This is a genomic window from Candidatus Limimorpha sp. (genome assembly GCF_056203535.1).
On the sequence record NZ_JBADWU010000089.1, the window covers coordinates 1 to 41594 of the forward strand.

Annotated in this window: 33 protein-coding genes, 1 tRNA gene and 1 rRNA gene; 8 read left to right on the forward strand and 27 right to left on the reverse strand. The window is 44.7% G+C overall.

What is annotated here, in order from left to right; translation table 11 throughout:
- Nucleotides 1–79: 79 nt before the first annotated feature.
- Nucleotides 80–853, reverse strand: coding sequence for a transposase (locus tag AC06MN_RS10325; protein ID WP_475672296.1), 774 nt, complete (start codon nucleotides 851–853; stop codon nucleotides 80–82).
- A 121-nt stretch (nucleotides 854–974) separates the two neighbouring features.
- Here AC06MN_RS10325 and AC06MN_RS10330 point away from each other — a divergent pair, with 121 nt between their 5' ends.
- Nucleotides 975–1379 carry a hypothetical protein gene (locus AC06MN_RS10330; protein WP_475672297.1) on the forward strand — a complete coding sequence of 135 codons (405 nt, stop codon included), beginning with the start codon at nucleotides 975–977 and terminating at the stop codon, nucleotides 1377–1379.
- Here the strand turns inward: AC06MN_RS10330 and AC06MN_RS10335 are convergent.
- The 5 genes from AC06MN_RS10335 to AC06MN_RS10355 form a co-directional block, all read right to left on the reverse strand.
- A complete protein-coding gene (locus AC06MN_RS10335) occupies nucleotides 1345–2385 on the reverse strand; it encodes a Fic family protein (RefSeq protein WP_475672298.1) in 1041 nt (346 codons plus the stop codon). The genes AC06MN_RS10330 and AC06MN_RS10335 overlap by 35 nt on opposite strands.
- A 752-nt stretch (nucleotides 2386–3137) precedes the next feature.
- On the reverse strand, nucleotides 3138–3404 hold the full coding sequence (locus AC06MN_RS10340) for a hypothetical protein (protein WP_475672299.1): 267 nt from the start codon (nucleotides 3402–3404) through the stop codon (nucleotides 3138–3140).
- Between the two features lie 81 nt (nucleotides 3405–3485).
- Nucleotides 3486–3758 carry a hypothetical protein gene (locus AC06MN_RS10345; protein WP_475672300.1) on the reverse strand — a complete coding sequence of 91 codons (273 nt, stop codon included), beginning with the start codon at nucleotides 3756–3758 and terminating at the stop codon, nucleotides 3486–3488.
- A gap of 193 nt (nucleotides 3759–3951) precedes the next feature.
- Complete coding sequence (locus tag AC06MN_RS10350) at nucleotides 3952–4974, reverse strand: 2-oxoacid:ferredoxin oxidoreductase subunit beta (RefSeq protein ID WP_475672301.1); 1023 nt, start codon at nucleotides 4972–4974, stop codon at nucleotides 3952–3954.
- Nucleotides 4975–4981: 7 nt separating this feature from the next.
- Nucleotides 4982–6823, reverse strand: coding sequence for a 2-oxoacid:acceptor oxidoreductase subunit alpha (locus tag AC06MN_RS10355; RefSeq protein ID WP_475672302.1), 1842 nt, complete (start codon nucleotides 6821–6823; stop codon nucleotides 4982–4984).
- A gap of 333 nt (nucleotides 6824–7156) precedes the next feature.
- On the opposite strand from AC06MN_RS10355, the gene AC06MN_RS10360 reads away from it, so the two are divergent.
- Nucleotides 7157–7324, forward strand: a complete 168-nt coding sequence (locus AC06MN_RS10360; protein ID WP_475672303.1) for a DUF362 domain-containing protein — start codon at nucleotides 7157–7159, stop codon at nucleotides 7322–7324.
- A 202-nt stretch (nucleotides 7325–7526) separates the two neighbouring features.
- Nucleotides 7527–8345 carry a hypothetical protein gene (locus AC06MN_RS10365; protein WP_475672304.1) on the forward strand — a complete coding sequence of 273 codons (819 nt, stop codon included), beginning with the start codon at nucleotides 7527–7529 and terminating at the stop codon, nucleotides 8343–8345.
- A gap of 125 nt (nucleotides 8346–8470) precedes the next feature.
- On the opposite strand, the gene AC06MN_RS10370 is transcribed toward AC06MN_RS10365, so the two are convergent.
- Genes AC06MN_RS10370 through hutI form a run of 4 tightly spaced genes read right to left on the reverse strand, consistent with a single transcriptional unit; the run spans nucleotide 8471 to nucleotide 13007 of the window.
- A complete protein-coding gene (locus AC06MN_RS10370; RefSeq protein ID WP_475672305.1) occupies nucleotides 8471–8803 on the reverse strand; it encodes a hypothetical protein in 333 nt (110 codons plus the stop codon).
- A gap of 36 nt (nucleotides 8804–8839) precedes the next feature.
- A complete protein-coding gene (locus AC06MN_RS10375) occupies nucleotides 8840–10228 on the reverse strand; it encodes a DUF5723 family protein (protein ID WP_475672306.1) in 1389 nt (462 codons plus the stop codon).
- Nucleotides 10225–11754, reverse strand: a complete 1530-nt coding sequence (locus tag AC06MN_RS10380; RefSeq protein ID WP_475672307.1) for a hypothetical protein — start codon at nucleotides 11752–11754, stop codon at nucleotides 10225–10227. Before AC06MN_RS10380 ends, AC06MN_RS10375 begins: the two co-directional genes overlap by 4 nt.
- A gap of 11 nt (nucleotides 11755–11765) precedes the next feature.
- Nucleotides 11766–13007, reverse strand: coding sequence for an imidazolonepropionase (gene hutI / locus AC06MN_RS10385; RefSeq protein WP_475672308.1), 1242 nt, complete (start codon nucleotides 13005–13007; stop codon nucleotides 11766–11768).
- A gap of 276 nt (nucleotides 13008–13283) precedes the next feature.
- Here hutI and trxA point away from each other — a divergent pair, with 276 nt between their 5' ends.
- Together trxA and AC06MN_RS10395 are read left to right on the forward strand one after the other, a co-directional pair.
- Nucleotides 13284–13718: a thioredoxin gene (gene trxA, locus AC06MN_RS10390; RefSeq protein ID WP_475672309.1), complete on the forward strand. Its 435-nt coding sequence runs from the start codon at nucleotides 13284–13286 to the stop codon at nucleotides 13716–13718.
- Between the two features lie 85 nt (nucleotides 13719–13803).
- Nucleotides 13804–14412, forward strand: coding sequence for a WbqC family protein (locus tag AC06MN_RS10395; protein WP_475672310.1), 609 nt, complete (start codon nucleotides 13804–13806; stop codon nucleotides 14410–14412).
- A gap of 592 nt (nucleotides 14413–15004) precedes the next feature.
- Here AC06MN_RS10395 and secDF read toward each other — a convergent pair.
- The 8 genes from secDF to AC06MN_RS10435 all read right to left on the reverse strand — a co-directional run bounded on the left by secDF (nucleotide 15005) and on the right by AC06MN_RS10435 (nucleotide 27733).
- Nucleotides 15005–18217: a protein translocase subunit SecDF gene (gene secDF / locus AC06MN_RS10400; protein WP_475672311.1), complete on the reverse strand. Its 3213-nt coding sequence runs from the start codon at nucleotides 18215–18217 to the stop codon at nucleotides 15005–15007.
- 180 nt (nucleotides 18218–18397) lie between these two features.
- Nucleotides 18398–19711 carry an ABC transporter permease gene (locus AC06MN_RS10405; protein ID WP_475672312.1) on the reverse strand — a complete coding sequence of 438 codons (1314 nt, stop codon included), beginning with the start codon at nucleotides 19709–19711 and terminating at the stop codon, nucleotides 18398–18400.
- Entirely contained in the window at nucleotides 19708–20619 is a 912-nt protein-coding gene (locus tag AC06MN_RS10410; protein WP_475672313.1) for an ABC transporter ATP-binding protein, read from the reverse strand. The genes AC06MN_RS10405 and AC06MN_RS10410 overlap by 4 nt, the downstream gene beginning before the upstream one ends.
- 173 nt (nucleotides 20620–20792) lie before the next feature.
- Nucleotides 20793–21962, reverse strand: a complete 1170-nt coding sequence (dnaJ, locus tag AC06MN_RS10415) for a molecular chaperone DnaJ (protein WP_475672314.1) — start codon at nucleotides 21960–21962, stop codon at nucleotides 20793–20795.
- Between the two features lie 110 nt (nucleotides 21963–22072).
- On the reverse strand, nucleotides 22073–22696 hold the full coding sequence (locus AC06MN_RS10420; RefSeq protein WP_475672315.1) for a nucleotide exchange factor GrpE: 624 nt from the start codon (nucleotides 22694–22696) through the stop codon (nucleotides 22073–22075).
- A 268-nt stretch (nucleotides 22697–22964) separates the two neighbouring features.
- Nucleotides 22965–24269 carry a UDP-N-acetylglucosamine 1-carboxyvinyltransferase gene (gene murA, locus AC06MN_RS10425; protein WP_475672316.1) on the reverse strand — a complete coding sequence of 435 codons (1305 nt, stop codon included), beginning with the start codon at nucleotides 24267–24269 and terminating at the stop codon, nucleotides 22965–22967.
- A gap of 169 nt (nucleotides 24270–24438) precedes the next feature.
- Entirely contained in the window at nucleotides 24439–25146 is a 708-nt protein-coding gene (locus AC06MN_RS10430) for a DUF4290 domain-containing protein (protein ID WP_475672317.1), read from the reverse strand.
- Between the two features lie 262 nt (nucleotides 25147–25408).
- On the reverse strand, nucleotides 25409–27733 hold the full coding sequence (locus AC06MN_RS10435) for an ATP-dependent helicase (protein ID WP_475672318.1): 2325 nt from the start codon (nucleotides 27731–27733) through the stop codon (nucleotides 25409–25411).
- A gap of 151 nt (nucleotides 27734–27884) precedes the next feature.
- Between AC06MN_RS10435 and AC06MN_RS10440 the strand changes: the two genes are divergently transcribed.
- Nucleotides 27885–28559 carry a hypothetical protein gene (locus tag AC06MN_RS10440; RefSeq protein ID WP_475672319.1) on the forward strand — a complete coding sequence of 225 codons (675 nt, stop codon included), beginning with the start codon at nucleotides 27885–27887 and terminating at the stop codon, nucleotides 28557–28559.
- A 75-nt stretch (nucleotides 28560–28634) separates the two neighbouring features.
- A complete protein-coding gene (locus tag AC06MN_RS10445; RefSeq protein ID WP_475672320.1) occupies nucleotides 28635–29882 on the forward strand; it encodes a CobW family GTP-binding protein in 1248 nt (415 codons plus the stop codon).
- 237 nt (nucleotides 29883–30119) lie between these two features.
- Here AC06MN_RS10445 and AC06MN_RS10450 read toward each other — a convergent pair whose 3' ends face one another.
- The 4 genes from AC06MN_RS10450 to AC06MN_RS10465 form a co-directional block, all read right to left on the reverse strand.
- On the reverse strand, nucleotides 30120–34022 hold the full coding sequence (locus tag AC06MN_RS10450) for a glycoside hydrolase family 2 TIM barrel-domain containing protein (protein ID WP_475672321.1): 3903 nt from the start codon (nucleotides 34020–34022) through the stop codon (nucleotides 30120–30122).
- Between the two features lie 471 nt (nucleotides 34023–34493).
- A complete protein-coding gene (locus AC06MN_RS10455; protein WP_475672322.1) occupies nucleotides 34494–35678 on the reverse strand; it encodes a dicarboxylate/amino acid:cation symporter in 1185 nt (394 codons plus the stop codon).
- Nucleotides 35679–35746: 68 nt separating this feature from the next.
- On the reverse strand, nucleotides 35747–36946 hold the full coding sequence (locus AC06MN_RS10460; protein WP_475672323.1) for a pyridoxal phosphate-dependent aminotransferase: 1200 nt from the start codon (nucleotides 36944–36946) through the stop codon (nucleotides 35747–35749).
- Between the two features lie 201 nt (nucleotides 36947–37147).
- Nucleotides 37148–37594 (reverse strand): DUF1573 domain-containing protein, encoded by a 447-nt coding sequence (locus tag AC06MN_RS10465; protein ID WP_475672324.1) that lies wholly within the window; start codon nucleotides 37592–37594, stop codon nucleotides 37148–37150.
- 179 nt (nucleotides 37595–37773) lie between these two features.
- Between AC06MN_RS10465 and AC06MN_RS10470 the strand changes: the two genes are divergently transcribed.
- Nucleotides 37774–37847, forward strand: a tRNA-Met gene (locus AC06MN_RS10470).
- Nucleotides 37848–37919: 72 nt separating this feature from the next.
- Here AC06MN_RS10470 and AC06MN_RS10475 read toward each other — a convergent pair.
- The 5 genes from AC06MN_RS10475 to rrf all read right to left on the reverse strand — a co-directional run bounded on the left by AC06MN_RS10475 (nucleotide 37920) and on the right by rrf (nucleotide 41566).
- Entirely contained in the window at nucleotides 37920–38804 is an 885-nt protein-coding gene (locus tag AC06MN_RS10475) for a DMT family transporter (protein ID WP_475672325.1), read from the reverse strand.
- Nucleotides 38805–39035: 231 nt separating this feature from the next.
- Nucleotides 39036–39824 (reverse strand): tRNA pseudouridine(38-40) synthase TruA, encoded by a 789-nt coding sequence (gene truA, locus AC06MN_RS10480; RefSeq protein ID WP_475672326.1) that lies wholly within the window; start codon nucleotides 39822–39824, stop codon nucleotides 39036–39038.
- Between the two features lie 334 nt (nucleotides 39825–40158).
- Complete coding sequence (locus AC06MN_RS10485) at nucleotides 40159–40365, reverse strand: PqqD family protein (protein ID WP_475672327.1); 207 nt, start codon at nucleotides 40363–40365, stop codon at nucleotides 40159–40161.
- Nucleotides 40366–40505: 140 nt separating this feature from the next.
- A complete protein-coding gene (locus AC06MN_RS10490; RefSeq protein WP_475672328.1) occupies nucleotides 40506–41144 on the reverse strand; it encodes a nucleotidyltransferase family protein in 639 nt (212 codons plus the stop codon).
- 311 nt (nucleotides 41145–41455) lie between these two features.
- Nucleotides 41456–41566, reverse strand: a 5S ribosomal RNA gene (rrf, locus tag AC06MN_RS10495).
- Nucleotides 41567–41594 lie beyond the last annotated feature (28 nt).

Sequence of the window (41594 nt, forward strand, 5' to 3'; positions counted from 1 at the left end):
CAATCTCTAACCTTTCATTATTATTTTATATTTTATATAAAATGTTGCTAATTTACTATTTATCAATGTGATAAAAACATCAATTCATTCCTAACCGTACTATTTGTTCATATCGGCACACGTTGTAAACCAGATTGGTCAAGGTGTTCCTCGCGGCATTCCGCGCGAAGTCGATCAAGCGGGTGAACATCCCGTGCAGGTTCAGCTCGCAGTAGCCGAACACATGCTCCACTCGCACCCTCGTCCTGGAATTCTTCTTGTTGGCCTTTCTCTTCTTATCCTCCTCAGCATCGTCATCTTCCGCGTTCCAAAGTTCGCCGCCGCGACCATCCTTTATGGCCATGTTCTCTTCGCGCGTGTTGCGCTGGCGGGGGACTTCCACGAAACTGCCGTCTATTATCACGCCCTGGCTCATTATCAGGTTCTTCTCCCGCAGGAATCTGTCGAAGTCGGCAAAGAGTCTGTCATGGAGCGCTTTCCTTGTCAGCTGCTCCCTGAACGCCCAGATGGTCCTGGCATCGGGCACCTTGTCTCCGCTTGCCAGGCCTAGGAAGCCCCTGAAACTTGTGCGGTTAACTATCTGGTATTCGGCCTGCTCGTCGCTCAGGTTATACATGCGTTGCAGCACAAGGATCTTGAACATCAGCACATAGTCGTACGGTTTTGCACCAGCTTTCGTCAGACGCTCACGGTACAAGCCTGTCTCCAATGTCTCACGGAACATCTCGAAATCAACCGTTTCCGAAAGCCTCTCAAGTGGATTCCCTAATGCGGACAACATGGATGTCCTCTCTTCCGAATCAAATAATCCTTGGTTGCCAAGCTTTCTGTATGCCCTTTTGCATGTGTCCATTTTCTCTTCAAATTTTCGGCAAATATACAAATATTTATCTGAATATCAAAGAGTTTTATTTAGAAATGCCCAAGAATTTAAGAAAATATAATGCTTTTGATAAAAACAACAAATTGATAACATGAACAACATTGAAGAAGGTCTAAAACGACGCATTGGTTCTAACTATTTGATTGGCTGCTTTACTATCAAAAAAGATGGGAGAACCTGTTTCACTGATATTCGTGGTGGAGAGGGGGATTTGGTCAACATACCTTCTTTGGGAGATGACCTAGAAATCGGATACACAGGAAAACCTCTTGAGGTTGGTGTGTTTTATTCTTTCAACTGGCATCTCTCTGATGGACTGTATTATTTTCTTCTCTTCTATTTCATTTATGAAGTATTTTGCCTGAAATCCTATGACTTCATCATCTATTCTGATAGTGTCGGTCTCATTGCCTGCATGGTAACTTACTATATTGTAATTTCCTATAACGATGACAAACGTATCAATTCCTATTTATCACCCACAAACCATTCTTAGCACTGCCTTGTCGTGTGAGCACATTGAGCTCACGCAGTTTTTTTATCTGTTTCTCAACGGCTCGCTTCGTGATGCCTAGGTTATCTGCTAAATCTTGGGCGGTCATTGCTGGGTTGGAGTTGAGGGAAAGGAGAAGTTGCTTCTCGTTATCACCGAACTTTACACCGAACTTTACACCGAACTCCTTGCCGAATGTTATACCGAACTGCTTATCAAGTGGTGACTCATTAGGATTATAGTCCGGCTGCTCCGTGCCCTGGTGCGACTTGAGTGTTTTAAGTATCTCTTCGAGCATGAAATCAATAAAAGGACCTGAATCAGCCTTCGCTGTGCTTTGGGCTATGGCAGCGTAGTAAGCCTCTTGATTAGAATATACCATATTTTCGACAGGAAGATGCGCAAACAACGGATTCAATCTGCCCAATATAAGCGATTGCCACAAACGGCCAGTACGACCGTTTCCATCCGAGAATGGATGAATGAATTCAAACTCGTAGTGGAACACACATGAACGAATGAGCAGATGGTCGTCAGCCTTGGCGAGCCATTCGAACAAATCATCAATCAGCTGCGGTACACGTTCTGCTGGCGGAGCCATGTGAACAAGCCCCGTATCAGAGAACACGCCAACACCACCCCTGCGGAACTTGCCGGCATCGTCGACGAGAGCCATCATCATTGTGCCATGCGCACGCAACAAATACTTCACACTGAAAGGATTCAGCGAATTGTACATGTCGTATGTGGCAATGGCGTTCTTCACTTCCTGTATCTGGCGCAGTGGCGCCACAACTGTCTTGCCTTCTATGATGTCGGCCACCTGACCTTCGCTCAGTTTGTTGCCTTCAATGGCAAGTGAAGAGTGGATGGTTTTGATACGGTTCGCCTTACGCAGACGCAATCCGTCGCTTTGCTCCAACCGAATGGCAAAGCGTTCCATCTGCGCAGAAATCTCTGCTATCAGATTGATGGCTGTCGATGATATGGTGAATGGAGGTGTATACATAGCTCTGTCTAGTTTTTACGTTTTGCCATGAAAGCGAATTATTCATCGCCGTATTTAAGTATCAAAAGTATGAACGATATGGACGCAATGTACCTTTCTTATAATGTAATCAATAAATAAATTGCAAATATAACAAAAAACATTGCTATCTGGTTAAGTAATGATTAAAAAATAAGTTGTAATGATGCAATTGCTTAAATGACATAATATGTGTGATTTATACTTTAATATCGTCTCACGTTATTTTTTAAGCGTTAATTAGTTAAGATTTTCAGGGAGATTTTCAGTTAGGATTTTGAGGGCTTAGCCCGACCCAAAGAAGAATCGTAGAAACATTTTCAGCAAGATTCTCAGTTGGGATTTTTGTTGGAGATTTTTTCAAAAATCCTTCTGAAAATCCATACTTAAAATCCTGCTAAAAATAATCGAAGGCTTTCGCTATTTTGGGGTCGCTTCGCTCAAAATCCCTACTGAAAATCCTGCAAAAAATCCTTACTGACGTTTCCGGATTGCTAAACTGTGAAAAAGAAGAACGACCATCCATTATGTGTGATTTATACTTTAATATCGTCTCATGTTATTTTTTAAGCGTTACTAAATATGTACTTTTGCCAATGCTATTTTTATTTTGATGCATTGCTAACTGACAAAACCGCTTCCATCAAAAATCCATCTATGAAAATCACTTTTTCGACATTGGTTACAGTGAAATGCCTTTCAGATGCTATTTCAGTTACACCTTCTTTGTCAGATCAATACTGTCCATATTCTTTTTGTTTCCTTAATGATTTCGGAACGCAAATCTTCCATTCGTTATCGAAGGCATCACAATCTTCATCAGCCGACAGGTAACACACATTACAGCCAATCCTTTCCTTGCAATGCTTGAAAAAGTTGTCTGACAATCCAAGTCCATCGTTGAATTGTGAAAGAAGAAAACCTGCCCGTTGATAGGTGCTCAGCCGCGATTTCCGGGTGTTGTAGCAAACGTTTTCTGTCGATTCAATATCCTGATACACGACTACTTAAAATTTGACGCAAAAATATCAAATATTGATATAGTTGCGTGTGTTTTTAAGTTTTATTTCCTACAAGATTCATCATTTCTGTGAATTGAGCAGTTCCAGCACCTTCTTCAGCGTTTCTTCATCAACGCTGGCAAGTTTCTTTGCGACATCGCCCTTGAGGGTTGATTTTTCATTCGCCTTTTGATCCCACTTTGCCAACTCCGTACGCTGGGTTTCGTCACTAACCTCAATATAAGGACGCATTGATTGGTAAGTGCTATGGCCAGTACAACTCATCACGACGGTCGGGGGAATGCCAAAGGCCAATGAGCTATGTTTTCCTGATTCAGGTAGACTCGGTTTCACTGATTATTACTGATATGAATTGACTTATTGCTGTTAATCTTGGAATGAGTTTACCATCCGAGCCTTATCCCTGTCAGTGTGCGTAACTGATACACTGTTGACTCTTCTTTATGAGTCAACCTTATTCAGGGGAATACAAAAAAATCCCGCTCAAAGGAACGGGATTCTTCATTTATGAAATAGTTGAATATTCTTATTCGATAGTCCATGTTGAACCGCTGTTCAGCAGGTCGTCCATGTTCTTCACCTTCGAGTTGGCCTTTTCGTTGACGATAATTTTATCGAGGCTGTCGTTGAAGGTTGGAGCAACCACATCGCGGATGACGCCAATGGCAACTGGATACTCAGGCGGCATCATGTGAGCCAGCATCATGTGAATACCAGTGTTTTGTGTGGTCTTGTCGTGAACGAGAATATCCTTTTCGGTAATGCCGTTTTCGCCAATGGTAACGACTTCGAGACGGTTGTTTCTCAAAACGATACCCTTGTTGCGGTCTTTACCGAAAATCAGCGGCTGGCCGTGAACGCACTTCACCTGCATATCGTCGCGGACATCCTTACCAGTGATGTTTTCGTGAACACCGTTCGAGAAAATCATGCAGTTCTGGAGGATTTCGGTCACTGACATGCCTTTGTGCTTATAGGCTTCCATGAAGATTTCGCTCATTTCCTTTGGATTCACATCGACGGCGCGGGCGAAGAAAGTAGCCTTTGCACCGATGGCGAGTTCGCCAGGATTGAATGGATCTTCGTAAGTGCCTTGCGGGCTAGTCTTGGTCTTCGTGCCACGGAATGTGCAAGGTGAGAATTGGCCCTTGGTCATGCCATAGATACGGTTGTTGAAGAGCAGCAGGTTGATGTCGATGTTACGACGGCAAGCGTGAATGAAGTGGTTGCCACCGATTGCGGTGCAGTCACCATCGCCGGTAATCATCCAAACGGAGAGGTTCGGATTGGCCAACTTGACGCCTGTTGCAGCGGCAGCAGCACGGCCGTGAATACTATGGAAACCGTATGTGTTCATGTAGTATGGGAAACGTGAAGAGCAGCCGATACCTGAAACGACTACGATGTCTTCCTTCTTAACGCCCAATTGTGGGAAAATGTCCTGAACGGCTTTCAAGATAGCATGGTCGCCGCAGCCTGGGCACCATTTAACGACTTGGTCGCTGGCAAAATCTGCCTTGGTAAGAACTTGATTATCTAAATTTTCCATAGTCGTATTATTTTAAAAGGTCGTTAAACTTGTCTTCCAGTTCGCCAAGGGTGAATGGCAAACCTTGAACCTTATTATATTGTTCAGTCTTGTATTCTGGGAAGTTCATTCTCAGATACTTGGCAAACTGACCACGGTTGATTTCGCACACCACGATTTTCTTGTGACCAGCGAGCACTTCAGCAGTGTTCTTTGGTAGAGGCATGATGTAATCGAAATGAGCGTGAGCCACCGACTTGCCTTCTTCCATCATCTTTTCGACAGCGGTACGGACAACACCGAAAGTGCCGCCCCAGCTGACGACGAGGAGGTCAGCGTTCTTGTCGCCATAGACTTCCTGCAACGGAATGTCATCGGCAACGCGGTTGATCTTTTCTTCACGCAATTCAGTCATAATCTGGTGGTTTTCAGGATTTGTGGAGAGGTTACCAACCACATTTTCCTTTTCCAGACCACCGACGCGGTGACGGAGGCCTTCGGTTCCCGGGATAGCCCATTCGCGAGCCAAAGTCTTTTCGTCGCGGCGATATGGACGATAGTCAGGGTCGTTAGCCTTGGCGAGGCGTGGAGTGATTGTAGGCATATCTGCCATGCGAGGGATGCGGAACACTTCAGAGCCATTGCCGAGAGCGCCATCGCTCAGCAGAATGACTGGGGTCATGTGTTCGAGAGCGATTCTCGAAGCCTCGAATGCTGAATAGAAGCAACCAGCGGAGCTTCTTGCAGCCAACACTACCAGCGGAGCATCACCGTTACGGCCGTAGAGTGCCTGCAAAAGGTCGCTCTGTTCGGTCTTGGTTGGCAGGCCTGTTGAAGGACCGCCACGCTGAACGTCGATGATGACCAATGGCAATTCGGTCATAACGGCCAGACCCATAGCTTCGCTCTTCAGCGAGAGACCAGGGCCTGAAGTCGTTGTAACTGCCAGGCAACCAGTGTATGAAGCACCGATTGACGACATGATGCCAGCAATTTCATCTTCAGCCTGATAAGCCTTCACGCCGAGTTCCTTATGTTTGGTAAGTTCCACCAGAATATCGGTAGCAGGCGTGATAGGATATGAACCCAAGAACAGCGGGCGACCAGAACGTTCGCTTGCTGCCATGAGGCCCCATGCCATAGCCGTGTTACCTGTGATGTTGCGATATTTGCCCTTTTCAAGTTCGGCAGCTTCCACCTTATAAGTATTGGTGAAAAGTTCCCAAGTGTCGGCATAATGATAACCGGCATCCAGAACGGTGCGGTTAGCCTTGATGACTTGATCCTTGCCCTTGAATTTGGTCTCGAAGTATGCGTAAACGGTATCCAGACTGCGGTTGAACAGATACATCACTATACCGAGAGCGAACATGTTCTTCGACTTCAGCATCGATTTCTGATCCATGCCGAAATCCTTCAGGGCTTCTTTGGTCAGTTCCGAGATAGGAGCCTTGACGACTTGATAGTCGGCGAGTGTACCATCAACGGTTGGGTCGGCGGCATAGCCAGCTTTTTCAAGAGCCTTGTCGGTAATGGAGTCGGTGTCGACGATGATGATGGTTCCAGGTCTCAGCCAACGCATGTTAGCCTTGATGGAAGCTGGGTTCATGGCCACCAATACATCGCAAAGGTCGCCTGTGGTATGGACCGGTTTGTGTCCGAAGTGTACTTGGAAACCAGAAACGCCTGCAACCGTGCCTTGTGGAGGACGGATTTCTGCCGGGTAGTCCGGGAAGGTGGCGAAGTCGTTTCCTGCAAATGCCGTAGAATCTGAAAACAGATTTCCGGTAAGTTGCATGCCGTCTCCTGAGTCGCCCGCAAAGCGGATAACGACGTGGTCAAGAGCTACAACTTTACTTTTTCCTGTCATATTATACTAATTTTAAATGATTTAACCAGTTATTTACATTGCCTTTTCGGCAAAACTTTTCTGAGGGTGCAAAGTTACATATTTATATGGTGCAAATGAAATGTTTTATGGAATTTATTTTGGCAGCGAGGCGACGGGGCTGTGAGACAACGAGATTTCGAGATTATGGATTTCCAAATCAGGTAGGCTCGCGACCCCGCAGCCTCGTATTCCCACTACCCTCAAGTTATTTAGATTTGTTATAAATTAGCGGAGAGGGAAACAATTATGGAACAATAGTACTATTTTTGCGGCACAAAATTTAAAATTAACTAATTTCAAAACATTAAAACTATGGCTTATAAAATCACAGACAGTTGTGTCGCTTGCGGCACTTGCATCGACGAATGCCCAGTTGGCGCTATTTCAGAAGGCAACATTTATGTAATTGACGCTGATTCATGCGTTGGTTGCGGTACTTGCGCTGGCGTTTGCCCTAACGAAGCAATCGTAGAAGACTAATTAATTGTATTTAGTTGCATTAAAAGTGAAAGAGCCTGCCAAAAGCAGGCTTTTTTCATTTTTTATCACTTTTTTCAAATTTTTTGAAAGTTTGGCAAATTATTTGCTACTTTTGCAGCGATTCTAAAAGGAGAAACACCGAAGAAGGATATCAAACGAACACATTAAACAACACAATTATTAACTTAAAATTTTCAAAAAAATGAAAAAATTTGCATTAGCACTTTTGTGCATTGTCAGCGTTGCTTTCTTTGCAAGCTGCAGCAAGGATGAAGACAAAGCAGGAAATCCAACCATTAACTTTGTCCAAGATGAAGGTTACATTTCATCAGATGACACGATCGAAGCTTTTACACCCTACATGTTTGGCATTCAAGCCAAATCAAATGAAACCACAAAGGAACTCTTAACCAAATGCTTCATCCAAGTCCTTATGGGTGAAGAAAGAGTGTATGACACACTGGTTGACAACATCAACCAAAACCAGTACAATTTTGATGGCCAAATCGCTTTGCCAGAAGGCGTTTACACAATCATCGCAACAGTCCACAACGACAAAGACATGACTGCCGAATGCAGAATGACCATCACAAGCGTGGTTACCGACACCCCATTGGAAGTCAAAGACATCACATGGGTTCGCAAAGGCGGTAACTGCCAAAGCACAGAAGAAATGGCTCAATATGGCTTGATATGGGAAGGAAGAGACGCTTTTCACGCAAACATTCGCCCTCTGAATGACAATTGCAAGCTCTATGTTATCAATAACAGTGCTGAAGCATTCAATGAAATCTCAACTGAATTTCAAAAGGCCGCTTTCTTCGGCAGCTTGATTGAAATTGGAACTCCTGTTCCTGAATACCGTAATATCAGTGTTGCCACTCCTGGCGACACGACCTACAACGATGTTTTGGCCGTCATCGATGCAGAAGGCAACCAACACATTATCATCTTCGTCAATGCCAATGTCCAAACTGGAGGTTTCGGCGTTCAGACCACTATCACCGGCCAAGCCAAATAATCAAATCAATTATCAACAACGAAAAAAGGCATCCGAAACGGATGCCTTTTTTCGTTTGAAGGATGCTTTTTTAAGAACCGCGTAAAGAAAAAAGAAGCTAAAGGTTTTTATCAGTTTTTTCCCATTTATCGCGAAACAAACGGAATGTTGCACATGTCAAGGATTTCTGTCACGAACTTCCGTTCCAAGATGCCAAACTCGCCATCGGAACGCGAAATTTTGGTCATCATCAATGAAAAATCGTGCTTCTTCTCTTTCGGCAAATGTCTTAAAATCTCAAAAGTGCGTGATTGCAGTTCGTCTTTAGGGATTGGCACAAAACCATTGTCCGGCAAATCCAACTCCTTTAAACACGATTTATATACCGCATTTTCCATCTCATGTTCCCGGAAATCGGCATGAGCCAAATTATAAAGCACACTGGCTATGGCTTCCTTCTCTATCTTATTGTATTCCATTTTCTTAAAACTGAATTCCGTTTATTTCAATCCTTTTTAATGCAAACGTTTATCCACTATAGTGAAGACGATTCCGAGTTGGAAATTCATACCGCTGGTATTCAATGGCTTAAAGCAACCAATAATATTGTTTGTGGCAGCATAAATATGGAAAAACTTCAAGTTGCAGGTAAAGCCAAGGCCAAGATTATCGAAGCTGCGCTTCATCATGGAATAAGAGGCGCACAAATCAAAAGTTTTGTTCAAAGTAGCATTGTAAGCCAAAGTCATCGCGGGGCGGACACCCAATCCGCTGCAATAGCCATGAAATTGCGCAATGAACCTGTGTTTATCATTCAAAGCGTAGGTGCCGCGCAGCAAAATATTGGTATGCAACATAGTAGTGTAATCCCCTGAGTTTTCCGTTTCAAAATCGAAGTAATCCTTCATGTCATTGAAATACTTATTGCGGTATTCATTATCCGACAAAATTTTCTGCAATTCGCTGACATTGATGCCTTGAAAGAGGAAAGTCCCATTGTCATAAAACTGGCCGTTATCGACAATCTGGCCGTTCAACATCACACCGGTTTTTTTCCAATGGATGAAACCCAAATCGTTCACAGCAGCCATCAAACCGAAGTGGTCGTCAAAACGATATTCGGCAGCCAAGTCAATGCCAACCCCAGGACTATGGAACAAATCCGCCACATTGAAGCGGCTGTTTTCAAATTCAATCTTATTATCCTTGATTTGGAAAGGCATAGGCGATGTCAATCGCAATGCTAAATCCTCTTCGATGCACAAGGAATAATCTTCATCAGTGATTATCTTTACGTTGCAAGCCTCCGTCTTGGCTTCGCCCACACCAAGGAGCAGCTTCACCCTACCGCCAACAGAAAGCTGCGAAGTCGCTTTTATCTGATAACCAAGCGCAAACTCCTGAAAGCACAAGGCATTCAAACCAACCTTCACATCAACGGGGTTGTCATATCCGACAAAAGCCGTATTTCCAGAAGCCGCAAACTGGAACAAATCATCACTGATATTGTTTGCCCATTGGAAACGGACACGATGGCTATACGTCATATAACCATGCCGTAATCTCTTTCCAAAGCTCAAAACCTCCAAATCGAGAGTGGAATTCAGGCCGTTTTCCGGCTGCAAACTATTGGCAAAGTTCTTCAAATCGATGACAGAAGGCCTGCCCGAAGCATCGTAACGGAACATGTTATCCATGCGGAAATCCAAGTTCCTGAAATCGCCGCAAATGTTACCAATGCCAACGGAAAAATGGCTGTCGTATGGCAAATCAGCCGACGGATTGTTTTTCAGCTGATACGGATTTGTCTTCATAAAGTCGACTGGCGAGACATCCTGAGCCTTGAGTTGCACGACAACTATGGTAGACAGCAAAAAGCACAAGGTTTTAACCAATTTATTCATTCTCCGGAAGATTTTGAAAATTCAACATTACCTTTGTATTTTACAATTGCCTTCATGTTGAAAAACAAATTCTGATCCTTGTACAACATCACATCATGGGAATCGGTGTCAACGGCAAAACTCAAAATAATGTGATTCGATTTCAGGATTTTATCGACACGCTCATCAGCAGCTTGGACTTTGATTTCCGATTCCACTTGGGATGCATCAAAAGAGCAAAGTAGTATTTCATCGACAGCCAGAGTATCCATTAACACATCATGCACAGAATCATACATATATGCGCTAACGTTCATGTTAAAAGGCATGTCAGTCAAAAAATCGAAATCGAGGCAAATCTCATCAATTATTTCCGGCAAAGACGCATTGGCAAGATCAAACTCCAAAGTGTCTGAATAGACAAGACTTTCAACATTGAAAGAACACGGAATGTCCACATCGACCTTCAAGTCAATCGTTGATGTGTCGCTGACAGAAACGATGTCTGCCATTCCATAAGGATTCAGGATCATAATCCCCGTAGCGTAAGCATCGTTGGAAGTCATATTAAGCTTTCCCCGCAACGTCTCGTTCAACACCTCAATGTAATCATGCGATGGCGGAGCTATGACAACCTTAGGCATCTCACCGAAAATATGGTAAGGAACGACACCTTCACCCCAAACCAAAGCTGTATCAATCTCAAGCAGAGCATCAAGTTGAAATCCATTTCTTTCCCTCAATTTAATATTTGAAGCACACACGTTAGCCGTGCCTAAAATCTTATCAGAAAACATCTTGAAAGTCGTATCAAGCGAGAAGGATGACTTATAATCCGATATACGGCCAATCATTTCACGCACGCGCAAATCCGACACGTGCAAATTGGTTTGGAAAGACAATTCGGGTTGAGTGAAATCATGCAAGGTCAGATTCACCTCGTAGATGAGATTCAGCACATTCTCCACTTCCGTTTGATAGCGGAGACCTGTCAAATCCAAGCTTTCATGACCTAAAACAGGATTGTAAACCAGACACATATCGTTTCCTTCAGCATCCTTGATTTCGGAGGAACGGATGATGATTTGGTTGAGATTCGTGATGTTCGATGAAATACCAAAATCAAATCGACCAGATCGGATTTCAGCCATCAGCACACTGATATTGTTCGATTCCAGTGTCACCGTTTGCGAAAAGAAAATCGTCGTATCAATCGGCTCTGGCAGCACAAACGGGAAAGGATTCGGAATGGAGAAAGTTTCCTCGACATCTATATCGTTAAAATACAGGAGGTCATATCCTTTGACCACATCCATCAAATCGTAATTGAACATGAAATGCATCCCGCCATCCTCATCAAAATTCATCAACGAATCAATTTTGAATCGTTCCAGCAAATCGACAAAAGTGTAGGATGCAGAAGCAAGCGACAACGCAATTTCGCCATCCATTTCAACACCATCCAAATCACTGAAATCGTAGCTTTTGCTGCATGATGTCAGCAAAAGCAGGAAACAGACAAGGACCAATAATAGTTTTTTCTTCATAATCAGTTTTTTCACATCATTTTTCCATTCAAAATCACCTTGGCGACTTTGTTTGCGCCGTAATAATACGGCATATATTCCAACTGCGTCATTGGCTGGGTGATGATGAGGTTGGCAATCTTGCCGCGCGTAATGCTTCCCAGTTCGTCGCTCACGCCCATAGCGTAGGCGGTGTTCAAAGTGGTGGCATTCAGGCCTTCTTCCGGCGTCAGGCGATAGCGGATGCTGGCCATGGAAAGCACAAGCTGCATGTTGCCCGATGGCGAAGTGCCCGGATTGAAATCGGAAGCCATGGCAACCGGCAGACCGTTCTTAATCATCTCGCGTGCTGGCGACAAAGGCAAATTCAGGAAGAAAGCGCAGCCCGGCAAAATGGTCGGCATGGTTTCGGAATCCTTGAGAGCCTCGATTTCAGCCAGCCCCATCTGCTCCAGATGGTCGACGCTGATGGCACCATATTTCACGCCCACCTGCACGCCGCCCGAAACGGCCATCTCGTTGGCATGGATTTTCGGACGCATACCATATTTAATACCCGCCATCAAAATGCGCTCGGTGTCTTCGCAAGTAAAGAAGCCCTGGTCGCAGAACACATCGATGAAATCGGCCAAATCCTCAGCAGCTACCAACGGAATCATCTCGTTGATAACCAAATCGACATAATCTTCCTGATGACCGCGATATTCCATCGGGATGCCGTGTGCGCCCAAGAAATTCGACTTGATGGTCAAAGGCGAGTTTTCCTTCAGACGGCGGATGACGCGCAGCAGTTTCAGTTCGCTTTCGGTGGTCAAGCCGTAGCCGCTCTTGATTTCGACGGCACCCGTTCCATAATGCATAATTTCGTTCAGGCGTTCCATGGCGGTTTCGTACAATTCATCTTCCGATGCCGCCGCTGTTGCCTTGGCCGAATTGAGGATGCCACCGCCGCGTTTGGCGATTTCCTCATAACTCAAACCACGGATTTTGTCGACAAACTCCAGTTCGCGCGAGTTGGCATAAACCAGATGCGTGTGCGAGTCGCAGAAGCAAGGCATGACCAGACTGCCGCTTACATCAATGATGCGGCGGTTTTCTGACAGATAGCGTTTACATTCAGGCGAATCCATCGGACCATAATCGACGATTTTCTTTCCTTTTGTCAACAGGAAAGCATTCTTTATTCTTCCGATTTCCGACATCTCGGAGCCACGTTTCATCAGGCGGCCTTCCTCTTCGATGCCCACAAGTTCCTTGATATTAACGAGTAACATAATTACAAAATTTGATTTATGCCACAAAGATAGAACTTATTCAAAAATATTCTTACTTTTGCCACATAAATTTGAAGAAAAGTAACAATAAAAAAATAAGTTGAGACAGTTCTAACACATATCAATATCGTTTTTATAAACACAAATTTCCACGAATTAAACATGAATTTCCATAGATTAAACTGATATATAGGCAATTATAAATTTCGATAATTTTCGCTCAGCGAAGCGAAAAACAGTTATTTTCGTTATAGGTTATTTTTTAATTATCACAAAATGAGAAAATCCGTCATCCTCACATTAATCTGCATTGCTTTTTCAGCCAATATCTTTGCTCAGGAAAAAGCAGACTCAAAAGTCATCACCTTGACTTACAATGAATTCATCAAGACCGTATGGAATTTTGAAAAGAGTCCGAACATTTTCAAATATGAAGGGAAACTGCCCTGTGTAGTTGATTTCTATGCCACTTGGTGCGGGCCTTGCCGCAAGGTCTCCCCTATCATGGAGAAAATTGCAAAGGAATACGATGGGATGCTCATCATTTACAAAATCGATGTCGACAAAGAGCCGAAACTTGCCAGCACATTTAGTGTCAGAAGCATTCCGACGGTTCTTTTCATCCCAATGGAAGGCCAACCCATGAAACAAGTCGGCGCTTTGAGCGAGCAGCAATACAAGCAGATCATTGAGAACAACTTGCTGAAGTGAGTTTGGTTTTCGGTTTTCAGTTTACAGTTTTTCAGTTACTGTAAAAAACTGACAACTGATAACCGACAACTGATAACCTAAAAAAATGAGCGCATTATTCCCCACCGCATATTTCCCGAGCATCGGCTACATGAAACTGCTTCTGCAAGCCGAACAACCCGTCATCGAGATTTGGGACACCTACCACAAGCAGACTTTCCGCAACCGCTGTCAGGTGATGACCGCCAACGGCGTGCAGGCCTTGAGCATTCCCGTCAAGAAAGTAAACGGCAACCACACCATGACCAAGGATATGGCCATTAGTCCTATCGAGCCGTGGCAGAAAATTCATCGCCGCTGTTTAGAGTCGGCTTACAAGGCCTCGCCTTATTTCGACCATTATTACGGTTACATTGCGCCTGTTTTTGAAACTAAGTTTGAGAAACTCATTGATGTCAACGATGCCGCACTGAAAGCTATTTTCAAGATGCTGAAACTCAATATGGAAATCGCTTATTCGACGGATTATGTCCACGAAACGGAACACGATCTCCGCGACTTGCTTTCTTCAAAGAATGTCGATTTGGGGCTTCAGTTTCCGCCTTATTACCAGGTGTTTTGCAACAAATACCCCTTTGCTCCCGACTTGAGCATTTTGGACTTGATTTTCAATGAAGGACCGGAAGCAAAAAACCATCTCTTAAGAACCATTTGAGATTTTGATTTTAAACCACAATTTTCAATAAACTACGTTTTTTCTCCCGCAGATAACGCTGATTTATGCAGAGAGTTTTATGAACCGCTGATTGCGCTGATTTTCAATAAACTACTGATTTTACAGATATATTTATTAATGCGCAAGCGCATGAATTTCTACAGATTTGGCTGACGTGAAGCGTCTTTCCCGCGAAGGCGGGAATCTCCATATTTAATCTGGAATTTACTCCGCATTTACTGTCAACCGCCTTGGCGGAACATATTTTTTTCAAACAAAAATTGCCACGAATTGGCCACAAATTATCATTAATTCATTTTTTGCTGCTCCGCCGTAGGCTCATCGACCCAAAATCCTTCCAACTCTGTTGCAGGCATCGGCTTGACGATGATTGTTATCGACAACCGTCCCCGCACACGCGAGGATGACGACGGTAAAATCAATGATTTGTTTCCCGATAAAAATTTACTCCTAATTTACTCGTCAAATATACTCCGCATTTCCTGTCAACCGCCTTGGCGGAATGTTGCAAAAAAAATCCCGCCGTTTGGCGGGATTTTTGCAAGCAGATTGAAGGTTAATATTTTAGATATTATTTTCTTCTTGAAGATTGTGCCTTTTCTTCAATTTCCACATCCTTTTCCTTACCCTTCATCAGGACATAAGCGAATGGAGTTGAGAGGAACACTGAAGAGAATGTACCGGCAATGATACCAACCAGCAGGGCGAAGATGAAGCCGCGGATGGTGTCGCCACCAAAGATGAAGATGGCCAGCAACACGACGAGGGTTGAACCTGAGGTGTTGAAGGAACGTGTCAATGTGCTGTTCACTGCGTTGACCATGTTTTCTTTCCATGTAGCCTTCGGGTGGTTGTTGACGTTCTCACGGATACGGTCGAAGATAACCACGGTAGCATTGATGGAGTAACCGATGACGGTCAGAACGGCAGCGATGAAGCTCTGGTCGACTTCCATGGTGAATGGCAAGACGTTGTAGAACAACGAATACATACCCAACACGAGGATGGTATCGTGTGCCAATGCCATGATGGAAGCGAGACCATACTGCCATTTTCTGAACCTGACGGCGATGTAGCAGAACATCAGGGCCAATGCAACGATGATGGCGATGATGGACTTGCGGGTAACGTCGCTTGCGATGGTAGCACCGACTTTCTGAGTACTCAGGATACCGACGGTTTCGTCTTCTGATGAGAACTGGCTCATGGCGAGTTGCTGCTTATAGAGGCCCTTCAAATTATCGTAGAGGATGACTTGGAGAACTGAATCAACAGCCTGATTGTCGTTTTCGATCAAGAACTTGGTCGTGATCTTCACCTGACCGTTTGTACCGTATGTCTTGACTTCTGGAGTTGACCAATCCTTGATTTCCTGATCTTCTCTCATTTCAAGAGCGTTGTGGATGGCTGCCTTGTCGATGTTGACATCAGTCAAAGCATCGCGGACTTGTTCAACCTTTATAGATGGGTCGTCGAATTGAACGACATAGTTACGGCCACCCTTGAAGTCGATGCCGAGGTTCAGGCCTCTGAAAGCGAGAGAACCAACACTGATGACTACGAAAATACCAGCGATGATGAAAGCGGTCTTGCGGAAATCGATGAAATCGAAGTTCGTATTCTGTAAGAAGTTGCGGGTAGCGTTGGTGGTGAAGGTGATGTCCTTTTCCTTTTCAAGCATACGGGCAAAGATAAGTCTTGAGATGAAGATAGAGGTGAACAGTGATGTCAGGATACCGACGCAGAGGGTGACAGCGAAGCTGTGGACAGGGCCAGTACCTAAGATGATAAGGATGACACCGGTAATCAAGGTGGTGACGTTACCGTCGATAATGGCTGAATAAGCATTCTTGTAACCTTCTTCGATGGCGAGTTTCAAACCCTTGCCATTGCGGACTTCTTCCTTGATACGTTCAAAGATAATGACGTTCGAGTCAACAGCCATACCCAAGGTGAGGACGATACCAGCGATACCAGGCAGTGTCAAAACTGAGCCGAGGCAAGCGAGAACGCCAAACAGGAAGAATACGTTCACCAACAGAGCGATATCGGCTACGAGACCTGACTTGTTGTAGAAGAACACCATGTAAACCAGAACGAGGATGAAGGCAAATACCATTGACCACATACCTTTCTGAACGGCTTCCTTACCGAGTGAAGGACCTACCACTTGTTCTTCAAGGATACGTGCTGGAGCCGGCAATTTACCAGCCTTCAGGATGTTGGCCAAGTCTTGACCTTCTTCAATGGTCATGCCACCGCCAGAGATGGATGAACGGCCACCGGCGATTTCATCATTAACGTTTGGATAACTGTAGACATAGTCATCAAGGACGATGGCAATCTGTCTGCCGATGTTTTCACCTGTGAGGCGCTTCCAAATCTTGGCACCTTCAGCATTCATCTGAATGGTGACTTCCACATCGTTCTGCTGACCGAAGTCCTGACGTGCGTCGGTGACGACTTCACCACCGAGGGCGCATTTGCCGTCGCGAGACATCTTCAGGGCAACGAGGTCGAGGAATTCAACATCGTTCTGACCCTTTTCTGGTTTAACGGTCCAAGCGAACTTCAGGTTGCGTGGGAAGAGGTTTCTGGTATCAGCCAACATTTTGTTGATGGCAGCGGTATCTTTCACTTGAGCGACACCGACGCGGGCTGTCTGACCAGCAACTACCTGACCAGCTTCGTTCTGATAGAATGAAGGTTGGAGAAGGCTGAAGAGAGGATTGTTTTCAGCGAACTTGTTAAGCTGTTCGTCTTCTGAAAGTTCTTCTTCACCTTCTTCGTTCATCTGTTCGAGGAGGTCAGCTTCAGCGGTGCTGTCGGCTTCAGCAACTTCTGTTTCAACGTTTTCTTCTTCAGCAGCAACGGCTTCTTCGCCTTCGGCTGCTGGAGCTTCTTCAGTTTCGACAACTTCTTCTTCAACAGCTTCGTTGGCGTTCAAGTCTTTGGCAGCCTTGTTATTTTCAGCTATCTTAGCATTGGCAGCATCGAAATACTGAGCGAGTTCGTTGAAGTTGTAGGTCTCCCAGAATTCCAACTGAGCGGTGCCTTGCAAAAGTTTGCGGACACGCTTTGGATCCTTGATACCAGGCAGTTCGACGAGGATACGGCCTGAGTTTTCCAATTTCTGGATGTTAGGCTGTGCAACGCCGAAACGGTCGATACGGGTTCTCAGAATCTGGTAGGAACGGTCGATGGCGCCATCGCTTTCTTCCTTCAAGACCTTCAGCACTTCGCTGTTCGTTGAATTGACGGTGATGCCTTTGTCTTTGAATTCATACAGGAAAATTGAAGCAAGTTTTGCGTTAGGATCGATTTTTTCGTAAGCTTCGCCGAACAAAGTTACGAAGTCACCTTCACTGTTTTCCAAACCTCTGCTGGCTTCTTCCATAGCCTGGAGGAAAACTGGGTCTTGTGAATGGCCCGACAGTGCGTTGACAATGTCCTTAACGGAAACTTCAAGGGTGACGTTCATACCGCCCTTCAAGTCCAGACCTAAATTGATTTCTCTTTCTTTTGCATCACGATAAGTGAACTTCTTGAATAAGAGGTTGTAAACGTTCGTGTTGCTCACCGAGTCTAAATAGTAAGTCTCTTTCGTCTCTTTCAAGGCTTCGAGTTGTGACTCGTCTCCATTTGCCAGCTTGCTAGCTTCTGTTTCGGCAAACTTGACTGCCTTCTTTTCAACTCTCTTAGTCACCAAAGTGAATGACAGCTGATAGAGGAAAATCAATCCGAAGATGATAGCTAACGCTCTAATTGCTCCTTTGTGTTGCATTTTAAACTAATTTAATTATTTGACTTTTAATTTATTATTGTATTTTCTTCTTATTTCTCCACACTATTGGAGGGTGCAAAAATAGAACATTTCTTTTCAATTCCCAAAAATAATTGAAAATGCTTTTCATTTTACTATTTAAAAAAATCCCGTAATAGTGCTTAATTTATTGATTTATATTTATTTATATTTTAACCATTTGAAAATTTCCTTGTAAGAAAGTTTTTTGCCGTACATCAGGATGCCTGTGCGGTAGATTTTTGCGGCAAACCAGGTCATAAAGACAAATGTCGCGACTAACAAAGCCACTGAAAGTGCTATCTGCCAGATTGGCACGCCAAACGGAATCCTGACCATCATCGTGATGGGGGAGGTGAAGGGTATCATCGAGAGCCAAAGGCCTAATTGTCCGTCGGGATTGTTAATGATGTAGAACGAGGCAATGAGCGCAACGATGAGTGGTACTGTGACTGGTAGCGTAAATTGTTGTGAATCAGTATTGTTGTCAACCAACGAACCGATGGCGGCAAACAGTGTGCCGTATAGCAGGTAGCCGCAAATGAAGAAAATGACGAAGCACAGGATTATGGTGCCGAAATCGATGCTGTTGGCTATGCTGACCACTTGCTGAATGGTTTCGTTGCTCATAATGTCCGTTGTGTCAATGCTTTGCGTCATTACCGTTCCGCTTGAAATGCTTTCAGGATGGGTAATGCCGACGGCTGCCGAAAAACCAAAGTAAATGGCGCCGGTGAGCAAAACCCACATCACGAATTGGGTCAAGGCGACAAGCGAAACGCCAATGATTTTGCCCATCATCAGTTGGAATGGCTTTATGGAACTGATAATCACTTCGATGATGCGGTTCGTCTTTTCTTCTGCCACGCCATTCATCACCTGTCCGCCGAAATTGATGATGAAGAAGTAGATTAGTGTTGCCAGAATGATGCCTAAAATGAATTGCACCTCCGTAAATGTCTCTTTTTCATTGCCTTCGTCGTCCATGCGCATCACCGAAAGGTTGATGTCGGTCTTAACGGCATTGACAATGTCGGGGTCGACGCCCGAGGCTAAGAGTTTCTGCTCCTCGATTTCCTTCTTCATTACCTCCCGAATATAGGTGTCAATGTTGAGCGGAACTTGCCGTTTGCTGTAAAGAATGGCATTAGATGGCACATTGAGTTGGGTCGGAGGAATGTAAAGTGCCATGTCGAAAGCACCTTGATTGACCATTCCCTTCACGGAGTCGATAGGCTGACCTTCAACGATGATGAAAGTCTGCTCTGCGTTGTTGGTGAACCGGTCTTCAAACCAATGGCTTCCGTCGACAACGGCAATGGTCCGACGGTCTTCGCCTGAATTTAATGCCAAAAGAATGGGAACGATGTATAAGGCGGCCAAAAGGATAGGACCGAGAAAAGTCATGATGATGAAACTGCGTTTGCGGACGCGGGTCAGGTATTCGCGCTTGATGATGAGTCCAATCTTGTTCATGATGCTCGGTTTTTGGATTGCACTTCCTGAATGAAAATTTCGTTGATTGAGGGCAACAGTTCCTTGAATGAAACCAATTCGCCTAAATCAATGATGCTGTGAATCAGTTCGCTGTCGGGATTTTCCAAGGTCAGAAGCGTCTCGTCGCCTTCATTGCACACCTTTATATTGTTATAGGTGTCGGTCAATGCTTGCAGTTTCGATTTGTCTCTGATGCGGATTCTGACTTCCTTGTTGTGTGTGTCGAATTGCCGTTTGATGTCGTTGACGCGGCCTTCCAAGATTCGTTTTCCGTTGTTTATCAATGTGATGCTGTCGCAAAGTTCCTCAACGGAAGCCATGTTGTGGGTCGATAAAAGGATGGTTGCTCCATTTTGTCGCAACTCCAGAATGGATTCTTTCAGCAAATTGGCGTTGATGGGGTCGAAGCCGCTGAAAGGCTCGTCGAAGATGAGGATTTTCGGTTCGTGAATGATGGTGGTGATGAACTGAATCTTTTGCTGCATTCCCTTACTGAGTTCCTCGATTTTCTTGTCCCACCAGTTGCCGATTTCAAATTTCTCGAACCAGAATTTAAGGCGTTTTATGGCTTCGGGTTTGCTGATGCCTTTCAGTTGGGCAAGATAGATGGCCTGTTCGCCGACTTTCATTTTCTTGTATAAACCACGTTCTTCCGGCAAATAACCGATGGTGGCGATGTGCTTTTGCGCAAGTTTTTCGCCGTTAATAAGCACTTCGCCACTGTCGGGGGCGGTAATCTGATTGAGAATTCTGATGAGCGTTGTCTTGCCGGCTCCGTTTGGACCTAAAAGGCCATAGATGCTTTGCTCGGGCACTTCCAAACAGATGCTGTCGAGAGCCAGATGGTTGGCATAACGCTTTGTGACATTTTGAACGGAGATGTTCATGGGAGTGATGTTTTGACGATTAGACAATTTGACGATTAGACAATTTGACACTTAGACACTTAGACAATTGGACGGGTTAGACAATTGGGCGGTTAGATAGTTTGATAATTAGTATTCTTGAGTGTTTCTGATTTGTTTGGTCAAAATGTCCACAAGTCTAATAGTCCACAAGTCTAATTAAAGTAATCTCTAATCCTGTTGAAGAAACTCTTTTCCTCGTCGGTCGGATTGGGTTTGAAATTCTCCGATTTGGCAAGTTCTTCCAGCATTTTCTCTTCTTCCTTGGTCACTTTCTTCGGAATCCAGACGTTCACGTTGACCAACATGTCGCCACTGCCGTAACTGTTGATGTTCGGCAAGCCTTTGCCTCTCAATCGCAAAACCTTTCCGCTTTGCGTGCCAGGGGCGATTTTCACGCGGACTTTCCCATCGATGGTCGGGACTTCGGCCTGTGTACCGAGAATGGCTTCCGGGATGGTCAGGAAAAGGTTGTAAATCAGGTTGCTGCCGTCGCGTTCAAATTCCTTGCTTTCTTCTTCCTCGATGACGACAATCAAATCGCCGTTGATGCCGTTGTGCGGACCAGCATTGCCTTTGCCGCGCACGGTGAGCTGCATGTCGTTGCCAACGCCGGCTGGTATTTCGATGTCGATGATTTCCTCACCTTTCATGATGCCTTCGCCCTGGCAGTGCTTGCACTTGTTCTTGATGATTTGTCCCGTTCCGCCGCAGGTAGGGCAGACCGATGCCGTTTGCATGGCGCCAAAGAAAGAATTGACGGTCTGCACGACTTGACCTCTGCCGTGACAGGTCGGGCAGGTTTCGGTTGCACCGTTTTCCGAGCCGCTGCCGTGGCAATGGTCGCAAGTCACATATTTGTTGACTTTGATTTTCTTTTTCACGCCCTTGGCGATTTCCTGAAGGTTGAGTTTCACCTTGACACGGATGTTGGAACCGCGCTGACGGGCAACGCCACCGCGACCGCTACCGCCGCCAAAACCGCCAAAGTTGAAGCCGCCGAAATCGAAACCTCGGCCAAACACGCTGTTCAGGATGTCGTTCAGGTCGAAGTCGCCAAAACCGCCACCGAAACCTCCGCCACTGGCGCTGCCGCCGTTCATGCCGGCAAAGCCGTAACGGTCGTAGCGGGCTCGTTTGTTTTCATCGCTCAAAACGCTGTAAGCCTCAGCCGCTTCTTTGAACTTCTCCTCGGCATCCTTGTCGTCAGGGTTTCTGTCAGGGTGGTATTTCAGGGCCAACTGACGGTAAGCCTTTTTTATCTCTTCGGGTGTGGCGCTCTTGCTGACACCTAACACTTCGTAGTAATCTCTTTTTTCAGCCATAATTCTTTGTTTTTTGTTGGTTTTCGGTTGCCAGTTTTCGGTTATCGGTTTCTGAATAAACAGTATAAACTGAAAACTGTGAACTGAAAACTGAAAACCGATTATTCAATTTAATTTCCAACCACCACGCGGGCGAAACGAATCACTTTGCCGTTCAGTTTGTAACCTTTTTGGATGACATCGAGCACTTTGCCTTTCTGATCTTCCGTTGGAGCCGGAATCAGTGTCAGGGCTTCGTGTTCATCGGTGTTGAATTCTGCGCCCATGGCTTCGATTTCTTCCAGACCTTTTGCCTTTAAGGTGTTCTTCAATTTATTAAAAATCAATGTGACACCTTGTAAGTCGGCTTCGTTGCCATTCTTTTCCATGTTTTGCAAGGCGCGTTCAAAATCGTCGAAAACAGGCAGCAAATCCTTGATGACACCTTCCGATGCGGTGGCGGCCATGTCAAGTTTTTCCTTTGCCGTGCGTTTGCGGTAGTTGTCAAACTCGGAAAACATACGGAGAAACTTATCATTAAGTTCAGCAAACTTCACTTTCCCTTCTTCAATGGCTTTTTCAAGTTCCTTTTCGCGGGCGTGTCTGCCTTTATGTCGCTTTTGTTTGTCATCTGAAGCGTCTTCAACAGTGTTTTCCTGTTTTTCTTCAGTGACGGTTTCTTCGGCTTCCATATTTTCGATGTTCTCCTTTAAGGTTTCATCGTCTTGAATTTCAGTGTTTTTGTTTTCTTCCATTGCTGTTTGATAATTAAAAATGCACTTGGTTTTATCAAAAGGTTTGCCAATCTACTTCGTTTGACAAAATGTCACGTTTTATGTTTGAGTTTCAGTAAAAAAATCAATTTTATCCGTTTTTCTGCAATAAAATTTACTATTTTTTACCGTTTTTCTGCAACGATTTTGAAGATTTTATCTATTTTTCTGCAACAAAAATGCTGATTTTTGCCATTTTTCTGCAATAAAAATAGCCTATTTTGTCCGTTTTTCTGCAATAAAATGAAATTTATATTCTCTCAATCTTAGCTCCCAAAGCATTCAGACGTTGGTCGATGAACTGATAGCCGCGGTCGATTTGGTCGATGTTGTCGATGATGCTGGTACCTTCGGCTGACATGGCTGCAATGAGCAAGGCCACGCCGGCACGGATGTCGGGCGAACTCATGCGCAAACCTCTCAGTTTGTGATGCTTGTCCAATCCGATGACGTTGGCACGGTGTGGGTCGCAAAGGATGATTTGTGCGCCCATGTCGATGAGTTTGTCGACGAAAAACAGACGGCTTTCAAACATTTTCTGGTGAATGAGAACCGTGCCTTTGGCTTGGGTGGCGACCACCAAGACGATACTGATCAAGTCGGGCGTGAAACCAGGCCACGGGGCATCGGCAACGGTGAGGATACTGCCGTCCATGAAAGTGTCGACTTCGTAATGTTCTTGAGCAGGAATGTAAATGTCGTCGACGCGGAATTCCATCTTGACGCCAATCTTTCTAAATACATCAGGGATGCGTCCTAATTGCTGAATGCCAGCGTTTTTGATGGTGATTTCGGAACCGGTCATGGCGGCCATGCCGATGAAACTTCCGACTTCAATCATGTCGGCAAGCAAGCGGTGTGTGGTGCCATGCAGTTGTTTGACACCTTTTATTTTCAATAAGTTGGAACCAATGCCGTCGATTTGTGCGCCCATGCTGACGAGCATCTTGCAAAGCTGCACCAAATAAGGTTCGCAAGCAGCATTGAAAATGGTGGTCTCGCCTTCGGCCATGACTGCTGCCATGACGATGTTGGCCGTACCAGTGACGGAGGCTTCATCCAAAAGCATATAGGTGCCTTTCAGACCTTTAGGAGCCGTGGCTTCGTAGCAAAGGTTGGTGTTGTAGTTGAATTCTGCACCCAGATTCTGCAAGCCGATGATATGCGTGTCGACGCGACGGCGACCGATTTTATCACCACCAGGCTTGGGCATGTAGGCTTTCCCGAAACGGGCCAACATTGGGCCGAGCATCATCACGCTGCCGCGCAATTTGGCTGCTTTTTCGCAGAATGTTTGCGTCTGGAAATAACTGAAATCGATGTCTTTAGCCTGCAAGGTGACTTGGTCGTAGGAAGGACGTTCAACCTTGACGCCCATGTCCGACAGCAATCCAATCAGGTTGTTGATGTCGAGAATGTTCGGCAAGTTGTTGATAGTCACTGGCTCATCGGTCAAGAGACTGGCACAGATAATCTGCATGGCTTCGTTCTTCGCGCCTTGGGGAACGATTTCTCCTTGGAGTTTGCAGCCGCCTTGTATTCTAAAACTACCCATTTTTCTTTTTTGTTGTCGGTTTTCAGTTATCGGTAATCAGTATTAAAAAGTTCAAATTAGTTCAAAACTTTCCACTTTTGAATCGCCGTTTTGACAAGCTCAACGAGCTAACTACTCCTCACTAATTCCTAACTTTTAAACTTTCCACTTTAACACTTTCCACTTAGAACTATCCCTTTTTCTTATACGCAGGATTGTTCGGATTGTTCATGTTGGCCTTCAGGTTCGGCACTTTTTTCTTTTTCTGGCCTTGCTGTGGCTGTTGCGCCTTGCCTTTCTGCTTCTGCTTTTGCTGCTGCGACTGAGCCTTTGGCAGGATTTCGCTGCTAAGCGTCAGTTTGGCATCTTCAGGGAGAACTAAACGGCCTTCTGAAATTATTTTCAAATCGTTGATAATCAACATGTCGTTGACAACGCTGCGATTCCACTCCAAATAATTGCGTTTCATCTGGTTGGCCAATGAATAAGCAAGGGCTTCGCGCACTTCATCATTCTCTTCTTGCGAAGCGGTCTCAATCATTTTTATCATATACTGGCCGTAATGTCCGTAATGAATCTTGTTGTTCTGATAATCGATGTGGCGAGGCTTTGATTGTTTTGTCGAAATCCTCGGAGGTGCAAATGGTGCATCGACGTCGAGTTTGCCTTCCGACATGATGAACAGGTGATCCCAAAGTTTGTGCAGGTAATCGCTTGATTCCTTGACTTGTGGGTTCATCTGCGCCATGATGCTGACGATTTTGTTGGCTGCTGCCGTGCGTTCCTTGCGGTCTTCGATTTCTACCACGCGGGCAATCATTTCCTGAATGTTGCGGCCGTATTCCGAAATGATGATTTGCTTCTTTTCGGTGTTGTATGTTAATCCGGTTTGATCCATGATATTCAAATTTGGGGACAAAAGTAGTAAAAAAACTTTGATATTATCTTGATGTTGATTTTCGGATTGCCTCACGACAAGAAATGCTTTGCATTCAGCGTAGTTAAATCTTTCAAAAATCAAATCGAAAAATCTGTCAAAAATCGTTGTTTGTTTATTCGATTTGAAAATTGATTGTGGAAGCAAACTTTGATTTTTGAATGATTTTAATACAAGATTTTTGAAAGATTTCTTCGGCGAAGCCGAATCTATTTATATTCTGTTAATTATTGACAATCTTTAGTTTAGCAAACTTCAGCATGAGCATCTTGTCGCCATCGGTGTCGAAATGGATGTGTGCCTTTTTGTTTGCTCCGGCTCCTTCCAAACTGACCACGGTGCCGAAACCGAATTTCTGATGCTGGACGCGCATTCCTTCCTGCAATAAATCGGGATTCGATGGCTCAAAATCGGCTGATGCAGCGGCATTTGTGCTTCCACCCGAAGTGTAGTATGATGAAGTTGAGCGCGTTGGCATGTCAATCTTTTCAAAGGTGCGTCTCGGATTTTCGCTTTGGCGTGTGCCGAAACCTCTCAGGCTTGGCCCCGAAGAAGTGCCTCTGAATGAGGCCTTTCGTGTCTGCTCGATGAGGTTGCTTCCGATTTCCGAGATGAAACGTGATGGTTCGCTGAGGGTGAGGTTGCCGTAACGGTAGCGCGTCTCGGCATAACTCAAGGTGAGTTTCGTCATGGCGCGGGTGACGGCCACGTAGAACAGTCGGCGTTCCTCTTCAAGTTCCTCGCGCGTGCTGAGGCTGAGAATGCCAGGGAAAAGGTTTTCTTCCATGCCGACCACGTAAACGTATGGAAATTCAAGGCCTTTGGCAGAGTGAATGGTCATCAGGCTGACGCAATCGGCTTCACCTTCGTCTTTCTTCATTTCGCTGTCGGTGAGCAGGGCGACATCTTCCATGAACTGCACCAAATCGACGCGGGCGGTTTCGCCTGTGGTCTCGTCGACTTGCTTGTCGCTGAATTCCATGATGGCGTTGAGCAGTTCCTCGATGTTTTCGACACGCGAAACGCCTTCAGGGGAATCGTCTTCCTTCAAAACCTTGATAAGCCCGATTGAATTGGTGATGTGTTTGGCGAGATCGAAAGCGTTCATCTTCTCTTGCAGGCTTTGAAAACTCTGAATCATGATGGCGAAGTCGCGGATCTTGTTGATGGTGCCCATGTTGAAATCCTGGGGAAACACGTTGTTGGTGATGCAACGCCAAATGCTTGTGTTGTATTGGTTTGCCGTCACCATCAGGCGCTCGATGCTTGTCTTGCCGATGCCGCGTGCCGGATAGTTGATGATACGCAGCAAAGCCTGTTCGTCTTCGGGGTTGATGACCACGCGGAAATAGGCCAGCAGGTCTTTCACTTCCTTGCGGTCGTAGAACGAGAGGCCGCCATATATCTTATAAGGTATGTTCTGTTTGCGCAAGGCGTCTTCGATGGAACGCGACTGGGCATTGGTGCGGTAAAGCACGGCAAAATCCTTATTGTCGAGCTGACGCTGCATCTTGTAGCCGAAAATGGAATTGGCTACCAAAGTGCCTTCCTCGGTGTCGGAGGCGGCGTGCAGCAAACCGATGAGTTCGCCGGCTTCCTTGTCGCTCCATACTTTCTTCTTGATTTGGTCCTTGTTGTGCGCAATGATGTCGTTTGAGGCATTGACGATGTTTTGCGTCGAGCGGTAATTCTGCTCTAAACGAATCAGTTTATAGTCGGGATAATCGTTCTTGAAATTGAGGATGTTCTGGATGTTGGCGCCACGGAAAGCGTAGATGCTCTGGGCATCGTCGCCGACCACGCAAATGTTCTCAAACAAGGCTGCAATGCGCTTGATGATAAGGTATTGCGCATAGTTGGTGTCCTGATACTCGTCGACCAAAATGTACTTGAAATGGTTCTGGTATTTATACAAGACATCGGGATTGTCTCTCAAAAGCACATTCGTGAAATAGAGGATGTCGTCGAAATCCATGGCGTTGGCGCGGTGCATGCGCTCGTTGTAGAGCTTGAAAAGTTGCCCGATGAGCGGCTTGTTGGCCTTGCGGTCGGCTTCCTGAATTTCGGCATCGTTGGCATAGTCTTCAGGCGAGTAAAGGCTCGATTTTGCCGATGATATTCTCGAAAGCACCTGCTTGGCGGGATAGGCCTTCGGGTCGAGTTGCAAGTCTTTCAGAATCTGGTTGATAAGCGCCTTTGAGTCATCAGTGTCGTAGATGGAGAAATTGGCCGTGAAGCCTATCTTTTCGGCATCGATACGCAAAATGCGGGCGAAAATGGAGTGGAAAGTGCCCATCCACACGTTGCGTGCTTCGCTGGCGTCGACGAGTTGCATGATGCGTTCCTTCATTTCGCGTGCCGCCTTGTTGGTGAAGGTCAGGGCCATGATGCTGAATGCGTCGATGCCTTCGCTAATCATGTAGGCGATGCGGTAGGTGAGGGCGCGTGTCTTGCCTGAACCAGCGCCTGCAATGACCATCACGGGGCCTTCCACTGTTGTAACAGCCTCACGTTGAGGATCGTTTAAGTCTTTCAGTAAATCTATCATCGTAAAATCAGTTGGGCGGCAAAGATAGTCAAATTATTTGGAAAAATTTGTGGTTTGTGGTGGGGAAAATTGGCTGCTGGCCGCTGGCTATTGGCTTTTAGCTGTTAGCCATTAGCTTTTAGCCAGCGGCCAAAAACAATATTTGTATCAAATGATGAAAGCTGCCGGTAAAAATGCTAATTTTGCGATTGTTATTGAAACTAACATGGTTATGGATAAATTTAAAAAATACGGAAACATTGGCTCTTTCCTCTTGGTGTTGGTTTTTTTAGTTAATGGGGCACTCGTATTTCTGGAGCATTATCTTCTCTACGACTGGTCGCAGTTTTTTATGGCAAAAATGAATGGCGGTTATTCAATCAATGTCCTTAGTTATTCTTTGAATGTTTTGATGAATACTGCTGGTTTCGCGTTTATGCTTTATGCTGCAATAACATGTAAGAAACTACGACTTTTATCTCAATCTTTTTTGCTCACGGCATGTGTCTTGTCTTTGTTGACTTCTGTTAGTGGAATGTGTAATTTTATTACTAATATTCAAATTGTTACAGTAATTATTTCAGCCATTTCAATTTTGAATCTGGTCATAATAATTTGCTTTGTGGTTTTTGCTTTAACAAGTGATATGAAGCGTCAATTTAAAGTTCTTGTTGCTGTTTTTGGCGCTATGTATGTGTTGGAAAGTTTTATTCCCTATCTGCTCGCTGAGTCAACGCAAACTGTTTTGAATTTTTGGTTTAGTTTTGTAAAAATTATAAACTTTATGTTTTATTTTTCGTTATGGTTAGGTTTTGCCACTTATCCCGTTGACAAAACCGATAACTGATTTTGCATGATTTGAGGCCAATAGTCTTCGCTTTTTGCGTAGTTTTGCAGTCCGAAAAATAAATTTGTGTAATATATGAATCAGGAAACTCCCGTGCTGCTGCTGACAGGTTATCTGGGCAGTGGCAAAACCACTTTAGTCAACCGCATATTGTCGAACCGCAAAGGCATTAAGTTTGCCGTGATTGTCAACGATATAGGCGAAGTCAACATCGATGCCGACCTCATTCAGAAGGGCGGTGTCGTCAACCAGGAGGACGACAGCCTCGTTGCCTTGCAGAATGGCTGCATCTGCTGCACATTGAAGATGAACCTCGTGGAACAGCTCGTCGACCTCATGCGCCAGAAATGTTTCGATTATATTGTTATCGAAGCCAGCGGCATCTGCGAGCCGGAACCGATTGCCCAGACGATTTGCTCCATGCCCGAAATGGCCTACGCCTTTACGCGATTCGGCACGCCGCGCTTGGATTGCATCGTGACCGTTGTCGATGCCTTGCGTATGCAGAGCGAGTTTGGCTGTGGCGACAATCTGGTGAAAGAAAATATCGGCGAGGAAGATTTGGAAAGTCTTGTCATCCAGCAGATTGAATTCTGCAACATCATTTTGCTGAACAAGGCTTCGGAAGTGTCGCCAACGGAATTGGGACGCATCAAGGAAATCATTCGCGCCTTGCAGCCGACGGCTGAAATCATCGAGTGCGACTATGGCGATGTCGATTTCGACCAAATCCTGAACACCCATCTCTTCGATTTCGACGAAGTGGCCGGTTCGGCAGGCTGGATTCGTGGCGTTGAAGACCGCATGATTGAAGACCACGATGATGACGATGAGGAGGAAGAACATGAACATCATCATCACCATGATGACGACGATGATGAGGATGAACACGAGCACGGACATCACCATCATCACCACGATCATGACCATGAACACGAGGGTGGGGAAGTGGAGGAATACGGCATTGGCACTTTCGTCTACTACCGCCGCGAACCGCTCAACATGGGTCGTTTCGATGAGTTTGTCGCCCGTAAGATGCCGAAAAACGTCATTCGCGTGAAAGGCATCTGCTATTTCCAGAGCGACTACGACATGTGCTACATCTTCGAGCAGGCCGGCAAACAAATTCAGCTCCGCGAGGTGGGACAGTGGTTCGCCACCATGCCGCCTTACGAACTGAAGCAGATGATGGCCAGCAATCCCGACTTGCGCCGCGACTGGGACGACCGTTACGGCGACCGCATGCAGAAACTGGTTTTCATCGGCCAGCACATCGACAAGGAAGCCATCACCAAGGACTTGGATGAGTGCTTGGTGAAATAAACTGATTGGAATTTTATGGTGTTTATGTAGAGACGTCGCGCGCAACGTCTCTACTTTTTTGCAGGTATTTCTTCGGGTCATACACGAAATTGTCGGAGGACAAGTAAATGGCTCGTAGTAAAAAATGTTCTAAATACAATCGTAATATGAAAAAACATCCTATATTTGCGAAAAATTTCGCAACGAAAAATTTCGCATGAAGAACCCATTCAAATTCGGAACAATTGTTGAGAAAAATCACTTTACTTCCACCTCGTCAACCATAATCCAAGCCTTTTCGCCAGCGTTAGGATGCCATTCGGGAAGTGTGCCATAGCTTTCCACCCTTACACGGATAAACTTCACTTTTTCAGCCTTGACTTTGGCGCGAGCCTCTACCCTACCCTTGCCCGCCATCTTATCCACGCCATCGTACACAGGCAGTGATGCACGCTGCCATTCGGAATAGTTTTCACCGTCATTCGAGAAACTGACCATTACACTTTTCGGCCACATCACCCAATCGTTAGGTTCGTGACAGAAACCGATTTTCACCGTATTGAAGCTCAAAGGTTTAGACAATTCCATTGTAGCTTCCACATCCTTGCCATCAAAGCCAAGCCAATCGTTGTAGTAATCACCAGGCAAGCCTTTTTTTCCATCCATCAAGGCAATGTCGGCATCTTTACCATAACGAATTGACGGAGCATCTTTGTAGGTCGTATTCAAAATAGGAAGCATATCAAAACGCTGATGAGTAGTGAACGAAGGCAAAGCGTGATTCTTTATCGCCTTGACTTTCAACTCGCAACTACCATCCATCACAAATGGCTTCTTATAGAGTTTCGATTTTTTCGTAGGTTCCTTGCCATCAAGTGTGTAATAGATTTTTGCCTCTGGGTCATCGCAACTCAAGCTAACCGTAACAGGATGATTGAAAACACGTTGCAAGTCTGTCGTAATTTTTGGCGCAGGCAGAATCATTTCGTCTATGCAAAAAGCATCTTGCGCATAAAGGTTAAACGGGTCTTCTTCCTCCAGATTGATTCCCTTGAAACGAAGCGAATACTCATAAACCTGGTTTTTAATCACATAGCGTTCATCAACGCCAGGGCCACAGGTTGCTGTACCGAGTGGAGCCTGCTTATAATCCAAATTGAAAGTGAAATCGTCTTGCGGCTCCAACTTATTGATGCGCTCGGCTGCCGTCAGATTGTCATCGTCGTAATTATACATGCTGAAATTGAAAGGTTCATCCATGGTGACAAACAGGCCGAAATCATTGTCTTTATTCATGATGGTCAGCCAACGCACATCGGCGCGGTTGCCGTTATCCTGAGGAACGGGATGCTGTTCAAACATGTTGAAAGCATTCAACACATGAAGGCCAAACTTTCCCGCCGCATTACGGTCAGGATAGTTTTCTGCATTTCTGCCAGCATACATAACATTCTGATACTCATCAGATATTTTCATCTGCATACCGATCTTCGGAAAACTTGTCACGGTAGCATCTGGTTCTATACGATTTTTCAAAGTAATGTTTCCTTCCTGATCAATGAGATAGAATTCGTTGACAAGAAGTTGCCTATTCCCTGCAATATCATAAAGCCCAACCGTGGCTTGGAAATAAACCGATCCGTCCCCTGCATAATCGGCATGAGCATATTCACATTTCGGGGTAAGATGTTGAAGTCCAGCTTTTTTCCAACGCGGCAAAGCCCAACCGTCAACTTTATCATTCAAAGTCGGAGCACGCCAGAAATTTTGCCTGAGGTTACCTTCCAACAAATCCTTGCCTTCGTATTCATATTCCAATATTTCAGCCGTATTGGTATCGAATGAAACGGAAAACCTGTTATTGGAGACAACCATGGCCGAATCAGACGGATAAACATGTAATTCAAGCGGTTGGGCATCATCGGCAATCTCAACGGCATGGCGTTCTTCCGACGGCCAATCCAATTTGAATTCGTCGTAGGCGATCTCCGTCCCCGCTATCATAAACGGATGGTCTTCTTTTAAAGTGACCGAGAAACGCACAAAAAATTCCTCGCCCTGATGACCGTAAATGCGCAAACGTGGAACAAATATCTTTTGCGTCTCAAAAGGCTTCATGTTCAGTTCGATTTCTCCTTTCGTCAAAATGCGCTCGGCTGAGAAAATCACATAATGGCAATTGAATGCATTTGCGTTAGTAAATGAAAACCAATTCTTTGCCTCAAATTCGCCAGTCGTAACATCAACAGGCTTGAACTTTATCTGCTGATAAACTTTCTTCACCTCGGCTGCATGATGATGCGGCGTGCGGTCGCTCTGTATAATGCCATTGGCACAAAAACTATCGTCGTCGCCCACACCGTAGGCTTCGCCGAGGTCGCCACCAACAGCCAGCCAATTCACCTTTTTGGTAGCATCGTAGACAATGAAACTTTGGTCAACCCAATCCCAAACGCAACCGCCTTGCAATTGTTCATGCTGTTCAATAAGGTTCCAGTAATCCTGCAAACCACCCATGCTGTTGCCCATGGCATGACAATATTCCACCATGATAAACGGACGATGGAATTTATCCATTCTTTCCTCAACGTAACGCTTCAAATAATCGGTACTACTATACATTAAACCAACGACATCCGTATTCCAATCCAAGCAAGCACGTTCGTAAATGACCGGACGCGAAGCATCACGTTTTTTCATCCACCGATAAGTATATTCAAAATTGATTCCATTGCCGCATTCGTTGCCCAACGACCACATAATTACAGACGGATGGTTCTTGTCACGCTCCAACATATTGCGGTTGCGCGACCAAATCATACCTTGACATTCTTCATGTTTGGCGAGGCTCGCTTCACCATAACCTTGCGCGTGTGATTCCACATTGGCTTCGTCGATAACATACATCCCGTAGCGGTCGCATAGCTCGTACCAATACGGGTCATCGGGATAGTGGCAAGTGCGCACCGTGTTGATATTCAAACGTTTCATCATGGCCATATCCTTTTCCATGAGTTCACGCGTAATGGCATGACCCGTATATGGGTCGTGCTCGTGACGGTTCACACCTTTTATTAAAACATACTGCCCGTTCACCAAAAACTTGCCATCCTTGACTTCGGCAGTACGGAAGCCAATATGGTTTGTCAAGGTTTCAATCACGTTGCCTTTTTTGTCCAAAATGGAGAGACTCATATCATAAAGATTCGGCTCTTCCGCCGACCATTTCCTGACTTTTCCGACATTTTGCCCTTTGGCTGGTTCAAGAACTGTCTTGGCATAATAATAGCCATCGTCGGCCAGATTAAAATTCAAGTCATTCAATGATTTCTTCAAGCAAAATTGGACATCACCGCTCCAAACAACAGCAATCAATTCGCTGTTTTTCTGTATCTTCTGCTTCGTTGATTGAACCGTTACATCAATTGACAAAACGCCGTTTTCGTAAGTTTTGTCAAGCCCGGCATGGACTTCATAATCGTAGATATTGAGTTCGGGTTTTGCATATACTTTCACATCGCGTTCAATGCCGCTCAAGCGCCAAAAATCCTGACACTCAAAATAAGAGCCATTGGAAAAACGATAACATTTCACGGCAAGGCGGTTCTTCCCTATCTGACAACATTTGGAAATATCGAAATCGGAATTGGTCTTAGCGTCCTCAGTATAGCCCACAAACTGACCATTCACCCAAACATAATAAGCCGATTTCACAGCACCGAAATTAATGTAAATCCGACAGCCATTCCACGTCTCTGGAATCTCAAAATCAGTGATGTAACAACCTACAGGATTATCGACAGTCGGAGCAAACGGTGGCTGATTGGGACGAAATTCATTGTTGACATTGACATAAATCGGCACACCGAAACCATTCAGCTCCCAATTGGCCGGCACTTTAATAGTGTTCCATGACGACGCATCATAATCAACCTTGAAAAAATTCTCTGGCGCTTTCGATGGATTGTCAACCCAATTGAATTTCCAATTGCCATTGAGCGAAATGGAATAATCTCCTTGCGGAACGACATTTACACGCGGATATAACTTGTTGATTTCGTATACATTGACATCATTCCAAGCGTTCAGTTCATCAGAAGTCTGAGCCTTTACAACAGCTAAAAAAGCCATGCAAATGGCTAATATCATTATCTTTTTCATTGCAATAAAATTTGTGGCGAAAATAATGCTTTTTGATGGATTAATGAAACAAATTCCTTGGTCATTTTTCTCCGTCAGCCTTCTGATATTTTTCCATCAACAAAAAAAGCGGTAAACCAACCACAAAAAAAACACAAACTCTGTTTTTCAGCGTCCTGCAAATAAAGAAAGTAAGTGGTCAAAATTAAACTGCAACATAAATTGGTTATCGGTTGTCAGTTATCAGTCAGTAAATTGTACAAATATCCAAGTGTCCAAATGTCCAAATGTCTAAGCGTCCAAATGTCAAAGAGTCCGAATCATCCATAACCCTAAATTCAAAATGTAAACTAAATTTAAACAAGCACTTAAGCAAATTAGTTTTACTGAACATGAAATACCGAGGGGTTGTGAATGCGGGAATACGATCAGTCTCGAAATCCCGCAGTCTCTCACCCCCCGAAATTCAAATTGAAGTTTTATTTTTAACAATTACTTATCAACAGTCTCTTTAGACCGCTTCCTATTTATTGCATCCACAATCAAGGCAATGGCTCCATCGCCCGTCACGTTGCAGGCTGTGCCGAAACTGTCCATGGCAATGTAAATTGCAATTATCAAGCCTAACATGTCTTGCGTGAAGCCTAACATTGAACTCAACACGCCCAAAGCCGCCATAATGGCACCGCCCGGCACGCCTGGAGCAGCCACCATCACAATACCCAACATGCAAATAAAGCCAGCGTATGTGCCGAAACTTATGGTCATTCCGCTCATCAGCATAATGGCATACGAACAGGCCACAATCTTCAGAATGCTGCCCGCCAGATGGATAGTGGCGCACAACGGAACCGTAAAACCGGCAATATCAGGATTGACATCGTTTTTCTTGGCTTGAGCCAAAGTGACCGGAATGGTAGCCGCTGACGACTGCGTTCCCAAAGCCGTAACGTAAGCCGGCAACATATTGATTAAGCAGCGAATAGGATTTTTCTTCGCCACAAGACCAGCCACACAAAACTGGAAAAGCAACAAAACGACCGTCATGGCAAAGATTATCAGGACGACTTTCAAGAAAACGCCAAGTATGACACCGATTTCACTCTCCACACAAATTTTCATGAAAATGCCAAAGATATAAATTGGGAACAAAGGAATGATAGCTTTGGCAATCAGCATGTTGACCAAATCGCGAAATTCAACGAGGATATTTTTGAAAGTGTCGCCTTTCACCGCCGCCAGACCTAAACCAAGAATGAAAGCCAAAATCAAAGCTGTCATCACTTCCATAAGCGGCGGCATGTCGATGGTGAAATACGGTTCGACTGCGCTTTTTGTCAATGTGTCCACATCGCCAACCGAACCCGCTTGGATGAAACTCGGGAAAAAGGCACTGCTTGCGAAATATGAGAAAAAGCCCGAAATCAAAGTCGAACCATACGCCAAGGCAACCGTAATCCACAATAGCCGTCCAGCATCCTTGCCTAATTCGGCAATGCCTGGAGCAACCAAGCCGATGATAATGAGAGGAATGGCGAAATTCAGGAAATTCCCGAAAATGCTGTTGAATGTGACGAATATCCTCACCAACCACGTTGGAAAGAACAACGAACATACGATGCCTAACACAATGGCAATGATGACTTTTGGAAGCAGCCCTATCTTTTTGATTTTCATGATATTTTCTTTTTAAAAATAATGCCGCCATTATGTTGCAATGGCGGCATGTGATAATTTACGTTCAATTAAAAATGCACTCTGCCAGGATAAACCTTCAAGGCTTCTTCAAGGCATTTCAGTGCGGCTTGCAGATCTTCGACCTTCAGGCAGTAGCTGATACGGACTTCGTCCTTACCCATACCTTCAACCGAATAGAAACCCGTAGCCGGAGCCAGCATGACGGTTTCGCCATTATAGCTGAATTCTTCAAGCAACCACTTGCAGAAAGCGTCGGAATCATCGATAGGAAGACGAGCCACAGCATAGAAAGCACCTCTTGGCGTTGGGCAGAAACAGCCCGGAATGGCATTCAAGCCAACCACAACACAGTTGCGGCGTGCAAGATATTCATTCTTAACCGCAGCGAAATAATCGTCTGGCGTGTCAACGGCAGCTTCAGCAAAAACTTGGCTGAATGCAGACGGGCACAAACGGGCCTGAGCATATTTCATGGCAGCCTTCATCACCTCCTTGTTCTTGGAGACGAACATGCCCAAACGGGCACCGCAAGCACTGTAACGCTTTGACACTGAGTCGAACATGATGACATGATCATCGATGCCCAGATTCAAGGCTGGGAACACATATTTGCCATCGTAAGCAAATTCACGATACACTTCGTCGACAAACAGGAACAGGTCATATTTCTTCACAAGTTCGGCCAATTGATGCAATTCCTCTTCCGAATAAACGGCACCCGTCGGGTTGTTAGGATTGCAAATCATGATGGCCTTGGTCTTATCAGTGATGACTTTTTCAAACTCTTCAATTGAAGGAAGCGCAAAACCTCTGTGAATGAACGACATGATAGGCTTCACGACCACATCAGATTCAGTGGCAAAGCCATTGTAGTTGGCATAGAACGGTTCAGGAATGATGACTTCATCGCCAGCATCAAGGCAAACACCAAAAGCAAACTGAATGGCTTCAGAGCCACCATTGGTGAGGATGATTTCATCTTCCGTAACATCGATTCCCCACTTTTTATAGTATTCGGTCATCTTTCTACGTGTTGAGGCTTCACCTGCTGAATGTGTGTAAGCCAACACTTTCCAGCGGTAATCGTTCAACGCTTCAAGAGCGAAACGTGGCGTTTCGATGTCAGGCTGACCAATATTAAGATGATAGACTTTGATGCCTCTTGCCTTGGCTGCGTCTGAATAAGGGACGAGTCGGCGGATAGGCGATGCAGGCATAACCTGACCTTTTTTAGATACTTGTGGCATATTGATATTTTTAATGTGTTTAATGTATGTTACCGAGTTATATGTTGAATTGTTAATTGTTGAATTGTTGAACTGTTGTCGACAGAAAACTGATAACTTCAGCAAATGGTCAAAAACAACTAAACGATTAAACCTCAAACAATTCAACAATAAAAAAGCCATCTAATCGGATTAGACAGCTTTTCGTTGAACTTTAATGTTTTATCTGTTGTTGACAGGTGAACCTGAACCGAAGTTATTTTCAGGCATTGCCTCAGCCGGCTGATCCATCACGGTGCCCTTAATGCGAAGGACGACGGTGCCATTCTGAACGGCATTCGAAGTGACGGTCACGGTCTTGTTGATGGTGCCTGGACGGTTTGTCCTGTAAGTCACCTTAATGACTTCCGATTCGCCCGGGAGGATAGGTTCCTTTGGCCATGTCGGGATGGTGCAGCCGCAGCTTGACTTTGGTTTCTGCACAATCAGAGGTTCATTGCCGGTGTTGGTGAAACGGAATTCACATTCGCCATTGCCATTGTAAGGCACATTGCCATAATCGTGAACGGTCTTTTCAAACTCGATTTCAGCGCCATTTCTGACTTCCTGAGCCTTCACTGCTCCTGCAAACAAGAGGAACAGACCAAGTAAACAAACTACTTTCTTCATTTTTATCACTTATTTTAAAATTGCACAAAAGTATAAATTTATTCTGAATGTGTGCGCAAACTTTTGATTTTTTGCAACAAAAATCAATTATCCAAAAACCATACCAAAAACAGAAGAAAAAAAATTCATTTTTTTGTTGCGCGTATTGAAAAATGTACTACTTTTGCACCCCGTAAGACGGCGGGATAGCTCAGTAGGTTAGAGCGTCGGATTCATAACCCGGAGGTCATGAGTTCAATTCTCATTCCCGCTACTTCAGAAGCAAGGTCAAAGGCCTTGCTTCTTTCGTTTATAGGGTTCATAATGAAGTCCTTAAACGGCAGCATCATTCCTTTTTCGTAGTCAAAATCATGAACAGAATTGAAAACAGAATCAGCACCACGCCGATGGCCACATTCAGCGTGAAAGGTTCGTGAAACACGGCCACGCCAATGAAAATGGCTGTCAAAGGTTCCAAAATGCCCATCACCGAGGTCTTTGTGGCACCAATTCTCTTGGTGGCTGATGCCAAGGTAATGGTTGCCAAAGCCGTAGGTAAAATGGCTAAGCCAACCACATTCAGCCAGCACGAAGCATCAGGCATCCTGTTGAGTTCCACGCCGCATTTTGTGAAGAAAAACAAGACGATGGTGCCTATCAGGAAACAGTAAAAGGTCAAGGTGAGGTTAGGCAAAGCCTTTACCTCCTTGCTTTGGTTGACAATTATTATAAATAAGGTGTAGCACAATCCCGACAGCACGACCAAAACGATGCCGCGCCAATCAATCAGGCCGCCTTCGCCGTTGAACGACAGCAAGACTGCTCCCGCTACGCCTGCAAAAATAGAGACCCATGTCTGCCAACTTGGCCGTTGCCCGAAAAACATCATAATCAGCGTAACCATAATGGGATAGACATACAGCACGCTGGTAGCAATGCCCGAAGGAATGAACTTATAGGAAATGAAAAGCGTAATGCTGCACAAGGTGAACAAAGTACCGACAATGGCCATCATGCCGAGCTGTTTCCAACTGATTTTCAATTGCTTTCCTGCAACCAACATAAAGGCCAACATCAACAAGACTGCCATACCATAACGATAGAACAGCAACGAGTTGACATCCAATCCCTTACTCAAAACCGGCACACCAAACAAAGGATTCATGCCGTAGGTGATTCCTGAAACAATACCGGCCATATAGCCCCACCATGTTGAATTTTTCTTTTCCATTTTATTGAATATTGGACTTTTAGACAATTTGACTTTTTAGATTTGTGGATTGTTTGATTTAAAGATTTAAGATTTAATAATTTAAAGATTTGATGATTGGACTATTAAACTTTTGAAGAACCGATAACTGTAAACTGAAAACCGATAACCTAAAAAACAACAATTCGTTTCGACAAGCTCAACGAGCTGATTACTCCAAATTTCCAAATCCTTGCTCTTCCCTCCTAACTCCTAATTCCTAACTTTAAAACTTTCCACTCTCCACTTTTCAACTCTCAGCTTTCCACTCTCATATTCCACATTTTCCAAAAACAGCGCATGAGCCGGCACCGACAATCCCGCCGAACAGCGGTCTTTCTGCTCGATGACATTTCGGAAATCCTGCAAACTCATCTTGCCACGCCCCACCTCAAGCAAAGTGCCCACGATGGCGCGGACCATGTTGCGCAAAAAACGGTCAGCCTTGATACGAAAAACCAACAGTCCATCCTGCTCAAACCAGCGGGCTTCCATGATTTTGCAATTGTTCGTCTTGACCTGCGTGTGTAGTTTTGAAAAACTAGTAAAGTCTTCATATTCAAACAACAAATCAGCCGCCTTTTGCATCATTGCCATATCCAAATCGCCATAAAGGTAATACGAATCCTGCGTATGGAAAGGATTTTTCGTGCGTGAAATGTAGTAATGATAGGTACGCGAAACGGCGTCGAAACGCGCATGAAATTCGTCGTCGACCTGCCATATTTTATAAATCACTATGTCGCCAGGCAAAAACAGATTGACCAGCTCAGTCAGCCTTGTCACATCCGCAATGGGTTCATTCACATCGAAATGCGCGTAAAAATTGCGTGCATGAACGCCCGCATCGGTGCGACCGCAGCCGGTAATGGCAACCTTCTGCCCCATTTTGAAACTCAGGCATTTCTCCAATTCTTCCTGAACACTATTCGACTGTGGCTGAATCTGATAGCCATGATAATTGGTTCCATTGTAGGCAAGATGAATGAAATAGCGCGGCATAAATTACTTCTATTTTGTTCGTTTTCTGAATCAGATGCAACTTGATGGCCTGTGAAACTCTCATTTTTGACGTTTCCAACCCATTGTCAACGTTGCAAAAATAAGGAAAAAACGAAACCATCGGTTGAAAAATCCAGTTCAATTGACAACCGAAAATCACAAAAGATGCACCCCTTACTTGACGTGAAATACCCCCAATCAACTTAACACTCCAAAAAACGAAAACATTTTAGCTTACTCACGCAACAAAAACAATATCAAACAAATAGCATCAATTTTGAAGAATACCTGCTTGTTGCCATTCTTCAATGGTCAGAGCGGCATCATGATTGGCCTATTCCATAGTAATGCCACACTCATTCACCAACAACTGTGCCAAAGTTGCACTGTCAAAATCGACATCCTGCACTTCCTGAAAAAGGAAAGCAGCCGTAACATTCATTGATACCATACGGTTAAAATCAACCTGTTTCTGACCTTCCGCCATGACAAGATACTGCTTGCCCAATGGACGGAGTTTCAAGCCTTCAATAATTCTCATACAATAACTATTATACGCTTTTTTTCAGACAAATGCCATGAACCAGCGAAATCACCTTCCTCCCAGATGTATTCAAGCACCTTAGCAGCTCTTTTTGAATAAGAAGAATCATAAAAAGGCATTTCCTCATTCGGCAAACCCTACTTTTCCACAGCAATCCATGCAAATGTCTTCCAAGCCTTCATTAAGCCAAGACCATCAATATAGCCCTGTAATTTTGCCAAATCAAGCTTACCATAAAGCGAGTGAAGCAACAAAGTCCAGTCGCAAATTTGACGGAATCCGACACCAGTTTTCAAATAATGATGCCAAGCATGATAGAACACATAAAAAGCATTAAATGAATCGAAGGGTAAATTAAGAGAATATCCATCAATTTCAACAAGATGCAAATCTTTCAATAAGCCTTCTTCTGCAATTTTTTGATAAAACGAATTATCACAAGCATCATGAAGAATAGCGGTCACGCGGTGTGTCTCAATAATAATATCATCTTTATCAATATTATAGTGCATATCCCTTTCATTCTCAATGCCCCAATTATGGGAATCCGTCATTTCGCGCATTGCGGCACAGCCTTCATGATAAATTCCAGAACCAACATAAATATCAATGTCGCCACATTGACGGAATTCTGGAAAAGGATAATTGTTTGCCAAACCAGCACCCTTTAGTAAAACAGGATCGATACCATGTGCTCTCAGGCGTTCAATAGCACGCTTCATATACCCATTCAAAATAGCATAATGACGACTATTTAGTCGTATACATTCAATCATAAAGGAACGCAACTTCAAAGAGAAAGCATGATCAACTTCCTATTGTAAAGCAGACTGGCATAACAATGGCAAAGTTGACTAATTTTCAGAGATTTGCAATACATCATTTCAAACAAAGGCAAAATCAATTTCAGGCATTACATTCCAAAAGGCAGAATGCAAAAGACATAGATAAGCTTGACGAGATGTTTCATCAATCATACAATATACTAACAATAAATTGACCTGCAAAAATACAAAATTAGAATGAACAACAGAATTGATGCAAACAAAAAACCCCGACGCTTTGTAGTGTCAGGGTTTTCGTTAGGGGTGGGCGGCGACCTACTTTCCCACAGTGTCTGCAGTATCATCGGCGCGGCAGGGCTTAACTTCTCTGTTCGGAATGGGAAGAGGTGCGCCCCTGCGCAATAGCCGCCACTTCTGTATCCCAGAAGGGCCTTGCGGAGG

Bases quoted from the DNA above. Each gene is read 5' to 3' on its own strand.
- AC06MN_RS10330 (WP_475672297.1), top strand. From the start codon at position 975: ATGAACAACATTGAAGAAGGTCTAAAACGACGCATTGGTTCTAACTAT.
- AC06MN_RS10355 (WP_475672302.1), bottom strand. From the start codon at position 6,823: ATGACAGGAAAAAGTAAAGTTGTAGCTCTTGACCACGTCGTTATCCGC.
- dnaJ (WP_475672314.1), bottom strand. From the start codon at position 21,962: ATGGCTGAAAAAAGAGATTACTACGAAGTGTTAGGTGTCAGCAAGAGC.
- AC06MN_RS10475 (WP_475672325.1), bottom strand. From the start codon at position 38,804: ATGGAAAAGAAAAATTCAACATGGTGGGGCTATATGGCCGGTATTGTT.
- AC06MN_RS10445 (WP_475672320.1), top strand. From the start codon at position 28,635: ATGAATCAGGAAACTCCCGTGCTGCTGCTGACAGGTTATCTGGGCAGT.
- AC06MN_RS10485 (WP_475672327.1), bottom strand. From the start codon at position 40,365: ATGAGAATTATTGAAGGCTTGAAACTCCGTCCATTGGGCAAGCAGTAT.
- AC06MN_RS10450 (WP_475672321.1), bottom strand. From the start codon at position 34,022: ATGAAAAAGATAATGATATTAGCCATTTGCATGGCTTTTTTAGCTGTT.
- AC06MN_RS10440 (WP_475672319.1), top strand. From the start codon at position 27,885: ATGATGAAAGCTGCCGGTAAAAATGCTAATTTTGCGATTGTTATTGAA.
- AC06MN_RS10455 (WP_475672322.1), bottom strand. From the start codon at position 35,678: ATGAAAATCAAAAAGATAGGGCTGCTTCCAAAAGTCATCATTGCCATT.
- AC06MN_RS10365 (WP_475672304.1), top strand. From the start codon at position 7,527: ATGAAAAAATTTGCATTAGCACTTTTGTGCATTGTCAGCGTTGCTTTC.
- AC06MN_RS10430 (WP_475672317.1), bottom strand. From the start codon at position 25,146: ATGGATCAAACCGGATTAACATACAACACCGAAAAGAAGCAAATCATC.
- secDF (WP_475672311.1), bottom strand. From the start codon at position 18,217: ATGCAACACAAAGGAGCAATTAGAGCGTTAGCTATCATCTTCGGATTG.
- AC06MN_RS10360 (WP_475672303.1), top strand. From the start codon at position 7,157: ATGGCTTATAAAATCACAGACAGTTGTGTCGCTTGCGGCACTTGCATC.
- AC06MN_RS10370 (WP_475672305.1), bottom strand. From the start codon at position 8,803: ATGGAATACAATAAGATAGAGAAGGAAGCCATAGCCAGTGTGCTTTAT.
- truA (WP_475672326.1), bottom strand. From the start codon at position 39,824: ATGCCGCGCTATTTCATTCATCTTGCCTACAATGGAACCAATTATCAT.
- AC06MN_RS10375 (WP_475672306.1), bottom strand. From the start codon at position 10,228: ATGAATAAATTGGTTAAAACCTTGTGCTTTTTGCTGTCTACCATAGTT.
- AC06MN_RS10350 (WP_475672301.1), bottom strand. From the start codon at position 4,974: ATGGAAAATTTAGATAATCAAGTTCTTACCAAGGCAGATTTTGCCAGC.
- AC06MN_RS10335 (WP_475672298.1), bottom strand. From the start codon at position 2,385: ATGTATACACCTCCATTCACCATATCATCGACAGCCATCAATCTGATA.
- AC06MN_RS10460 (WP_475672323.1), bottom strand. From the start codon at position 36,946: ATGCCACAAGTATCTAAAAAAGGTCAGGTTATGCCTGCATCGCCTATC.
- AC06MN_RS10435 (WP_475672318.1), bottom strand. From the start codon at position 27,733: ATGATAGATTTACTGAAAGACTTAAACGATCCTCAACGTGAGGCTGTT.
- AC06MN_RS10420 (WP_475672315.1), bottom strand. From the start codon at position 22,696: ATGGAAGAAAACAAAAACACTGAAATTCAAGACGATGAAACCTTAAAG.
- trxA (WP_475672309.1), top strand. From the start codon at position 13,284: ATGAGAAAATCCGTCATCCTCACATTAATCTGCATTGCTTTTTCAGCC.
- AC06MN_RS10410 (WP_475672313.1), bottom strand. From the start codon at position 20,619: ATGAACATCTCCGTTCAAAATGTCACAAAGCGTTATGCCAACCATCTG.
- AC06MN_RS10490 (WP_475672328.1), bottom strand. From the start codon at position 41,144: ATGATTGAATGTATACGACTAAATAGTCGTCATTATGCTATTTTGAAT.
- hutI (WP_475672308.1), bottom strand. From the start codon at position 13,007: ATGTTACTCGTTAATATCAAGGAACTTGTGGGCATCGAAGAGGAAGGC.
- AC06MN_RS10380 (WP_475672307.1), bottom strand. From the start codon at position 11,754: ATGAAGAAAAAACTATTATTGGTCCTTGTCTGTTTCCTGCTTTTGCTG.
- AC06MN_RS10405 (WP_475672312.1), bottom strand. From the start codon at position 19,711: ATGAACAAGATTGGACTCATCATCAAGCGCGAATACCTGACCCGCGTC.
- AC06MN_RS10395 (WP_475672310.1), top strand. From the start codon at position 13,804: ATGAGCGCATTATTCCCCACCGCATATTTCCCGAGCATCGGCTACATG.
- AC06MN_RS10325 (WP_475672296.1), bottom strand. From the start codon at position 853: ATGGACACATGCAAAAGGGCATACAGAAAGCTTGGCAACCAAGGATTA.
- murA (WP_475672316.1), bottom strand. From the start codon at position 24,269: ATGGGTAGTTTTAGAATACAAGGCGGCTGCAAACTCCAAGGAGAAATC.
- AC06MN_RS10465 (WP_475672324.1), bottom strand. From the start codon at position 37,594: ATGAAGAAAGTAGTTTGTTTACTTGGTCTGTTCCTCTTGTTTGCAGGA.